Source organism: Aeromonas enterica, assembly GCF_054052465.1.
In genome coordinates this window covers 53,397-109,840 of record NZ_JBSTYL010000014.1, presented here as the reverse complement: position 1 = coordinate 109,840, position 56,444 = coordinate 53,397, and the positions used below count along the sequence as shown (strand labels likewise).

54 protein-coding genes and 1 pseudogene (2 of these 55 cut by a window edge) are annotated in these 56,444 nt (G+C 60.4%); 30 read left to right on the top strand and 25 right to left on the bottom strand.

Annotated elements, in window-relative coordinates; all coding sequences use genetic code 11:
* The 3 genes from ACW5XD_RS15265 to ACW5XD_RS15255 all read right to left on the bottom strand — a co-directional run.
* Positions 1-186, bottom strand: the beginning of a protein-coding gene (locus ACW5XD_RS15265; protein WP_456495572.1) for a cupin domain-containing protein. It extends 327 nt beyond the left edge of the window; the window shows 186 of its 513 coding nt (coding positions 1-186); the start codon lies at positions 184-186; the stop codon falls past the left edge of the window.
* Between the two features lie 27 nt (positions 187-213).
* Positions 214-726, bottom strand: coding sequence for a cupin domain-containing protein (locus ACW5XD_RS15260; RefSeq protein ID WP_456495571.1), 513 nt, complete (start codon positions 724-726; stop codon positions 214-216).
* A gap of 243 nt (positions 727-969) precedes the next feature.
* Positions 970-1,626, bottom strand: coding sequence for a DUF3313 domain-containing protein (locus ACW5XD_RS15255; protein ID WP_456495570.1), 657 nt, complete (start codon positions 1,624-1,626; stop codon positions 970-972).
* Between the two features lie 331 nt (positions 1,627-1,957).
* Between ACW5XD_RS15255 and ACW5XD_RS15250 the strand changes: the two genes are divergently transcribed.
* Positions 1,958-2,638 (top strand): chromophore lyase CpcT/CpeT, encoded by a 681-nt coding sequence (locus ACW5XD_RS15250; RefSeq protein WP_456495569.1) that lies wholly within the window; start codon positions 1,958-1,960, stop codon positions 2,636-2,638.
* A 9-nt stretch (positions 2,639-2,647) separates the two neighbouring features.
* On the opposite strand, the gene ACW5XD_RS15245 is transcribed toward ACW5XD_RS15250, so the two are convergent.
* On the bottom strand, positions 2,648-3,532 hold the full coding sequence (locus ACW5XD_RS15245; protein ID WP_456495568.1) for a LysR substrate-binding domain-containing protein: 885 nt from the start codon (positions 3,530-3,532) through the stop codon (positions 2,648-2,650).
* Positions 3,533-3,633: 101 nt separating this feature from the next.
* Between ACW5XD_RS15245 and ACW5XD_RS15240 the strand changes: the two genes are divergently transcribed.
* Both ACW5XD_RS15240 and ACW5XD_RS15235 read left to right on the top strand, forming a co-directional pair.
* Positions 3,634-4,254 carry a LysE family translocator gene (locus ACW5XD_RS15240; RefSeq protein WP_456495567.1) on the top strand — a complete coding sequence of 207 codons (621 nt, stop codon included), beginning with the start codon at positions 3,634-3,636 and terminating at the stop codon, positions 4,252-4,254.
* A 178-nt stretch (positions 4,255-4,432) separates the two neighbouring features.
* The gene (locus ACW5XD_RS15235; protein ID WP_456495580.1) at positions 4,433-5,632 is read left to right on the top strand and encodes a DUF2920 family protein; all 1,200 of its coding nucleotides are present in this window, start codon (positions 4,433-4,435) and stop codon (positions 5,630-5,632) included.
* Between the two features lie 87 nt (positions 5,633-5,719).
* Here the strand turns inward: ACW5XD_RS15235 and ACW5XD_RS15230 are convergent, their stop codons facing one another.
* Positions 5,720-6,829, bottom strand: coding sequence for a YeeE/YedE thiosulfate transporter family protein (locus tag ACW5XD_RS15230; protein ID WP_456495566.1), 1,110 nt, complete (start codon positions 6,827-6,829; stop codon positions 5,720-5,722).
* 1,217 nt (positions 6,830-8,046) lie between these two features.
* On the opposite strand from ACW5XD_RS15230, the gene mgtA reads away from it, so the two are divergent.
* Positions 8,047-10,809, top strand: coding sequence for a magnesium-translocating P-type ATPase (gene mgtA, locus ACW5XD_RS15225; protein ID WP_456495565.1), 2,763 nt, complete (start codon positions 8,047-8,049; stop codon positions 10,807-10,809).
* 135 nt (positions 10,810-10,944) lie between these two features.
* Here the strand turns inward: mgtA and ACW5XD_RS15220 are convergent, their stop codons facing one another.
* The 6 genes from ACW5XD_RS15220 to ACW5XD_RS15195 form a co-directional block, all read right to left on the bottom strand.
* Complete coding sequence (locus tag ACW5XD_RS15220) at positions 10,945-11,592, bottom strand: LysE family translocator (protein ID WP_456495579.1); 648 nt, start codon at positions 11,590-11,592, stop codon at positions 10,945-10,947.
* A gap of 105 nt (positions 11,593-11,697) precedes the next feature.
* Entirely contained in the window at positions 11,698-12,525 is an 828-nt protein-coding gene (locus tag ACW5XD_RS15215) for a helix-turn-helix domain-containing protein (protein ID WP_456495564.1), read from the bottom strand.
* A 67-nt stretch (positions 12,526-12,592) separates the two neighbouring features.
* The gene (rarD, locus tag ACW5XD_RS15210) at positions 12,593-13,495 is read right to left on the bottom strand and encodes an EamA family transporter RarD (RefSeq protein WP_456495563.1); all 903 of its coding nucleotides are present in this window, start codon (positions 13,493-13,495) and stop codon (positions 12,593-12,595) included.
* 125 nt (positions 13,496-13,620) lie between these two features.
* The gene (locus ACW5XD_RS15205; RefSeq protein ID WP_456495581.1) at positions 13,621-13,911 is read right to left on the bottom strand and encodes a hypothetical protein; all 291 of its coding nucleotides are present in this window, start codon (positions 13,909-13,911) and stop codon (positions 13,621-13,623) included.
* Between the two features lie 8 nt (positions 13,912-13,919).
* Positions 13,920-15,416, bottom strand: a complete 1,497-nt coding sequence (locus ACW5XD_RS15200; protein ID WP_456495562.1) for an aldehyde dehydrogenase — start codon at positions 15,414-15,416, stop codon at positions 13,920-13,922.
* Positions 15,417-15,619: 203 nt separating this feature from the next.
* Positions 15,620-16,162 (bottom strand): cupin domain-containing protein, encoded by a 543-nt coding sequence (locus ACW5XD_RS15195; RefSeq protein WP_456495561.1) that lies wholly within the window; start codon positions 16,160-16,162, stop codon positions 15,620-15,622.
* Positions 16,163-16,347: 185 nt separating this feature from the next.
* On the opposite strand from ACW5XD_RS15195, the gene ACW5XD_RS15190 reads away from it, so the two are divergent.
* The 6 genes from ACW5XD_RS15190 (at position 16,348) to ACW5XD_RS15165 (ending at position 22,962) form a co-directional block, all read left to right on the top strand.
* Complete coding sequence (locus ACW5XD_RS15190; RefSeq protein ID WP_042866871.1) at positions 16,348-17,679, top strand: aspartate aminotransferase family protein; 1,332 nt, start codon at positions 16,348-16,350, stop codon at positions 17,677-17,679.
* A gap of 125 nt (positions 17,680-17,804) precedes the next feature.
* Positions 17,805-19,301 carry a CoA-acylating methylmalonate-semialdehyde dehydrogenase gene (locus ACW5XD_RS15185; RefSeq protein WP_456495560.1) on the top strand — a complete coding sequence of 499 codons (1,497 nt, stop codon included), beginning with the start codon at positions 17,805-17,807 and terminating at the stop codon, positions 19,299-19,301.
* Positions 19,302-19,384: 83 nt separating this feature from the next.
* Positions 19,385-20,140 carry a glutamine amidotransferase-related protein gene (locus ACW5XD_RS15180; RefSeq protein ID WP_456495559.1) on the top strand — a complete coding sequence of 252 codons (756 nt, stop codon included), beginning with the start codon at positions 19,385-19,387 and terminating at the stop codon, positions 20,138-20,140.
* Entirely contained in the window at positions 20,137-21,252 is a 1,116-nt protein-coding gene (ald, locus tag ACW5XD_RS15175) for an alanine dehydrogenase (protein ID WP_042866877.1), read from the top strand. Before ACW5XD_RS15180 ends, ald begins: the two co-directional genes overlap by 4 nt.
* Positions 21,253-21,371: 119 nt before the next feature.
* Positions 21,372-22,211, top strand: coding sequence for a PfkB family carbohydrate kinase (locus tag ACW5XD_RS15170; protein ID WP_456495558.1), 840 nt, complete (start codon positions 21,372-21,374; stop codon positions 22,209-22,211).
* A gap of 298 nt (positions 22,212-22,509) precedes the next feature.
* Positions 22,510-22,962 (top strand): Rrf2 family transcriptional regulator, encoded by a 453-nt coding sequence (locus ACW5XD_RS15165; protein ID WP_011704258.1) that lies wholly within the window; start codon positions 22,510-22,512, stop codon positions 22,960-22,962.
* 77 nt (positions 22,963-23,039) lie between these two features.
* On the opposite strand, the gene ACW5XD_RS15160 is transcribed toward ACW5XD_RS15165, so the two are convergent.
* Positions 23,040-23,552 (bottom strand): ferredoxin-type protein NapF, encoded by a 513-nt coding sequence (locus ACW5XD_RS15160; RefSeq protein WP_456495557.1) that lies wholly within the window; start codon positions 23,550-23,552, stop codon positions 23,040-23,042.
* A 138-nt stretch (positions 23,553-23,690) separates the two neighbouring features.
* Between ACW5XD_RS15160 and ACW5XD_RS15155 the strand changes: the two genes are divergently transcribed.
* Both ACW5XD_RS15155 and rmuC read left to right on the top strand, forming a co-directional pair.
* The gene (locus tag ACW5XD_RS15155; RefSeq protein WP_456495556.1) at positions 23,691-23,906 is read left to right on the top strand and encodes a hypothetical protein; all 216 of its coding nucleotides are present in this window, start codon (positions 23,691-23,693) and stop codon (positions 23,904-23,906) included.
* Positions 23,903-25,243 carry a DNA recombination protein RmuC gene (gene rmuC, locus ACW5XD_RS15150; protein WP_456495555.1) on the top strand — a complete coding sequence of 447 codons (1,341 nt, stop codon included), beginning with the start codon at positions 23,903-23,905 and terminating at the stop codon, positions 25,241-25,243. Before ACW5XD_RS15155 ends, rmuC begins: the two co-directional genes overlap by 4 nt.
* A gap of 129 nt (positions 25,244-25,372) precedes the next feature.
* Here rmuC and ACW5XD_RS15145 read toward each other — a convergent pair whose 3' ends face one another.
* The 5 genes from ACW5XD_RS15145 to def all read right to left on the bottom strand — a co-directional run bounded on the left by ACW5XD_RS15145 (position 25,373) and on the right by def (position 31,268).
* The gene (locus tag ACW5XD_RS15145; protein WP_456495554.1) at positions 25,373-26,815 is read right to left on the bottom strand and encodes a TrkH family potassium uptake protein; all 1,443 of its coding nucleotides are present in this window, start codon (positions 26,813-26,815) and stop codon (positions 25,373-25,375) included.
* Positions 26,816-26,911: 96 nt separating this feature from the next.
* Positions 26,912-28,312 (bottom strand): Trk system potassium transporter TrkA, encoded by a 1,401-nt coding sequence (gene trkA, locus ACW5XD_RS15140; RefSeq protein WP_456495578.1) that lies wholly within the window; start codon positions 28,310-28,312, stop codon positions 26,912-26,914.
* 133 nt (positions 28,313-28,445) lie between these two features.
* The gene (rsmB, locus tag ACW5XD_RS15135) at positions 28,446-29,738 is read right to left on the bottom strand and encodes a 16S rRNA (cytosine(967)-C(5))-methyltransferase RsmB (protein WP_456495553.1); all 1,293 of its coding nucleotides are present in this window, start codon (positions 29,736-29,738) and stop codon (positions 28,446-28,448) included.
* Positions 29,739-29,798: 60 nt separating this feature from the next.
* Entirely contained in the window at positions 29,799-30,743 is a 945-nt protein-coding gene (gene fmt / locus ACW5XD_RS15130) for a methionyl-tRNA formyltransferase (RefSeq protein WP_456495552.1), read from the bottom strand.
* Between the two features lie 12 nt (positions 30,744-30,755).
* Complete coding sequence (gene def / locus ACW5XD_RS15125) at positions 30,756-31,268, bottom strand: peptide deformylase (protein WP_042866891.1); 513 nt, start codon at positions 31,266-31,268, stop codon at positions 30,756-30,758.
* Positions 31,269-31,376: 108 nt separating this feature from the next.
* Here def and ACW5XD_RS15120 point away from each other — a divergent pair, with 108 nt between their 5' ends.
* From ACW5XD_RS15120 to ACW5XD_RS15080, 9 genes are all read left to right on the top strand, one after another.
* Complete coding sequence (locus tag ACW5XD_RS15120) at positions 31,377-32,465, top strand: LysM peptidoglycan-binding domain-containing protein (protein WP_456495551.1); 1,089 nt, start codon at positions 31,377-31,379, stop codon at positions 32,463-32,465.
* A gap of 1 nt (position 32,466) precedes the next feature.
* Positions 32,467-33,582 carry a DNA-processing protein DprA gene (gene dprA, locus ACW5XD_RS15115; protein WP_456495550.1) on the top strand — a complete coding sequence of 372 codons (1,116 nt, stop codon included), beginning with the start codon at positions 32,467-32,469 and terminating at the stop codon, positions 33,580-33,582.
* The gene (locus ACW5XD_RS15110) at positions 33,575-34,048 is read left to right on the top strand and encodes a DUF494 family protein (RefSeq protein ID WP_042866897.1); all 474 of its coding nucleotides are present in this window, start codon (positions 33,575-33,577) and stop codon (positions 34,046-34,048) included. The genes dprA and ACW5XD_RS15110 overlap by 8 nt, the downstream gene beginning before the upstream one ends.
* A gap of 55 nt (positions 34,049-34,103) precedes the next feature.
* Positions 34,104-34,661 carry a topoisomerase DNA-binding C4 zinc finger domain-containing protein gene (locus ACW5XD_RS15105; RefSeq protein WP_456495549.1) on the top strand — a complete coding sequence of 186 codons (558 nt, stop codon included), beginning with the start codon at positions 34,104-34,106 and terminating at the stop codon, positions 34,659-34,661.
* A 74-nt stretch (positions 34,662-34,735) separates the two neighbouring features.
* Positions 34,736-35,242 carry a 5-(carboxyamino)imidazole ribonucleotide mutase gene (gene purE, locus ACW5XD_RS15100; protein WP_456495548.1) on the top strand — a complete coding sequence of 169 codons (507 nt, stop codon included), beginning with the start codon at positions 34,736-34,738 and terminating at the stop codon, positions 35,240-35,242.
* Between the two features lie 138 nt (positions 35,243-35,380).
* Positions 35,381-35,941 (top strand): Sua5/YciO/YrdC/YwlC family protein, encoded by a 561-nt coding sequence (locus ACW5XD_RS15095; RefSeq protein ID WP_456495547.1) that lies wholly within the window; start codon positions 35,381-35,383, stop codon positions 35,939-35,941.
* A gap of 112 nt (positions 35,942-36,053) precedes the next feature.
* Positions 36,054-36,962 carry an oxygen-dependent coproporphyrinogen oxidase gene (hemF, locus tag ACW5XD_RS15090; protein WP_456495546.1) on the top strand — a complete coding sequence of 303 codons (909 nt, stop codon included), beginning with the start codon at positions 36,054-36,056 and terminating at the stop codon, positions 36,960-36,962.
* Positions 36,963-37,065: 103 nt separating this feature from the next.
* Positions 37,066-37,887: a shikimate dehydrogenase gene (gene aroE, locus ACW5XD_RS15085; protein WP_456495545.1), complete on the top strand. Its 822-nt coding sequence runs from the start codon at positions 37,066-37,068 to the stop codon at positions 37,885-37,887.
* On the top strand, positions 37,884-38,144 hold the full coding sequence (locus ACW5XD_RS15080; RefSeq protein ID WP_456495544.1) for a DUF1488 domain-containing protein: 261 nt from the start codon (positions 37,884-37,886) through the stop codon (positions 38,142-38,144). Before aroE ends, ACW5XD_RS15080 begins: the two co-directional genes overlap by 4 nt.
* Positions 38,145-38,935: 791 nt before the next feature.
* On the opposite strand, the gene yihA is transcribed toward ACW5XD_RS15080, so the two are convergent.
* On the bottom strand, positions 38,936-39,589 hold the full coding sequence (gene yihA / locus ACW5XD_RS15075) for a ribosome biogenesis GTP-binding protein YihA/YsxC (RefSeq protein WP_042033919.1): 654 nt from the start codon (positions 39,587-39,589) through the stop codon (positions 38,936-38,938).
* A 142-nt stretch (positions 39,590-39,731) separates the two neighbouring features.
* On the opposite strand from yihA, the gene ACW5XD_RS15070 reads away from it, so the two are divergent.
* The 4 genes from ACW5XD_RS15070 to hemN all read left to right on the top strand — a co-directional run bounded on the left by ACW5XD_RS15070 (position 39,732) and on the right by hemN (position 43,607).
* Positions 39,732-40,349, top strand: a complete 618-nt coding sequence (locus tag ACW5XD_RS15070; RefSeq protein ID WP_456495543.1) for a c-type cytochrome — start codon at positions 39,732-39,734, stop codon at positions 40,347-40,349.
* 827 nt (positions 40,350-41,176) lie between these two features.
* Positions 41,177-41,755 (top strand): Der GTPase-activating protein YihI, encoded by a 579-nt coding sequence (gene yihI / locus ACW5XD_RS15065; protein WP_042866913.1) that lies wholly within the window; start codon positions 41,177-41,179, stop codon positions 41,753-41,755.
* A gap of 11 nt (positions 41,756-41,766) precedes the next feature.
* Positions 41,767-42,207: a DUF2489 domain-containing protein gene (locus ACW5XD_RS15060; RefSeq protein WP_456495577.1), complete on the top strand. Its 441-nt coding sequence runs from the start codon at positions 41,767-41,769 to the stop codon at positions 42,205-42,207.
* Positions 42,208-42,233: 26 nt separating this feature from the next.
* Positions 42,234-43,607 carry an oxygen-independent coproporphyrinogen III oxidase gene (gene hemN / locus ACW5XD_RS15055; RefSeq protein WP_456495542.1) on the top strand — a complete coding sequence of 458 codons (1,374 nt, stop codon included), beginning with the start codon at positions 42,234-42,236 and terminating at the stop codon, positions 43,605-43,607.
* Between the two features lie 76 nt (positions 43,608-43,683).
* Here the strand turns inward: hemN and add are convergent, their stop codons facing one another.
* The 5 genes from add to glnA form a co-directional block, all read right to left on the bottom strand.
* A complete protein-coding gene (gene add, locus ACW5XD_RS15050) occupies positions 43,684-44,685 on the bottom strand; it encodes an adenosine deaminase (RefSeq protein WP_456495541.1) in 1,002 nt (333 codons plus the stop codon).
* A 141-nt stretch (positions 44,686-44,826) separates the two neighbouring features.
* A complete protein-coding gene (gene glnG, locus ACW5XD_RS15045; protein WP_456495540.1) occupies positions 44,827-46,245 on the bottom strand; it encodes a nitrogen regulation protein NR(I) in 1,419 nt (472 codons plus the stop codon).
* Between the two features lie 9 nt (positions 46,246-46,254).
* Positions 46,255-47,310 carry a nitrogen regulation protein NR(II) gene (gene glnL / locus ACW5XD_RS15040; RefSeq protein ID WP_456495539.1) on the bottom strand — a complete coding sequence of 352 codons (1,056 nt, stop codon included), beginning with the start codon at positions 47,308-47,310 and terminating at the stop codon, positions 46,255-46,257.
* Positions 47,311-47,390: 80 nt separating this feature from the next.
* Entirely contained in the window at positions 47,391-47,969 is a 579-nt protein-coding gene (locus tag ACW5XD_RS15035; protein WP_456495538.1) for a DUF4124 domain-containing protein, read from the bottom strand.
* A 91-nt stretch (positions 47,970-48,060) separates the two neighbouring features.
* Positions 48,061-49,470 carry a glutamate--ammonia ligase gene (glnA, locus tag ACW5XD_RS15030; RefSeq protein WP_456495537.1) on the bottom strand — a complete coding sequence of 470 codons (1,410 nt, stop codon included), beginning with the start codon at positions 49,468-49,470 and terminating at the stop codon, positions 48,061-48,063.
* 351 nt (positions 49,471-49,821) lie between these two features.
* On the opposite strand from glnA, the gene typA reads away from it, so the two are divergent.
* The 4 genes and pseudogenes from typA to dtd all read left to right on the top strand — a co-directional run bounded on the left by typA (position 49,822) and on the right by dtd (position 53,346).
* Positions 49,822-51,633: a translational GTPase TypA gene (typA, locus tag ACW5XD_RS15025; RefSeq protein WP_456495536.1), complete on the top strand. Its 1,812-nt coding sequence runs from the start codon at positions 49,822-49,824 to the stop codon at positions 51,631-51,633.
* Between the two features lie 173 nt (positions 51,634-51,806).
* The gene (locus ACW5XD_RS15020; protein WP_456495535.1) at positions 51,807-52,679 is read left to right on the top strand and encodes a virulence factor BrkB family protein; all 873 of its coding nucleotides are present in this window, start codon (positions 51,807-51,809) and stop codon (positions 52,677-52,679) included.
* A gap of 9 nt (positions 52,680-52,688) precedes the next feature.
* Positions 52,689-52,820 (top strand): annotated as a pseudogene (locus ACW5XD_RS15015) (virulence factor BrkB family protein); the annotation flags it as partial.
* Positions 52,821-52,902: 82 nt separating this feature from the next.
* A complete protein-coding gene (gene dtd / locus ACW5XD_RS15010; protein WP_456495534.1) occupies positions 52,903-53,346 on the top strand; it encodes a D-aminoacyl-tRNA deacylase in 444 nt (147 codons plus the stop codon).
* 38 nt (positions 53,347-53,384) lie between these two features.
* On the opposite strand, the gene ACW5XD_RS15005 is transcribed toward dtd, so the two are convergent.
* Complete coding sequence (locus ACW5XD_RS15005) at positions 53,385-54,053, bottom strand: spermidine synthase (protein WP_456495533.1); 669 nt, start codon at positions 54,051-54,053, stop codon at positions 53,385-53,387.
* A gap of 173 nt (positions 54,054-54,226) precedes the next feature.
* On the opposite strand from ACW5XD_RS15005, the gene ACW5XD_RS15000 reads away from it, so the two are divergent.
* The gene (locus tag ACW5XD_RS15000; RefSeq protein WP_456495532.1) at positions 54,227-55,141 is read left to right on the top strand and encodes a bifunctional GNAT family N-acetyltransferase/hotdog fold thioesterase; all 915 of its coding nucleotides are present in this window, start codon (positions 54,227-54,229) and stop codon (positions 55,139-55,141) included.
* 54 nt (positions 55,142-55,195) lie between these two features.
* On the opposite strand, the gene ACW5XD_RS14995 is transcribed toward ACW5XD_RS15000, so the two are convergent.
* Positions 55,196-56,444: the 3' portion of a membrane assembly protein AsmA gene (locus tag ACW5XD_RS14995; RefSeq protein ID WP_456495531.1), read on the bottom strand. Its footprint extends 809 nt past the window's final position; the window shows 1,249 of its 2,058 coding nt (coding positions 810-2,058); its start codon lies off the right edge, out of view — the gene reads right to left on this strand; it ends in the stop codon at positions 55,196-55,198.

The window sequence follows — 56,444 nt, the reverse complement described above, 5'->3', positions numbered from 1 at the left end:
TTCGGCGTGGGGCCAGCTGGTACGGTGGCCAGGTTCGACGATCTCGTGGTGAATGCCGATGCGGCTAAAGCCAAAATGCTTGCCGAGGGCGCAGCCGCGCGAAAGCGGCTCCTGACTGCCGGAGTAGTAACGCGGTTCCTGCTCTTGCAGTTCGCTCCAGTGTTTGATGCTGGGGTGGCGATTCATCGTGACTCCTTATGCTGTGAGGGGCGATCAGAACGGGCCGTTGCGCTCGCGCAGCCGGTCGGACAGGCCATCGTGACCGCCCATGTCGCGGGCGGGCACGTCGTCCCAGTGGCGCTTGCCGATCTGGCGGTTGTACTCGGGGTGCAGGGCGTAGTGGATGCGGTTGTCGGCGCGATCCCTGTCCCCCACGCAGAGCAGCCGCACCGGTTCATCCGTGTTGTTGATAAAGGTGTGGGCCAGCCCGTCACCGGCCTTGAAACCGACCGAGTCGCCCGGCTGCAACCGATAGATCACGCCATCAAGCCACACATCCGGTGTCCCTTCCAGCACATGAACGAACTCGTCCTCGGTCTTTTCGGCGTGGGGCCGGCTGGTGCGGTGGCCGGGTTCGACCAGCTCGTGGTGGATGCCGATGCGGCTAAAGCCAAAGTGCCTGCCCAGTGCGCTGCCGAGGGACATCCGCTCTTGACTGCCGGGGTAACATCCCGGCTCCGGTTCTTGCAACTCGCGCCAGTGTTTGATGCTGGGGTGACGGGTCATAGTAGTTCCTTTTGCTATGAGGATGGGGTCACGGGAAGGGCCATCCTACCTGCCGCAATACGGGGGAGAAAAGCAGAAATCGGCCGCCCGATCCGTAGCTGATGGCGAAACATCGGACTCGCCAGCGGGTCGATCCCCCATCCGGCAAGGGCTGTGCGGCCATGCCACCAGCAGCGATGCGGACAAAAAAGAGGGGGGCCGCTGGCTCCCCTCTCTGACTGGGTCGGCACTGATTGGCCGACCTTATTTGCCGATATTGTCGGCCAGCTGTTTGGCGCGGCTGGCGGCCCACTGGTCGATCATCTTCTCCATCTCGTCGACTGTGATGGGCGAATCCTTGTGAGTGGTATCCGGGCTCTCGCGCGCATCCATCACTCGCACCAGCAGCTTGCCACTCTGGGAGTCGAGCAGTTGGGCCATGCTGCCCACCTTGAGCAGGTAGGGCTCCTTGCCGATCACTTCGCGGGTGATGTTGATGGCGATCTTGGCGGGCAGCAGATCCCGCAGTTTGGGGTCTGGCCGGGTCAGGTCGAAGTTGGTGATGGCAGCCTGCACCCGCATCACGCCGGGACCGGGGGCGGTGGCGATCTTGACGCCGTGGCTGATCAGCTCGCGCTGGAACTTGTCGTGGTAGTAGCGGCCAATCTGGCTCTGTTCACTGGTGGTCAGCAGATACCACTGGCCATTCTCCTGGCGGATAAACTGCAGCGGGTCGAGCAGCACTTGATGGTACTGGTGAAGGTCGACCCCTGGCTCCTTGTAGACGCGCTGGTGGGGGTTGCTTTCGCTCGGTTGGAAGGCCGCCAGCGGGATCGCCTGCAACCCTTGCGAGACCTGATTTTTCACCGCGCAGCCACCCAACAGGATTGCCACCATGCCTGCGATTACGGCTCTCTTCATCTCTGCTCCTGATATGCATGGCCCTGGCATCCAATGCGCAAGGCGTTGCAAGAGAAATAACCGATTCAAAGAGCGCCCACAAGGGGAAGCCGTTGCCCGTTCAGCCGTTATCCAAGTTATCGGGGAGGGGGCTTTGCTTGCCACGGGGTGGGTGAGCTGATCTACCCCCTGTGCCGGTAACTGACGGGGCCACGGAACCCGGCGCCGCCGTCATTTCCTTTTGCTAACTCTGTGATTTTTCGATGGATCGGAAAGGATTTGATCAAGGTTGCGGTTATTGCGGCCATTCGCTCATATAATCGCCGCCATGAAAATGATTCGGAAGGATTCGATGGTCACGCTGATGGCGGCCCTGTGCGGGCTGCTCTGCACCAGTCTGGTATGGGCGGCGCCCGCCCCCTTTGTCGCCATCCCGACCGGCTCGTCAGCGGCCAGGGCGACGACTCAGGTCAGCATGGAACCGCTGCTCTCCTGGTTCACCGGCGAGTTCTCCAGCCGGGAGCAGGCCAGTTATGACACCCGTTTCACCAGCGCCGAGCTGCGGCTGGTAGAGATTTGGCCCGGTTACAAGGGCTTTCGCTGGGTCTATGCCGAGCAGTTCCTGACCGAGCGGGCGGTGCGCCCGTTTCGCCAGCGTATCTACCGTTTCTCTCCCGTCCCCGATGGCCGCATCCTGATGGCCGAACTGACCATGCCCAGAGCCGTCGACTTCGCCGGCGCCTGGCGCGACCCCAGTCTGCTGGACTCCCTCACCCCGCAACAGCTATCCCTGCGTCAGGGCTGCGAGATCTGGCTGACCCGCCAACCCTCGGGGGAGTACGCGGGCCACAGCAAGGTCGGCAGTTGCTCCACCAATTTCGGCGGCGCCAGCACCCTGGTGCAGTACCTCTGGATCGGCCCCGACAGCGTCAGATTGCTGGACCGGGCCTACGACAACGAGGCCCATCAGCGCTGGGGCAGCCCGGGGGAGGGCTATGTCTATTTGCGCCGGGTGAAACAGCGCGGCGAATAGCCGTGCCCCCTACAGCTGGTGGCGCTGTTCGCTCAGGTAGTCGATCAACAGCCGCAGGCGCAGCGGCATGGGCTCCCTGGCTGGGTAGAGCAGGTTGACCGGGCGTGGGGCGGGCAGGGCATCCGGCAGTATCTCCAGCAGGGCGCCGCTGGCCAGCTCCTGGCTCAGCAGGGCCCTGGGTTGCAGCACTATGCCCGCATGATTCAGGGCCGCCACCTTGAGGGCGCAGCCATGGTTGCTGATGAACTGGCTGTCCCACAGGTGCAGATGTTCGAGGGGAAAGGCCTCGGCCAGGCTCGACTGGCCGAGCCAGGGGCTGAAACCCAGGCAGCGGTGACGGGCCAGATCCGCCAGCGTGAGGGGAGTATCGTGGTGTTGCAGGTAGTGCGGGGACGCGCAGAACACCGAATCGGAGCTGGCCAGCGGCCGGGCGATGTAGCCGGCGTCCTTGGGCTGACCGACCCGGAAGATGAGATCGAAGCCGTCGCCGATGACGTCCACCAACCGATCCGACAGATCCAGTTCGATGCGGATCTGTGGGTAACGCTCCATGAAGCGGCACAGCAGCGGCGTCAGCCGGTAGCTGCCGAAGGTGACGGGAGCATTGATGCGGATCTTGCCCGCCTCTTGGTCGGTATTGGCCCGGGTGTTCTGCTCCAGCTCCCGGTAGTGTTGCAACAGGTTCTGGCAGCCGGCGAGGTATTCCTGGCCCGCCTCGGTCAGGCTCTGGCAGCGGGTGTTGCGATTGAGCAGACGGGAGCCGACCCTGGTCTCCAGCCATTTGATGTATTTGCCGATCATGGCCGGCGTCATCTCGAATCGCTCCGCCACGGCACTGAAGCTGCCCGCGCGGGCGACCTCGACGAAGATCTCGATGGCGGTCAGACGATCCACTCTAAACTCCTGGTTTATAAAGCCGAGCGCCACTATGTCTGGCTGGCGAAGAGGCTGTCAATATACTGGGCGGCACTTGACCGACGATGGAATACCCTGTGATGAGCCTCGAATATTATGCCCTCTACCTGCTGCTTGCAGTGGGGACTGTACTCAGTCCCGGCCCGGCGGTGATCTACACCATAGGCAACACCCTGACCCGGGGCACCCGCCACGCCATCGCCGGCTTTTGCGGGGTGGCGGTGGGCATCCTGCTGGTGGCGAGCCTGGCCTCGCTGGCGGTGCTCTGGTTCACCCGCTGGCTGGCTGCGGGCCAGCAGATCCTCACCCTGGGCGGTGCGCTCTATCTGCTCTATCTGGGGCTCAACTCCTGGCGTCAGCGCGCAGTCAGCCCGGTTGTGGGTGCCTCCACCGATCGGGATTGCGGCCGCAGTTTCGCCAAGGGGGCGCTCATCAGCCTGCTCAACCCCAAGGCAATCATCTTCTTCACCAGCCTGTTTCCCCAGTTCATCGACTTTCGTCAGGGGGCGCTGGGCCAGTGCATGCTGCTGGCGCTGACCTTCAGCGCCGTGGTGCTGGTGGTGCACGGCGGTTACTGCCTGGTGTTTCGCTGGGTGGGCTTGCAGGGATATGGCGAGCGCTTCGCCAGGGGGATCAACCGGCTGTCGGCCGTGATGTTCACCGGCTTCGCGATTCTGCTGCTGATCAGGGCGCTGGGCTGAGGTAAAAGGGGCGTCCTGGCGGGATGAGGCCCGCTCGTGTCTTGCGTAAGCGTGGTATCGAGACGCTCGCAGTGAATTTAGACGCAGCCAGGAAAAATAAGATTCCATTGACGCCGGCAATGCAGCATGCTCCGTTCTTTCGGGGAATGGCGCCGTGATAGCCAGGATCCCGACTGGAATGGTCGAGGCGATGTGTGCTGCATCACCTTCCAACAAGGTCGACATCATGTCCTATTACGAACACAGCGTTGCCGGTCATCCCGATGTCGAGTTGGGGCTATGCGGCGATCGCCAGGTGCGCTACCGGATCCACTGTGCCGAGCAGGCCGGCAGCGGCCTGGTGGTCTATATACCTGGATTTGGTGGCGATCTGGGTGCTTATAGCGAAGTATTTTGCGATAGGGTCGCCACGCAGCACGGCATGGCAGCGCTGTGCGTCGACTATTTCTGCATGCGTTCGCGCCCGGCGGTGGGGGCCGCCATCTCCTTGGTGCCAGAGGAGCGTGAGCGTGCACTCGCCCTGCTGGGGTTGCCGGCCAATACGCCCGACACCGCGCTGCTGCATGCGCTGGATGGTTTGCAGCCAGCTGCACCGTTGCGCTTTCAGGGGGTATTGGTGCCACCCGATGGGGCCTACCAGAACTTCGGGGTGATGGCTGCCCTCGATATCCTCAATGCCATCGAAGATGCGATGCTCCGTTACGGCGGCAATCGCGACAACCTGATACTGGTTGGCTCCTCCTACGGCGGCTACCTGGCGCAGCTGGTTAACAAGTTTCGCCCAGGCTATGCCCGCGGTCTGTTTGACAACTCCTCCTGGGCCGAGCCCAATCTGGCTTATGTGGTGGGACGGGACATCGGCGCGGTGGAGTACCAGTGCAGTCTGCAAGGCGGGGTGGAGCTGGCGCTGTGCGTGGATTCCCCCTGGCGGATGGTGGCCGGGCACCCGCACGAATTCGATGTGGATGCCTTCATCATCCGTTCCTTCAGTGCCTCTCAGCTCGATCAGATGGCGGCACAGGGGGGGACGCAGACTTTCTGTTTGATGGTGCACGCCATCCATGATCCCATCGCTCCCACCGAGGCCAAACTGGCCATGGCGCGAGCTATGCTGGCACGGGGCTTCAATGTCGAGCTGATCTTGTTCGACGAGTCGAGTGTTGATGGTGAGTTCATTCGCAGCATGGAGCACGGCATGGGGCTTTCCATGCTGCAGTTCTTCGTGCAGGGGCTGGCGCTGCTGGCCGAACGTTCGCCTGCCTTTACAGCCACTCGCGCCGCCGAGGTGACCCTGCATGCCGGTCGCTCGGTCTATCACCTGAACTTTGCGAACCCTCAGGTGCGGCTGCAACGCCAGCGGATCGAGGCCTCGGCCTGACACCCTCAGCCGAGAGCCCGGAACGGGGTGCTTGTCAATATAACAACGGGGGCTTGGCCCCCGTTGTTATTATCGATGGCTCGCGGTTCAGAGCTTGAACAGCGGGCGCAGGCGGATGCCGATCAGGCTGCCGGCGAGGGCCATCAGCATCCAGACCCAGCCGTGCAGGCTGCCGGAGGCGGTGCCGTCGAAGAAGCCGCCGAGGTTGCAGGCGCTGTACATGGCGCCCATCCCCATCAGCAGGCCGCCGAGGATGGATGCCAGGCTGTTGCCGAGCCGCATCGGGGCGAAGGTGCCGCCGCCGCTGATACAGCGCGCCAGCATGGCCCCCAGGATCCCCAGCCAGAACATGCCGACCATGGGATTGATGAACAGCGGCTGGGCCAGCTTGGGGTTGCCCTCGAACAGGCCGAACAGGGAGGCGCCGCGCAGCGCCATGTCATAGACGGCGCCCGTGATGGTCCAGGCCGAGCCGTGCAGGGCGACGACGCTGGAGTTGAGCAGAGCTATGATGATGCCGCCGGTCAGTACGGTGAAGCGGCCGTCGCGCCAGAACAGATTGCCGCCGCTGAAGAGGGGTTTGAGCTCGCCGGTGCGCTTGAGTTCGCTCTTGCGAAACAGCATGAACAGCACGGCGACCAGCGCCAGGTTGAGCAGCATGCCGCTCCAGATATTGCCGGTCAGATCCTTGGCCAGCACCACATGGCTGGAGAAGGTGGCATCCAGCATGGGGCGGAACTGGTTGCTGATCAGGGTGCCTATGCCGTAGCAGAGCAGCACCAGCCAGAAGCGGGGTTGCCCCTCGCCGCAGCAGTAGAGGGTGCCGGTGGCGCAGACGCCCGCCAGCTGCATGCCGATGCCGAACAGGAAGGCGCCGACGATGAAGGGAATGCCGATGGCCATCACGTTGCCCACCATGGCATCGCCAAACAGGGCGTGACTAAAGGAGAGGAAGCAGGTGAACAGCAGGATTTCGATGGCGATGGTGAGCAGGTGAACCCGCACATAGTAGCTGTTGCGCTTGGTCAGCATTTCGCGCCAACCGAACACGATGCCGAAGCGGCTGAAGGAGAGGGTGAAGCCGAAGCCGAATCCGATCAGGGCCATCAGGGCCCATTTCATACCAAAGGTGTTGCCGAGCCAGAGTAACGCTCCCCCCGCGAGTGCCACGATGGGGAGCGACCATTTTCGATTCATGTTGTTGTTTCCTGTACGTCATGAGTGAGTGGAAGCCGTGCATCCTATTCCCACATTGAGTCCGATTCCAGTGCGGATCCGCGCCTGTGGCGGAAAATGAAAGCAAAACCCCATCCAGATCAATTCCTGGCAAGGGCCCCTGGCGAAATGAGTATGGATCTATTTCAGGGGCTGAAAATAATGGTGTAACGAGTGTGAAACTAATTAAATTGAAAAAGATGAATTTAAATTTTGCGCCATAGAATGCTTTTGGGTAGAATCTCGGCGTGTTATCAACAGATGGAAGGATATTATGGAAAGCGACAGTTGTAGCCGATTGCAAATCGCGATGTGGGCTTGCCAGAGCTGAGGTTGATATCCTGTCTTCCCCCTCACTCTGATCGCTCAGAGTGCAGCATCTATATGAGTCACCTTCGACTCTCACAACCGCTAAATCCCGGCCTTCATCAGGGATTGTCGTTGTAAATCTGGATTGTTCCGCTCACCTGCGAGCCATGCCGCCTCGCGACCCCTGCAATTGAACGCTTCATCATGCGCCCCGGGTGCTGCCCGTCAGGGCCGCCACAGCGTCGGAACCGTGCATCCGTAACGTGGCCGGGAAGTGATCGAGCGTAAAATAACAAGATGGAAAATACCATATTGAAAACAGATCCGTTTTCGATAGGACAGGTTGCGAAATAAAATAATTGACGTGATTGCTCAATATATTTCGGTCGTGGCAAAGGTTGCGCCTTAATATTTTCATGGGGCGCGGCTTTCTCCGTTATCTTCACCCGCCCGGCATTGCTGATATTATTTTCTGCCCAGCATCAAGTTATTTCAAACTGTCATTATCCCTATTTCCTTTATAGGTGTATGCCGCCTTGGTTGCGGGATCACCTGACTCGTCCGCCGATAATGCAGACTCGCGGGTCATGCCCGCGTCCGGCCCTCTCTTCACCCCACTCGGAGGATATCGTATGACCGAAGAGCCCAAGCCTCGACCCTCGGGGTCCACACCTCCCCACGCCTGATCCCCCTGCGGGTAACAGGATGCGGAGTCCTGATCCCTGATAGCCCCCTACCTGCTGGCACGCGAGCCCGACAGACATGCCGTCTGGCGGCGTCATGCCGCGCCTGCACCAACCGGGGGCCCATTGCCTGTCTCACATCAGAACTGACGCCTGGCCTGGCCCGCGACAGGGCCTTGCTGCAAGCGAAAATCAGGATAAAGAGTTATGAAGCAACAACATACCGCCAGCCGACACAAGCAGCAGGGATTCGTTTCCCCTGGTCGTGCTAATGAGAAGCTCTCCTCCCGGGTGCTCGACGAGGCCGACAAGTCCCTCGAATACACCCTCACCGCCGTGCGCGGCAATATCGACGGCCTGACCTCGACCGAGGCGGCCAACCGTCTGGTCCAGTTCGGCCCCAACGAGGTGACCCACGACAAGCCGCCCCATCCGCTGATCCAGCTGATGCAGGCGTTCAAGAACCCCTTCGTGATGGTGCTGATCGTGCTCGGACTGGTCAGCTACGTGATGGACGTGCTGATGGCCGAGCCGGGTGACGAGGATTGGGTCAAGGTGATCATCCTCGGCGTCATGGTCAGCCTGAGCGGCCTGCTCCGCTTCTGGCAGGAGTACCGCTCGGCCAAGGCGGCCGAAACCCTCAAGTCGCTGGTGCGCAACACCGCCACCGTACAGCGTCGCCCTTCGCCGGGGGCCACGCCCCTGCGCAAGGAGGTGGCGATGGTCGAGCTGGTGGCCGGCGACATAGTGCACCTGCAGGCGGGGGACATGATCCCGGCCGACATCAAGCTGATCGAATCCCGCGATCTCTTCATCAGTCAGGCCGTGCTGACCGGCGAGGCCCTGCCGGTGGAGAAGTACGACACCCTGGGGGCCGTGGCCGAGAAATCGGCGGACGGCAGCAGCACGGGGGAGATGGGCTTGCTCGACCTGCCCAACATCTGCTTCATGGGCACCAACGTGGTGAGTGGCACCGCCAAGGCGGTGGTGGTGGCGACCGGCAGCGACACCTACTTCGGCTCGCTGGCCCGCAACGTGGTGAGCCACAAGCGCATCGAAACCAGCTTCGATCGCGGCGTGAACAGCGTCACCCGGCTGCTGATCCGCTTCATGCTGGTGATGGTGCCTGTAGTCTTCATGTTGAGCGGCGTCAGCAGCGGTGACTGGATGTCGGCGCTCACCTTCGCGCTGGCGGTGGCGGTGGGGCTGACCCCGGAGATGCTGCCCATGATAGTTTCCGCCAACCTGGCGCGGGGCGCCGTGGCCATGGCCAAGCGCAAGGTGGTGGTCAAGCGGCTCAACTCGGTGCAGAACTTTGGTGCCATGGACGTGCTCTGCACCGACAAGACCGGCACTCTGACCCAGGACAAGATCATCCTGGAACACCACTACGACGTGCGCGGCAGCCGGGACGACAGGATCCTGCAGCTGGCCTGGCTCAACAGCCATCACCAGAGCGGCATGAAGAACCTGATGGACATAGCCGTGATCGAGCACGCCGATGCGCTGGGGGCGGGCTGCAAGCCGGCTGGCTACAGCAAGGTGGATGAGCTGCCGTTCGACTTCGTGCGCCGCCGCCTGTCGGTGATAGTGCAGGATGAGAGTGGCCAGCAGCTGATGGTCTCCAAGGGGGCGGTCGAGGAGATGCTCTCCGTCTCCAGCCATATCGACGACGGCAAGCAGATCCGCGAGCTGGATGAGAGTGAGCGCCGTGCCCTGCTGCGCCAGAGCGAGGAGTACAACGCCGACGGTTATCGGGTGCTGATAGTGGCGACCCGCGATATCCCGGCCGCCGAGTGCAAGCAGAGCTACCGCACCAGTGACGAGGTCAAGCTGGTGGTGCGCGGCTTCCTCACCTTCTTCGATCCGCCCAAGGATTCGGCCGCCCCGGCCATCCGTGCGCTGAATGACTACGGCGTGGCGGTCAAGGTGCTGACCGGTGACAACCCCATCATCACCAGCAAGGTGTGTCGCGATGTGGGGCTGAATCCGGGGGTGCCGCTGCTCGGCAAGGACATAGAGGTGATGGACGACGTGGCCCTGTGCACAGTCGTCAAGCACACCACCATCTTCGCCAAGCTCACCCCGCTGCAGAAGTCGCGGGTGGTAAAGGCGTTGCAGGCCAACGGCAACACGGTCGGTTTCCTCGGTGACGGCATCAACGACGCTCCAGCGCTGCGGGATGCGGATGTGGGGATCTCGGTGGATAGCGGTGCCGACATCGCCAAGGAGACGGCCGACATCATCTTGCTGGAGAAGAGCCTGATGGTGCTGGAAGAGGGGGTGGTCAAGGGACGCGAGACCTTCGGCAACATCCTCAAGTACCTCAACATGACCGCCAGTTCCAACTTCGGCAACGTCTTCTCGGTGCTGGTCGCCTCCGCCTGGCTGCCCTGGGCGCCCATGCTGGCGATGCAGATGCTGATCCAGAACCTGGTGTATGACGTCTCCCAGATGCTGCTGCCCTGGGACAAGATGGATCCCGAGTTCCTCAAGCGTCCGCGCAAGTGGGAAGCCAGCAACATCAAGCGCTTCATGCTGTGGCTGGGCCCGACCTCCTCCGTGTTCGACATCAGCACCTTCTGCCTGATGTGGTTCGTGTTCGGTGCCGGCGCCCTGTATGCCACCGCCAACGGCAGCATGGATCCGCTGGTCAACGGTCAGGCCATCATGAACTCGGGCTGGTTCATCGAGGGGCTGGTCTCCCAGACCCTGGTGGTGCACATGCTGCGGACCCGCAAGATCCCCTTCCTGCAGAGTACGGCCACCCTGCCGGTGCTGTTGTCGACCTCCATCGCCATCGCCATCGGCTGCTACCTGCCGTTCTCGCCGCTGGCGGAGCACTTCGGCTTCATCACATTGGAAGCGCCCAAGTACTTCATGTGGCTGGTGATCACCATGCTGGCCTACATGGGGCTGACCCAGGCGATCAAGACCATCTACATCAAGCGTCACGGTCAGTGGTTCTGACGGGATAAGGCTGGTCATCAAGCACCACCGTCAGTGGTGCCCGGTGTGAACCGGACTGCCATGCGGGTCTTTATCCGTGTGAACGCAAAGAGGGATGGCTCAGGCCATCCCTCTTTTTCATGGGGCGGGAGGAGATCAGTGCGGGACCAGGGCATAGGCCTCGCCGGCCATGCCGGTCAGGATGGAGAGGCTGACGGCGCCGAACAGCAGACCCGTGACCAGATTGAGCGGGCGCTGGATCTGGCCAAGCAGGCGTTGGGCCCGCGGGGTGGAGAGGCTCCAGGCCAGCACGCCGAACCAGACCAGAGAGAGCAGGAACAGCTCCAGCACCAGCAGGCCGCGCGTCAGGCCGTCCACCTGCGGCGTCACCATGGCCGCCAGCAGTCCCATGAAGAACAGCAGTGCCTTGGGATTGAGCAGATTGGTGGCAAGCCCGCTCCATATCCCCTTGTGCCAGCCTTGCTGCTCACCGCCCGCTTTGAGCGCCAGTGTTGCCGAGCTGTGCCAGGCGGCCTTGAGCGCTCCCCAGCCGAGCCAACCCAGATAGAGGGCGCCGACCATTTTTACCGCCATGAAGAGCCAGGGGTGTTCGGCGATCAGCAGGCTGATGCCGGTCAGACTGAGGGTGGCGTGCAGCAAGATGGCCAGTGCTATGCCGAGCGCCGCCCCCAGGGCCGTGGGTCTGTGCAGGCTGGTACGCAGGATCAGCGCGAAGTCCGGCCCCGGGCTCGCCAGGGCGATCAGGTGGATGAGACCTATGGTCAGAAACAGGCTGGTGAACATGGGCAAAACCTCGATGACGGTATGAGGTGACAGCATGGGGGATCAGGGCAGGGGTGTGATTGTAAAAGATTGCATCTGTTGATGATTATCGGCCGGGCTGGCGTGTCATGGCCCCTGGCTAGCCGGGCTGGTGAAGGTTTGCATCTGCTGGCGGTAATCGGCGGGGGTGAGCCCGAAGGCCTGCCGGAAACCGTGGTGGAAGTGGCTCTGATCGAAGAAGCCGACCGTCAGCGCCACCTCGCTCACCGGCAGGCCGCTGCCGAGCAGGCGCTTGCCCTGCTCCAGTCGCAACCGCTTGAGCCAGGCGTAGGGGGTCATGCCGGTCTTCTTCTTGAACTGGCGCAGGAAGGCGAAGCGATCCAGCCCGAACAGGGCGGCCAGATCCTCCAGGCTGTGGCGCTCATCCAGCCGGGCCAGCAGATAGTCGCGCAGGTATCTGAGCTGGGGATCCGCTAGGGCGTGGCGCTCCGGCGCTATGTGCAGCAGCTCGCCGAGCAGACCCAGCAGCTGGCTCTCCGCCAGCAGGCCGTCCGCCTGGGGGGTGTCCAGATACATGTGCAGCCGGGCAAAGCCCTGATAGAGGTCGGGGCGGCTCTGCAAGCCCTTGTCGAAGAAGGGCTCGGGACTGTCCGGCAACCAGCGTGCCAGCTGCTCGGGGGCGATGGCGAACACCCGCACCTCATACCCTTCCGGCAGCAGGCTGAGGCCGTCGTGCATCTCGTCCGGGTTGACGGTGGAGAGCTCGCCGCGCACCAGATTGTGGCTGCTGCCCTTGTGGATGAATTTCTGGCCGCCCTGCTGCACCAGACCGATGTGATAGTCCAGGTGAACGTGGCGGCCATAGCTGAACTCCCTGTGGTGGGAGTGGGAGAGTTCAACCCCCGGCAGCAGCCGGGATTGCCAGTAGTGGATGCGGGATTGGGGAGCGCTCATCGGCTATTGATAACCTGAAACCCGAACATTGGCTTGTAGATTATTGCAGTGTCGGCGCGCCATGCCGTCAGCCCTGACTGGCAGCCCTGTGTCGTTTGCCGCTGCGCAGCCCGTCCAGACTGAACAGCACAAGCGCACTCCAGATGCAGCCGAAGGTGATCAGCTTGTCCAGTGCCAGCGCTTCCCCGTAGAGCGTGACCGCCAGGATGAACATCAGGCTGGGGCCTATGTACTGGAAGAAACCCAGGGTAGAGAGCTTGAGCCGGGTGGCGGCGGCGGTGAAGCAGAGCAGGGGCGCCGTGGTGACGGCACCGGCGGCGATCAGCAGCAGGTTGAGGTGCCAGTTATTTTCAGTGAGATGGCTGGTGGGGCTGTCGGCAAATCCCCACAGGTAGATGGCGGCCGGCGGCAGCATGATCAGGGTCTCGATCAGCAGGCCGGTGAGGGCATCGAGGGCCAGCTTCTTGCGGATGAGGCCATAGATGGCAAAGCTGGAGGCCAGCACCAGGGCGATCCAGGGCAGGGAACCGAAGGCGATGAGCTGGACGGCGACACCGAGCACCGCCAGTCCCACGGCCCACCACTGCAGACGGCGCAACTGCTCGCTCAGGAACAGCATGCCGAGCAGCACGTTGAACAGCGGGTTGATGTAGTAACCAAGACTGGCATCCAGCATGTGGCCGTTGTTGATGGCCCAGATGAACAGCAGCCAGTTGCCGCCGACCGTGATGGAGGTAAAGGCCAGGGTGAGCAGCACTTTTGGTTGGCGCAATACGGCCTGCACCTTGTGCCACTGGCGACCGATCAGGGTCAGCACCATCAGCAGGACGCAGGACCAGATCATGCGATGGGTCAGGATTTCGGCGGCCGGTACGGCCGAGATGGTTTTGAAATAGATGGGGGCGAGGCCCCAAAGGGTATAGGCGCACAAAGCATAGATGATGCCCTGACGCTGAGCTTGTTGCTGCATGCGGATAACCTTCACTGGGGAGTTGGATGCTGGAAAACATCGCAAAAAATCAGTGTAGCGATCCTTTTGAAGGGAAAAAAGTGAATAAATGATGATCAGCGGATTTTAACGACAGGTTTCTCTGCTCAGCGGCCCCCGCCGCGACGGATCTTCTCGACGTCCACCAGCAACCACAGCATGAGTGCGATGGCTGAAATCCATGGACCCCAGGTCACATAGGCTTCGCCCTGCCCCAGCATGTAGAACAGCAGCGGCAGCCCTATCACCAAAAACAGTACACTTCCCAGAAAAAATAACATTTTTATCTTTATATTTAAGGGCTTGTCTATTTGATGATTATATCGATTGAGGCGGGCGATGAAAGGGTAAAAATGAAAAAGGGGGATTTCTCCCCCAATTCGATAGATGAGCGTCATTTATGATGCTATTCGAGCTGGATCCAGGTGCTTTTCAGCTCTGTATACTTCTCCAGAGCGTGCAGCGACTTGTCGCGGCCGTTACCGGACTGTTTGAAGCCGCCAAACGGCATCGTCATGTCGCCGCCATCCCAGTTGTTGACGAACACGGTGCCGGCGCGCAGGGCGCGGGAGCCCTTGATCGCCTTGTTGAGATCCGATGTCCAGAGCGCCGCGGCCAGTCCATAGTCCGTGTCGTTGCCGAGCGCGATGGCCTCTTCAAGCGTGTCAAAAACGGTCACTGCCAGCACCGGGCCGAAGATCTCTTCGCGGAAGATGCGCATCTCGGGCGTCACCTCGTCGAAGATGGTGGGCTCGATGTAGAAGCCGCCGCTCTCGGTATGAGTGCGTTTTCCCCCCAGCAGCAGCTTGGCCCCTTCCTGTTTGCCAATCTCGATATAGCGCAGCACCTGCTCCATCTGGACGCTATCGACCATGGCGCCAATGCGGGTGGCGGGTTCGAGCGGGTTGGCGGAGATCCACTCGCGGGCATGGGCCAGCAGCCGCTCCATGAACTGCGGCTTGATGCTGTTTTGTACCAAGAGGCGAGAGGCGGCGGTACACACCTCGCCCTGGTTGTAGAAGATGGCACCGGCAGCACTTTTGGCTGCGGCGTCCAGATCCGGCGCATCTGCCAGTATGATGTTGGGGCTCTTGCCGCCGCACTCCATAAAGGCGCGCTTGAGGTTGGACTTGCCGGAGCACTCCACCAGATGCTTGCCAATCTTGGTGGAGCCGGTGAAGGTGATGCAATCCACGTCCATGTGCATGGCCAGTGCCTCGCCCACGGTATGGCCAAAGCCGGGCAGCACGTTGAACACGCCATCCGGAATGCCCGCCTCTTTCGCGATCCCGGCGATGCGCAGGGCGGTGAGGGGGGATTTCTCGGAGGGCTTGAGGATGACCGAGTTGCCGGTGGCCAGCGCCGGACCCAGCTTCCAGCAGGCCATCACCAGCGGGAAGTTCCAGGGCACGATAGCGGCAACCACGCCGAGGGCCTCGCGGGTCACCAGCGCCAGCGCGGACTCTTCCACCGGGGCGACCTGATCGTAGATCTTGTCGATGGCCTCGGCGTTCCAGGCGATGCAGTTGGCGGCGGCGGGGGCGTCATAGCCCATGGCATCGCCGATGGGCTTGCCCATGTCCAGCGACTCCAGCAGGGCCAGCTCCACCTGGTTGAGGCGCATCAGATCGGCGAAGCGCTGCATGATCAGCTTGCGCTGTTTCGGGGCCAGCCCGCTCCAGCGTTTGTCACTGAAGGCGGCGCGGGCGGCTTGCACCGCCAGCTCGGCATCGGCGGCATCGCAGGCGGCCACCTTGGTCAGCAGCTGGCCATTGGCCGGGTTGATGCAGTCGAAGGTGGCGCCATTGATGGCGTCCCGGTAGCTGCCGTCGATGAAGGCTTGCGAGGGCAGGGTCAGATGGGCGGCCTTGTGTTGCCACTGGGCCAGGGTCAGGTCACTCATGTTCACTCCTTGAACCGGCAAAGAATTGGTCTCCGCGTATCAATATGCTAAACATCTTGCCGCTTGTAAATCCATTCTGTAACAATTCATTAAACACTTGCCCCTTTATCCCCGGCAATGGCAGCCATCCTGGTCACTCGCCATGAGCGAGAAACCGGCCGGAGCAAGGCGCCAGCGATCGGCGTAAACGTCGTTGAATGGCCTTAGAAACTGGCCGGGGTGTTGGCGGAGATCAGCACGCACTCCTGCTCGCCCACGTTGCGAAAACGGTGTGGGGTGCGGCTGTCGAAGTAGTAGCCATCACCCGCCGCCAGCTGGTGGATCTGCTCGCCTATGGTCACCTCGACCGTGCCCCGGATGATGATGCCGCACTCTTCTCCCTCGTGGCTCAGCATGTCGTCACCCGTGTCGGCACCCGGCGGCAGAATCTCCTGCATCATGCCGATGGCGCGGTTGGCGCGGCTGTGACCCACCAACCGGTAGCTGATGGGATGGGTACCGAGATCCGGCATGTCGCTGGCGCGGAAGATCACCTCTGTGCCCATCTCGGTCTCTTCGGTGAAGAAGCTGGCCAGGGACATGGGGATACCTTCCAGCACCTTGCGCAGTGAGGAGACCGAGGGGCTCACCTGATTTTTCTCGATCTGGGAGATAAAACCGTTGGTCACACCGGAGCGTTTGGCCAGCTCGCGCTGGGAGAGGGCCGCTTTGGTGCGAACCGCCTTGAGGCGGTGACCTATATCCATCAATAGACACTCCTTGACTGTTTACTATTATTAAAATTGTGTTAAATATCTTATACCACCCTGCTCATGTATCAGCTAGGGGTGGTACCAGATGGGGCGATAATGAGCCCCTTTTTAGGAATTTAGGTGTTTAATTTAATAGGCATTAGCCGATAGTTACTAAACACCTTAAGGATGAGGTGACCATGAAACCGATCAGCGACATCAATACGCCCTCCGACATGTCCGCCTTCTGGATGCCGTTCACCGCCAACCAGCAATTCAAGGCGGCGCCGCGCATCCTGAAGTCGGCAGAGGGGATGTATTATCACTCAGAGGATGGCCGCAAGATACTGGATGGCACAGCCGGGCTCTGGTGTTGCAACGCGGGCCATGGTCGCCGCGAGATTGCCGAGGCGGTCTCCCAGCAGATCTCCCACCTCGATTTCGCGCCGACATTCCAGATGGGGCACCCCCTGCCGTTCGAGCTGGCCAACCGGCTGGTGGAGATTGCCCCCAAGGGGCTCGGTCATGTCTTCTATACCAACTCGGGCTCGGAAGCCGTGGACACGGCGCTCAAGATTGCGCTGGCCTGGCAGCGGGCGCGGGGGCAAGGCACCCGCACCCGGCTGATTGGCCGCGAGCGCGGCTATCACGGGGTCGGTTTCGGCGGCATCTCGGTTGGCGGCATTCCCGGCAACCGCAAGTGGTTCGGCTCCCTGCTGACCGGGGTGGATCATCTGCCCCACACCCTCAACATCGCCAAGCATGCCTTCACCAGGGGCTTGCCAGACGAAGATCTGACCCTGGCCGATGAGCTGGAGAAGATCGTCTTCCTGCACGATGCCAGCAACATAGCGGCCGTCATCGTCGAACCCATCGCCGGCAGTACCGGTGTCATCATGCCACCCAAGGGCTATCTCAAACGGCTGCGGGAGATCTGCACCAAACACGGCATCCTGCTGATCTTCGACGAGGTGATCACCGGCTTTGGCCGCCTCGGATCCCCCTTCGCCGCCCAGGAGTTCGATGTCATGCCCGACATGATCACCTGCGCCAAGGGGCTCACCAACGGCGCCATTCCCATGGGGGCCGTGCTGGTGAGCAACGGCATCTATGACGACATGATGGCCGCCGGCAAGGGTGCCATCGAGCTGTTCCACGGCTACACCTACTCGGGTCACCCGGTGGCCGCCGCCGCCGCGCTGGCGACCCTCGAGATCTATCGCAACGAGAATCTGCTCACCCGCGCCGCCGATCTGGCGGGCTATTGGGAGGAGGCGGCCCATTCCCTCAAGGGCTGCAAGCATGTGAAGGACGTGCGCAACTACGGCCTGGTGGCGGGCATAGAGCTCGAATCCCTGCCGGATGCGCCGGGCAAGCGTGCCTACGAGGTGTTTGTGCGCTGCTTCGAGAAGGGGGCGCTTGTCCGCGTCACCGGCGACATCATAGCCCTGTCGCCGCCCCTCATCATGGAGCGCAGCCAGATCGACGATCTCTTCACCCTGCTGCAGGACGTGTTGCAGACGCAGGCGTAACCCCTTTTCACCTTGCATTGCATTGCATTGCATTGCATGGCGCCCCTGATTTGGGCGCCATCTCCCTGTGCCCGGCTCGCGCGAGACGGCGCAGGGAGAGACGGATTAACCATCACGGAGGATTTATGACATATCGGGTCAGCAACTTTATCAACGGCGAGACGACCGAGAGTCGCAGCGAGCGCTTCGGTGCCATCTTCAACCCGGCTACCGGCCAGCAGCAGGGCCAGGTGGTGCTCAGCACCGCCGCCGAATGCGGCGAGGCGATTGCCGTGGCAGAGCGCGCCTTCGCCGACTGGTCGCAGACCCCGCCGCTGGTACGGGCTCGGGTGCTGTTTCGCTTCAAGGAGCTGATGGAGCAGCACAGGGACGATCTGGCCCGGCTCATCAGCCGCGAGCACGGCAAGGTCTTCTCCGACGCTCAGGGGGAGCTGACTCGTGGGCTGGAGGTGGTGGAGTTTGCCTGCGGCATTCCCCACCTGCTCAAGGGGGAGCACTCCCTCAACGTGGGCCGCGGGGTGGACAGCCACTCCATGATGCAGCCGGTGGGGGTATGCGCCGGCATCACGCCGTTCAACTTCCCGGCCATGGTACCGCTCTGGATGTTCCCGGTGGCCATCGCCTGCGGTAACACCTTCATTCTCAAGCCGTCCGAAAAGGATCCGTCCCTCTCCCTGCGCATGGCCGAGCTGCTCAAGCAGGCCGGCCTGCCGGATGGTGTGCTCAACGTGGTCAATGGCGACAAGGAGGTGGTGGATGTGCTGCTGACCGATCCGCGGGTCGGTGCCGTCTCCTTCGTCGGCTCCACTCCCATCGCCCAGTACATCTATGCCACCGCCTCGGCCCATGGCAAGCGGGTACAGGCGCTGGGTGGTGCCAAGAACCACATGCTGGTGATGCCGGATGCGGATCTCGATCAGGCGGTCTCCGCCCTGATGGGGGCGGCTTACGGCGCCGCCGGTGAGCGCTGCATGGCGATCTCGGTGGCCGTGGTGGTGGGGGATGAGACCGCTGATGCGCTGGTGGCCAAACTGTCGCCACTGGTGGCGCAACTCAGGGTCGGGCCGGGTCTGGGTCAGAGCCCGGAGAGCGAGATGGGGCCCCTCATCAGTCGCGAGCATCTGGCCAAGGTGCGCGCTTACGTGGATCAGGGGGTGGCCGAGGGCGCCATGCTGCGGGTCGATGGTCGCGGCGTGAGTCACGGGGAAGGTTACTTTATCGGTGGCAGCCTGTTCGACCGGGTGAGCCCAGAGATGCGCATCTACCGGGAAGAGATCTTCGGCCCCGTGCTGGCCATAGTGCGGGCCCCGGATTACGAGACGGGGCTCAGGCTCATCAACGAACACGAGTACGGCAACGGCACCGCCATCTTTACTTGCGACGGCGATACGGCGCGGGACTTCACCACCCGCGTGCAGGTCGGTATGGTAGGGGTGAACGTCCCCATCCCCGTGCCCATGGCGTTTCACAGCTTCGGTGGCTGGAAGCGGTCCATCTTCGGGCCGCTCAACATGCACGGGCCGGATGGGGTGCGCTTCTACACCCGGATGAAGACGGTGACGGCGCGCTGGCCCCAGAGCCTGCGTGCCGGCGCCGAGTTCTCCATGCCGACCATGAAGTGACGCGCTGGCACGCTGTCATGGCCTAACTTGTTGCCCCCGCAGACCATCGATCTGCGGGGGCAACCTCTGTAAAGGAGTTACAGATGCGACTGGGAATTCTCGATTGTGACCGGCTGGACCCCGATTTGGCGGGTGATTTCGGCCCCGTTTACTCCGAGATGTTTATCAAGGGCTTTCGGGCGCTGGCCCCCGGGCTGGAGTTTCGGGTCTGGTCGGCGCTCGATGGCGAGCTGCCGGACGACCTGCACGGGTGTGACGCCTGGCTCATCACGGGTTCGCGCCACGATGCCTACAGCGATCTGCCCTGGATCCAGGCGCTGCGCGGCTGGATCCGTCAGGCCCACGATGCCGACGTCAAGCTGGCCGGAGTCTGCTTCGGCCATCAGGTGATCGCCCAGGCGCTGGGGGGCGAAGTGGTGAAATCCACCAAGGGCTGGGGGCTCGGCGTCTCTGTCCACCCCATGCTGGCGAGCGGAGCCTGGATGCAGCCAGAGCTGGACACCATCCGGATTTTGGCCAGCCACCAGGATCAGGTCGAGCAGCTGCCGCCGGGTGCGATCCGGCTGGCGGGCAACGATTTTTGTCCCAACTTCATGTTCTTGCAGGGGGATCACATAGTCGCCATTCAGGGGCATCCGGAGTTTTCGGTGGCGTACAACCGGGCGCTGATCGAGCGGCGGCGGGACTTTCTGTCCGATGATCGCTATCAGCGCAGCCTCTCCTCGCTGGAGGGGGAAGTGGACTCGGCCACCATGATGCAATGGCTGTTGCAATTTTTGGGCATACTGCCCGGTGGCGAAGGCGCGACCGGCGGGATCACAGCAGGAGAGCGAGCATGATTATTGGCGTACCCAAGGAAATCAAAAACCATGAATACCGGGTCGGCATGACTCCCGCCGGAGTGCAGGAGCTGGCGGCCCGGGGACACAAGGTCCTGGTGCAACAGCAGGGAGGCGAGGCGATCGGACTGTCCGATGCCGAGTACCAGGCGGCCGGGGCCGAGCTGGTGGCCAGCGCGGCGGAGATCTTCGCCCGGGCCGAGATGATAGTGAAGGTGAAGGAGCCCCAGCCGGAGGAGTGTGAACTGCTGCGCCCGGATCAGCTGCTATTCACTTATCTGCACCTGGCGCCGGATCCGGTGCAGACCCAGCTGCTGGTGCACTCGGGGGCGGTGGCCATTGCCTACGAGACGGTGACCGACGAGCGCGGCGGCTTGCCGCTGCTGGCGCCCATGTCCGAGGTGGCGGGGCGGATGGCGATCCAGGCCGGCGCTCACAGCCTGGAGAAGGCGCAGGGGGGCAATGGCACCCTGCTCGGTGGCGTGCCTGCGGTAGCTCCTGCCAAGGTGGTGGTGCTGGGGGGCGGGGTGGTCGGTGTCAACTCGGCGCGCATGGCGCTGGGACTGGGAGCCGATGTCACCATACTGGATCGTTCCCTGCCTCGGCTGCGGGAGCTGGACAGTCTCTATGGCCCGGCCCTGAAGACCCTCTACTCCACTCGCACCAATATCGAGGCCTGCATCGCCCAGGCCGACCTGGTGATCGGCGCTGTGCTGATCCCGGGGGCGGCGGCGCCCAGGCTGCTGACCCGCGACATGCTCAAGCTGATGCGCAAGGGCTCGGTGCTGGTGGACGTGGCCATCGATCAGGGCGGCTGTTTCGAGACCTCCCACCCGACCACCCACGAGGAGCCCACCTATGTGGTGGATGGCATCATCCACTACTGCGTGGCCAACATGCCGGGCGGCGTGGCGCGTACCTCCACCTTCGCCCTGACCAATGCGACCCTGCCGTTCGTGCTGGCGCTGGCCGACAAGGGTTACGCTCAGGCGCTCAGGGATGACAAGCACCTGCGGGCCGGTCTGAACGTGTTCAAGGGCAAGATCACCCAGGCGGCAGTGGCCCAGGCGCTCGGCTACGAGTACGTCAGCGCCGAGTCGGTACTGGGCTGACGCAGCCGTCGTGCGCCCGCTCGGCAAACGTCGAGCGGGTTCACAAACCCCGCGATTTCAGGGAGGGCCGCTACGGCCCTTTCTCATATACTGGGCTCCCCTGTCAGTGAGGTTTCTCCATGTCCCGCATTCTGCTGCTCGCCAATCTCAACTGTGATCACGTGCTCTCCCTCTCCGAACCTCTGGTGGCCGGTGCCCGGCTGCAATACGTGGATCAGGGCCGCCGACTCGGCGGCGGCGCCGCCAACACCGGCATCGGGCTGGTGTGGGCGGGCCACGAGGTGACCATCGCCTCCCGCATCGGGCTGGATGAGGCGGGCGACTGGCTGCTGGAACAGGCGGCGAGCCATGGGCTGGACTGCTCCCACGTGGAGCGGTTCGGCGGCGAGACCGGCGAGTTGCTGATCCTGGTGGATTCCACCGGCGAGCGCACCATCTTGCGCCGTCCCCGCCGCCCGGATCTGCCGGGAGATCTGCCGACCGAGGGGGTGGACTGCCTCTACGTGAACTACCCGGGCACCGCCATCATCGGCTACATGCGCCAGATGCTCGGCAAGAGCTTCGTGGTGGCCCAGTATCCCAAGGGCGGCCAGGCGCGTCGCCCCTGCCACGTGCTGGTGGCCTCCCGCTCCGATCTGGGCGAGGTGAGCGACCCCTGGCAGCATGCCCGCCAGCTGGCGGGGGAGCAGCTGGCCTGGCTGGTACTGACCGAAGGCAAGGCGGGGGCCGTGGCCATTCACGGCGAGGAGCAGATCCGGGTGGCGGCGCGGCCTGTGTCGGTGGTGGACACCACGGGGGCGGGGGATGCGTTCGCTGGTGGCCTGATCCACGGGCTGGCCCGTGGCATGGCGATCCAGGATGCCTTGCAGTGCGCGGTGGACTGGGGGGCCTTCGCAGTCGCCTCCGAGAGTTCGATTCCCTCCAGCGCCTTGAAAAACTGGCTCAGGCAGCCCCACTGAATCCTGAAAAACGGTTTCGTATGGTGCAGGTGAATCCACTCGGGTGTTTGGGGAAGACAGGCGAATTTAGCCGCCAAAAACACCCAAAACCTTGGACTAAGCCTGCAAGTTTGCGATCAATCAAAGAAAGTGTCGATTTATGTGCATCTTCATCGACACCCGCCTGAGCTGCTCTTAACCTTGTCACTCCACGACTCAGATTAAGATGCGTGTTCCGTGCAAGCGCAAGCGCGGCCCCGCTTCTTAGCTTTAGGTTGTCGTCCTGATTTCTGGCTTGTAGTAAGAGGCAAGTGCGACCATGCAACTGACACGATTTACCGACTATGCCCTGCGTACCCTGACTTTCTTGGCGGTTCAGCCGGGAGATCGCCTGTCGACCATCACAGAGGTGGCCGATACCTTTGCCATCTCCCGCAACCACGTGGTCAAGATAGTGCATCAGCTCGGCATCAAGGGGTACATAGAGACGGTACGTGGCAAGCATGGCGGCATCCGCCTCGGCCGCTCCGCCGTCTCCATCAACCTGCGGGATGTGGTGATGGACATGGAGCACGTGCTCTGCCCGGTGGATTGCAAGCGCGAGAACTGCCGCCTCTCCGGTGGCTGCCGCATTCAGGGCATTTTGCGCCGCGCCATGAACGCCTTCCTCGAGGTGCTGGGGGAGTACACCCTGGCCGATGCGGTGCGCGATCCTACCCGTCTCTGCCACCTGCTCGGCATCGAACAGGATTCCATTCTGGCCATGGCATAAACGCCTGGCCGGACTGACAAAGGGGCCTTGGGGCCCCTTTGTGTTTTCTGGCGTTTGAGACGAGGGTGGCGATCGGGTCAGAGCTGGGGGATCAGGGTGATGGCGCCATGGAAGCAGGCGAGACCGCAGGCGCCACAGCCATCGCACGCCGCCATGTTGACGCTGACGCCGTCGGCGGTGGCCTTGATCGCCTGCTGGGGGCAGGCATCTTCACACAGCAGACAGTAGAAGCCCTGTCTGGCCTGACAGCTCGCCTCTATTTGCACCCGGGTCTGTACCTGGCGCCCCCACTGCAGGTCGAGGGCGCCGGTCGGACAGGCTCTGGCGCAGCTGCCGCAGTAGCTGCACTGACCGCAGGCGAGATCCAGCACGGGGGTGCCAGCGATGGCGGAACCCTCGTATTCGGGCTGGCTTGCCGGTTTGAGCAGGCCGTTGGGACAGGCCTTGAAGCATTCACCGCAGCGGGTGCAGAGAGAGAGGTACTGGGACTCTTCGATGGCCCAGGGCGGGCGTGCCTCGTGACAAACCACGTCCGGTATGCGGGAGCCCCCCAATGCGTGCGTCAGCCATCGACAAAAAAAATGAGTCATGCTCACCCCTGATACCTATTAGGGGTTAATTTTATCCAAGTTTCCGTTGGCAAGCCAGAGAATAGCGCCGGCCAGGATCGCAAGCCGGGTTGCCCTTGTGTAAGCTAGGCGGGTCTTTTTGCGGGATTGAATGAACTCATGTGGTTATTTCTGTGGCGTGCGTCTCTGTTGTATATCTTCCCCTTGTTGATGTGGGCCTACTGTCGCATCAAGGGGATCGAATTCGCCGAGCTCGATACCGGGGTTAACAGTCACAAGTGGGTGGTGCTGGCAGCCTACCTCCTCTATGTAGTGATCTGGCTGTTGCTCAACCGCTACCTGGAGCTTTTCCTGCGTCAGCGGAGCCGCAAATGATCGAGCCCGGGCTCTGGACCCTGCTGCTGCCCGCCGCTGTGCTGCTCCTCGGGATTGGCTGGCTGGCGGGGCGCCGGGTGGCCACTGCGCAGGCGCGGGAGCTGCTGCTGGTACAGGAGCGTCATCAGGCGCTGCAGGATCGCTTCGATGAACTGCAGGACGAGCGGATGCAGGGCCAGCAGAAGCTGGATCAACAGCAGACCCTGCTGATCAAGCTCACCGCCCGCCTCAAGGATGCCGAAGCCACCCTGCGCAGCGAGCGGCTGGCCGCTGCCGAGAAGCTGCAACTTCAGCGGGACGCCGAGCTGCGTCTCAGCCAGCAGTTTGAAAACCTCGCCAACCGCATCTTCGAACAAAACTCGGGCAACTTTCGTGAGCTGAACCAGAACAGCCTGGATCTGCTGCTGACGCCGCTCAAAGAGCAGCTGGAAGGGTTTCGTCGTCAAGTGGGAGAGACCCATGCCCAGGAGACGGCCCAGCGCCACAGCCTCAAGTTCGAGCTGGAGCGTCTGGCCGAGCTCAATGCCCGCATGACCGAAGAGGCGGCGGCCCTGACCCGCGCCCTCAAGGGGGACAGCAAACAGCAGGGCAACTGGGGCGAGGTGGTGCTGGCCCGCATCTTGAGCGAATGCGGTCTGCGCGAGGGCCACGAGTACCATACCCAGGTCAATATCGAGGTGGACAAGGGCAAGCGCTACCAGCCCGATGTGATCGTCCACCTGCCCCAGGAAAAAGACATCATCATAGACGCCAAGGTGTCGCTGACCGCCTACGAGCGCTGGTACAACGCCGATGATGCGCTGGAGAAGGCGGTGGCGCTCAAGGAACACGTCGCCTCGGTACGCAACCATATCCGCGAGCTGGGCCGCAAGGATTACCAGCAACTGCCCGGCGTGCGCACTCTGGACTACGTGCTGATGTTCGTGGCGGTGGAGCCTGCCTTCCTCACCGCGGTAGAGGCCGATCCCTCCCTGGTGCGCTACGGGCTCGACAACAACATACTGCTGGTGAGCCCCACCAACCTGATGGTGGCGCTGCGCACCATCGAGAACCTGTGGCGCTACGAGCGGCAGAACCAGAACGCCCGCCAGATCGCCGAGCGGGCCGGCCGTCTCTACGAGAAGCTGCGGCTGTTCGTGGAGGAGATGCAGCAGATGGGGGGCAGCCTGCACAAGGCGCAGGAGAGCTACGACAAAGCGATGGGGCGGCTGGTCAATGGTCGTGGCAACCTGATCGCCCAGGCCGAACGCTTTCGCGAGCTGGGGGTGGAGGTGACCAAGACCCTGCCCGAGCCACTGGTCAACCGCGCGCTGGAGCGGGAGGAGTCCGCCGAGTGAGGTGGTTCGTACACACCTCATGAGAGAAGAAGGGCAGCCATTGGCTGCCCTTCTTCATTTTCGCGTCCGGATACACTTCGCTATTCGTTCCTGCGAATCCACCGGCTTGCCGGTTGCAGTCACGATCGTTTATTGCTTCCAGAAGGAGGGGAAGAAAATCACGGCCACGGTCAGGATCTCGAGTCGCCCCAGCAGCATGCCGAACGACAGTATCCACTTGGCTGAATCCGGCAGAGTGGCGAAGTTGGTGCTGGGTCCTATGATGGGGCCCATGCCCGGGCCCACGTTGGCCACCGCCGTGATGGAGCCCGAGATGGCGGTCAGCGGATCCAGCCCGATGGCTGCGAGCAGGGCGGCGATCAGCAGTATGACGGCGAAGTAGGCCAGCACGAACGAGATCATGGAGCGGATGATGGCGTCGTTGACCGGGCGACCGTTGTACTTCTGCGGGAAGACGGCGGAAGGGTGCATCAGCTGGCGCATCTGCTTCTTGAACAGGGCGAACGCCACCTGTACCCGGAAGATCTTGAGACCGCCGGCAGTGGAGCCGGAGCAGGCGCCCAGTGCCAGCAAGATGATGAAGAGGATGCTGGTGAGCGGCCCCCAGGTGCCGAAGTCTCCGAGACCGTAGCCTGTGGTGGTGAGCACCGAGACGATGTTGAAGCTGCTGATGCGCAGGGCATCCATGAAGCCGTAGATGTCTCTCACCCAGAGATAGAAGGTGACGACGACAGTGACCCAGATCACCAGCCAGAAGAAACCCTGCACCTGGGCATCCTTGAGCAGGCTGTTGTCGCGGCGGCTCAGGCTCTGTACGTAGAGCAGGAAGGGCAGACCGCCGAGGAACATAAAGAGAGTCCCTATCCAGTGCGCCGAGTTGGAGAAGTGGGACATGGATTGATCCGAGGTGGAATATCCTCCGGTACTGAGGGTGGTCATGGCATGGTTGACCGCCTCAAACAGCGTCATGCCACTCACCCAGTAGGCGAGGAAGCAGAGCATGGAGAGCACCAGATAGACCACCACTATGTTGTTGGCCACCGTCTTGGCGCGCGGTGCGCTCTTGTCCGACCAATCCGAGCTTTCGGTCTGGAACAGCTTCATGCCGCCCACGTTGAGGTAGGGCAGCACAGCCACCGCCATCACGATGAAGCCCACTCCCCCCAGCCACTGCAGAATGGAGCGCCACAGCAGGATGCTGTGAGCCATGCTGTCGAGCCCTGACAGCACGGTGGAACCCGTGGTGGTGACCCCGGACATGGTCTCGAAGTAGGCGTCGGTGAAGCCGATGTGGTTGATGAAGAAAAAGGGCAGGGCTCCGAAAATACAGGCCACCACCCAGACCGAGGTGGTGAGCAGGAACATTTCACGGACACCGAGGTGGAACACCGCCTTGCGACCGTAGTGGAGACAGAGCAGGGCGGCACCATGGGTGATCAGCACAGATTTGAGAAACTCGACGAAGCCCTCGGAGCCGGTGAGTAGCGCCAGCAGGGTGGGGAGCCACATGAAGAGAGCCAGCTTTGAGAGTACCAGCCCGAGAGTGAAGATGATGGGACGCAGCTTGATCATGCTGGATAACCTGGTCGTTGATTGACAAAAAACCCGGACAATCCCTTTGGGAGGCTGTGCCGGGTCTGGTTTGCGTTGCCTGGGTGCATGGGCAGGTTACAGGAAGAAGGGGCTTGGCTGGAACAGCCGTTCCACTTCCGGTATGTACTTCTTGTCCACCAGGAACATCACCACGTGGTCATCCTGTTGGATTTGAGTGCGATCGTGAGCGATCAGCACCTCGTCACCGCGTACGATGGCGCCTATGGTGGTACCGGGCGGCAGCTTGAGCTCGCCCACCGTCTTGCCCACCACCTTGGAGGTGTTCTCGTCACCGTGGGCGATGGCCTCAATGGCTTCGGCCGCACCGCGGCGCAGGCTGTAGACGTTGGCGATATCGGCCCGGCGCACATGGGTCAGCAGGGCCGAGATGGTGGCCTGCTGTGGTGAGATGGCGATATCGATGGAACCACCCTGCACCAGATCCACGTAGGCGCTGCGCTGGATCAGCACCATGGTCTTCTTGGCGCCCATTTTCTTGGCGAGCAGGGCCGACATGATGTTGGCCTCATCCTCGTTGGTCACCGCAATGAAGACGTCGATCTGATCGATGTGCTCCTCGGCCAGCAGTTCCTGATCCGCCGCATCGCCGCAGAAAACGATGGTGTTTTCCAGCAGCTCCGACAGCTGTTCCGCTCGCTTCTGGTTGCGTTCGATCAGCTTGACGCTGTAGCGCTTCTCCAGCTGACGGGCGAGACCGGCGCCTATGTTGCCGCCGCCAACGATCATGATGCGACGATAGGGGCTCTCGAGCCGCTGCAGTTCCGACATCACGGCCCGGATATGACCGGCGGCGGCGACGAAGAACACCTCGTCGTCCGCCTCTATGATGGTGGTGCCTTGCGGACGGATGGAGCGGCCCTGGCGGAAGATGGCGGCTACCCGGGTCTCTATGTTGGGCATGTGATCGCGCAGGGTGGAGAGAGCGTTGCCCACCAGCGGGCCACCGTAGTAGGCCTTGACCGCCACCAGGCCCACCTTGCCACCGGCAAAGTCCACCACCTGCAGTGCGCCTGGATACTCGATCAAGCGGCGCACATAGTCGGTCACCAGCTGCTCGGGGGCGATCAGGTGATCCACCGGCACGGATTCCGGCAGGAACAGGCGATCCCGTTCTACCAGATAGGCCGGCGAGCGAATGCGCGCCACCTTGTTGGGGGTGTTGAACAGGGAGTAGGCCACCTGGCAGGCGATCATGTTGGTTTCGTCACTGTTGGTGACCGCGACCAGCATGTCTGCATCCTGGGCGCCTGCTTCACGCAGCACCTTGGGGTGGGCGCCGTGGCCGTTCACCACCCGCAGGTCGAACTTGTCCTGCAGCTCCCGCAGACGATCGCTGTCGGTATCGACGATGGTGATGTCGTTGTTCTCGCCAGCCAGGTTCTCGGCCAGGGTGCCACCGACCTGGCCAGCGCCCAGAATGATGATCTTCATAGGGACCCCACAGGGAACGAGGATGCGTTGCAACGGCTGCCAATTTGGTCAGGGTCAGTCATCAACATGATGATTCTCATAGGGAAAACTTGCTCGATGTTGGGCAGTAATGGGTGCCGTCAAGCAGCACCCGTCATCTTCATGGCCATTGCTCTGCTTACCGCTTGATCAGCTTGGCGTAGTAGAAGCCATCCATCTCGGCTTCGCCCGGCAGGAATTGGCGACCTGGGCAATCCGGGGTGTCCTGTTCATGCAGCGGCACCAATTTGGCATCTTTTGTTGCCGCAAGGAAGGCGCGGATCTGCTCGCGGTTCTCTTCCGGCAGCACTGAACAGGTGGCGTAGAGCAGAGTACCGCCGCTTTTCAGTTTCGACCAGAGAGCGATCAGAATACGGCGCTGCAGCTCGGCCAGTTCACGGATGTCCTGATCCCGACGCAGCCACTTGATGTCGGGGTGACGGCGGATCACGCCGGTGGCGGAGCAGGGCGCATCCAGCAGGATGCGATCGAACTGCCCCTCCGGCCACCACTGTTCCGGTGCGGCGGCATCGCCGTGGATCACTTGGGCGGTGAGTCCGATGCGGTCCAGGTTCTCCTGCACCCGCTTGAGGCGGTTCTCGTCGGCATCGACAGCCACCACGCCGGCCAGCTTGGGTTGACGCTCCAGCAGGTGAGCCGTCTTGCCGCCGGGGGCGGCACAGGCATCCAGCACCCACTCGCCCGGTTGCGGGTCGAGCAAGGCGGCCGCCTGTTGGGCTGCACCATCCTGTACCGAGCAGTCACCGACCTCGAAGCCGGGCAGCTTGGTCACGTCACAGGGGCGCTCCAGCAGGATGCAATCCTCGCCCTCTTCACCGGCCACGGCATTGATGCCGACTTCGGCCATGCGGGCCAGCATGGTATCGCGGCTCTGGCGCTGGCTGTTGTTGCGGATCCACATGGGCGGGCGCTGGTTGTTGGCCTCCATGATGAATTCCCAATCTTCGGGATAGGCCTGGCGCAGGCGCTTGGTGAGCCACTCCGGGTGGCCGAGGCGAATGCTGGGGACGCGGTCGATGCGCAGCAAGATGACTTCGGCGCTGCGCTGGAAGTTGCGCAGCACGCCATTGATGAGGCCGCGCAATGAGGTGCCCTTGAGCAGCTTGACTGCGTTGACTGTCTCGGCCACGGCGGCGTGGGCCGGAATGCGGGTGTAGATGAGCTGATAGAGACCGACCAGGATCAGATAGTGGAAGATGCGGCTCTTGTTCTTGAGCGGCTTGTCCATCATCTCGTTGACCGCCGCATCGAGGCGGGGCAGCCAGCGCAGGGTGCCGTAGCAGAGTTCTTGCAGGAGGGCGCGATCGCGAGGCGCCACCTTCTCCTGGGCAGCAGGCAGAACAGCGGAGAGGGATTGACCCTGATCCAGCACCTGTTGAATAACGAGAGCGGCCTGTGCACGTGTTTTCATAGAGTTACCTTAGATGCGCAAGTCGGGGCCTGGGCCCCGCTTGTGTCAATTCAATCCAGTTCAATTCAATTGCGTGCCGGGTTCAAACCAGTCGCGGCGAGAGTTGAGCAGATCCGAGACGGACATTGCCTTCTTGCCGGGCGGTTGCAGGGTCAGCAGGCGCAGTACCCCTTTGCCGGTGGCGATATCGATCCCCTGCTTGTCGGCTTTGAGCAGGGTACCGGCGGGTTGGCCATGGTCACTATCCACCACCTCGGCTTGCCACACCTTGATGGTTTGCCCGGCCACCTCGAACCAGCTGATGGGCCAGGGGTTGAACGAGCGGATGCAGCGCTCGATGGCTGCTGCGTCCATCGACCAGTCGATACGCGCTTCCTCTTTGGAGAGCTTCTGGGCATAGTTGGCCAGCGCATCGTCCTGCTGCTCGGCCCTGGCTTCGCCTGCGGCCATGGCATCGAGGGTCTCGACCAGTGCCTGCGGGCCCAGCTCGGCCAGCTTGTCATACAGGCTGGTGGAGGTCTCGTCGGCGGCGATAGGGCAGCCCACCTTGCGGATCATTGCGCCGGTATCCAGGCCTACGTCCATCTGCATTATGGTCACGCCGGTTTCGGCATCACCCGCCCAGATGGCACGCTGGATCGGTGCGGCACCGCGCCAGCGCGGCAGCAGGGAGCCGTGGACGTTGATGCAGCCCAGACGCGGAGTATCGAGCACCGCCTTGGGCAGGATCAGACCGTAGGCGACCACCACCATCAGGTCGGCGTCAAGGGCAGCCAGTTCGGCCTGTGCCTCTTCATTACGCAGAGAGGCAGGCTGGTAAACAGGTAGATCATGGGCAAGGGCCAGTTCCTTGACCGGGCTGGCGGTGAGCTTCTGGCCACGGCCGGCCGGTTTGTCGGGCTGGGTGTAAACGGCAACGACCTCGTGGTCGGAAGACAACAACGCCGCCAGGTGACGGGCGGCGAAGTCGGGAGTACCGGCAAAAATCAGTTTCAGCTTATTCAATGGGGCAGATCCTCAGAGGATTTTGCGATCTTCACGGGCCATCTTTTCCAGCTTCTGGCGAATGCGCTGGCGCTTGAGCGGGGACAAGTAGTCCACAAACAGCTTGCCGACCAGATGATCCATCTCATGCTGTATGCAGATGGCGAGCAGGTCGTCTGTTTCCAGCTCGAATGGCTTGCCGTTGCGATCCAGTGCTCGCACCTTGACCCACTCGGCGCGTGGCACCAGAGCGCGGTGCTCGGGTACGGAGAGGCAACCCTCTTCAATGCCGGTGCTGCCGGATTGCTCCAGGATCTCGGGGTTGATCAATACCAGAGGATCTTCACGGTTTTCAGAGACATCGATCACTATGATGCGCTGATGAATGTCGACCTGAGTGGCGGCAAGGCCGATGCCTTCCTCCGCGTACATGGTTTCGAACATATCATCTACAATGTGTTGTAACTCGGGTGTAAAGGTCTCGACAGGGGCTGCGACAGTGCGCAGACGTTCATCGGGAAAACGCAATACATCTAGAATGGCCATAGTTTTTTCTTTAGTTTCGTATAAATGCAGTCAATATTGGCGTAATTCTAGTCATTTACGCCGACAAAAAACAGCAACACTTTGCGCGCAGAAGTAACAGGGAGTGTTATGTATCTGAAGCAAACCATCCTCGCCTGCCTGCTGGCCACTCTGAGCCAGGGTGTCTTGGCCGATCAGCTGAGATTGAAAGCGGGTTATCCCGAGCGTTATGTCGTGCAAAAAGGCGACACCCTTTGGGATATTTCAGGCAAGTATCTGGCAGAGCCCTGGCTTTGGCCCCGTCTGTGGAACATCAATCCCCAGATCGCCAATCCGCACTGGATCTATCCCGGTGACGAGTTGCATCTGAGCTGGGTCAACGGCGAGCCTCGACTCGGTAAAGCGACGCAGAGGGGCAAGCCGGTGGTTCACCTCTCGCCCAAGAGTCGCTACGAAAGCAAGGCCAATCCAATACCGACGCTGCCACTCAGCGAAATAGGCCCTTTCCTGCAAACCGACCACATTCTGGCCGACAACCAACAAGCGAAAAAGCTGCCTTATGTGCTCGGCAATGACGAGGCTCATATTGGTATGCTGGAAGGGGATACCCTCTATGTGCAGGGGTCGTTGACGCCAGGCCAAGACTACGGCATCTATCATCCTGGTGCCGTTTACAAGGACAAGCAAACCGGTGAGTTGTTGGGGCAGGAAGCGGTCCTTGTCGGCACGGCCAGAGCCGAGGAGCAACTGCCGGATGATCGCACCCGAGTTACCCTCAGTCACAACCAGCGAGAGGTGTATCAGGGGGACAGGCTGATGCCTTTTCCGCCACAGGAAGCTCTTTCTGCTGTATTCACCCCGAAGGCTGCACCCGTTATTTCACCGGGTTACATCGTCGATCTGCCGAGCAAGGCCCGCGGTGGCGGCAAGTTTGATGTCGTGCTCATCAACAAGGGGCTGCGGGATCAGGTTGCCCCCGGCGATGTGCTGGAGATCCGGCGCCCTGGTGCCCAGCTGGTGAGCAAGAATGGCAAGGTATCGTACAAGGAGTACTCCTCGGTCTACAACAAGGCTTTTTATTCGGCCGGCAAGCCCCCCTTGCCCTCGGAGGCGGTGGCACGGGTCATGTTGTTCAAAGTATATGACAAGCTGAGCTACGGTCTCATCCTGCAGAGCCAGGACATGGTCAGCGCCGGCTATCAGGTCAGTAACTTCTAACGTGCCACCTCCACTCGGGCGGGTTTCGCTGTGGCTGACGCTGGATGCCGTCACCGGTATCGGCCCAGTCACTGCCGCCCGCCTGCTTGCCCACGTCGGTGGCGATATTGCCGCTCTGTTTGAGTGTGATGATGGCCGTTTGCGGGCGCTTGGTCTGCACTCGGCCCAGATCCGGCAGCTCAGATGGCCACTGCCTTCGGTTGAGCAGGGGTTGCGCTGGGCCACCGAGCCTGGCAATCACCTGATCTGCCCCGATGATCCCGCCTATCCTGACCTGTTGAAGGAGATCCCCGCCGCCCCCTTGCTGCTCTACTGTCGTGGCAATCTTGCCGCCTTGTCTGTTCCACAGCTGGCGATGGTCGGTACGCGTCACCCCACCTATGCCGGCAAGGACAACGCAGCCCGCCTGTGTGCGGAATTGGTGGCGTGCGGTCTGGCGATCACCTCCGGACTCGCGCTCGGTATCGATGGCGTCTGTCATCAGCAGGCGCTGGTGACCGGTGGTGTCACACTCGCCGTACTGGGCTCCGGCCTAGACTGTCTCTACCCCAAGCGTCATCAGGGGCTGGCTGGCCAGATCATGGAGAACGCGGGCGTACTCATCTCTGAACTGGCACCGGACAAGGGGCCGCTGGCTGAACATTTCCCTCGTCGCAATCGCATCATCAGCGGACTGGCGCTAGGGACACTGGTGGTGGAGGCGGCCGAACAGAGTGGCTCACTCATCACGACCCGCTACGCGCTGGAGCAGGGGCGCGAGGTCTTTGCCGTTCCTGGTGCGCCGCAGAATGCGCAGGCGCTGGGCTGCAATAAATTAATCCAGCAGGGGGCCAAACTTGTATTGAGCGCGGCCGATATAGTGGAAGAGCTTCCCGGATTGGTCAGCCTGGCACGGAAACCGGCTGGATTGCCTGAGCAACGGCATAATAGCGAATTGCCTTATGCCGATTTGTTGGATAACGTAGATTATGAGACCACGAGCGTGGATACCGTCGCCGAACGGGCCCAACTTCCTGTCGAAGTGGTATTGGGCAGGTTGGTAGAGCTGGAGCTTTCCGGTGCAGTGATGGCGGTAGCCGGTGGATACGTCAGAGCGAGGAGGGCGAATCATGTTTGATGTATTGATGTACCTTTTCGAGACCTACATCCACAGTGATGCAGATGTAATGGTCGAGCAGGATGAACTCACCGACGAACTGAGCCGGGCCGGTTTCGATAAAGACGAGATCGAGAAGGCACTCAACTGGCTGGAGCGACTGGCCAACCTGCACGATAGCGAGCGGGAGGTGTACGTCACCGCCAGCGCGCAAGGCTCGATGCGTATCTATGCCCCGCAAGAGCTGGCTCGCCTCAGCACCGAATGCCGTGGTTTCCTGCTTTTCCTGGAACAGGCTCAAGTACTGAATGCCGAAACCCGCGAGATCTGCATCGAGCGCCTGCTCGAGCTGGACAAGCCGGATATCGAGCTGGATGATTTGAAGTGGGTCGTCATGATGGTGCTGTTCAACGTACCGGGCAGTGAAAATGCCTATCAGCAGATGGAAGAGCTGGTGTTTGATGAGTCAGACGGCGTCATTCACTGACAGTCCGGTGCCGCGCTGGTAGAATTCAGGCCATCTGGATTTCAAGGCGCGGCCCATGTCGAAAATCGATCATCATCTCTTTTCTACCCACGAACAGGCGTTCGAGCGAGAGCCGTGCCCGCAGTGTGGCGCCGAACTGGTGATCCGACAGGGCAAGCATGGCCCCTTCCTGGGCTGCTCAGCCTATCCCACCTGTGACTATATCCGTTCCCTGACGCCATCCGGCCGCGACATCGAGAAAGTGCTCGAGGGCTCGACTTGCCCGGTTTGCGGCCAGCCGCTGGCGATCAAGAAGGGGCGTTACGGTCTGTTTGTGGGTTGTACCCAATACCCTGCCTGCCAGCACATCGAATCCCTGCAGGAAAGCGACGATACCCAGATCCTCTGTCCCGAGTGTGGCAAGGGTCATCTGGTGAGTCGCACGTCCCGCTACGGCAAGCAGTTTTACTCCTGCGATGGGTATCCCCATTGTAAATATGTGGTTAACGACAAGCCGATCCCCATGCCTTGTCCCGAATGTGGCTGGGGCATCATGGTGGAGAAGAAAGTGAGGGGGAATCTGAGGTGGATCTGCCCGCAAAAGAAATGCGGCCATCAAAGTGAGCGGGTATAATCCCGCCGCCGTAACCAAATTGAAACGTTTTCGGCGAACTTCAACCCCCCACTTGGAGTAAGGAAATTCCCACCATGAATAAACCCTTTGTTGCCGTATTGATGGGCTCTGATTCTGATTTTCCCGTGATGCAATCCACCCTTGAAGTCCTCAAGACGTTTGATATCACAGTGGAAGTCAAGGTTACCTCTGCGCACCGTACCCCGGCTGCGACTCATCAGTATGTGACCGATGCCGAGGCCCGTGGCTGCAAGGTCTTTATCTGTGCTGCCGGTCTGGCGGCTCACTTGGCGGGTGCCGTTGCAGGTATCACCACCCGTCCCGTGATCGGGGTGCCCATTGATGGAGGCCCGCTCAAAGGACTGGATGCGCTGCTCTCTACCGTGCAGATGCCAGGTGGCGTGCCGGTGGCAACTGTGGCGATCGGCAAGGCCGGTGCCAAGAATGCGGGCTATCTGGCTGCTCAGATGCTGGCGGTCGGAAATGATGACTTGGCGGCCAAGGTTCGTGCCGAACGCCAGAAGAATGCCGAAGAGGTGATGGCCAAGGATGCCGCCTTGCAGGCTCAACTGCTCAAATAAGTAATGAGGCAGCAGCCGGTCTGACAGGTCGTATTTTTCTGCGTTCCAGAGAAAATGAATCTGAACAGGCGGTTGTTGCCCCGCAGGCTCAACTTACCATCGGTGATGAGGCGGCAGCCGGGCTGCCGCATTTTTTCTATGCCCAATGAATTTGAACAAGCGATTGCAGCCCTCCACAGTGAAGGAGTGATCGCCTATGCCACCGAGGCCGTGTTTGGCCTGGGTTGTGATCCCGACTCAGAATTGGCGGTGCAGCGTCTGCTGGCCATCAAGCAGCGTCCGGTGGAAAAGGGCTTGATCCTGATTGCCGCCGATCTGGCGCAGTTGCAGGAATATATTGATGTGAGCCAACTCAGCGCCGAGCAGTTGGCCCGAGTAGAGGTCAGCTGGCCCGGCCCTTTCACCTGGATCATGCCTGCCCGTTCTACGACGCCAACTTGGCTGACAGGGCAGTTTGACACCCTGGCTGTGCGGGTGACGGCTCATCCTCAGGTGCAGGCTCTGTGCCGGGCCTTCGGCAAGCCACTGGTCTCCACCAGTGCCAACCTGACCGGTGAGCAGCCTGCCCGTCGGGTAGCTGATATCGGCGAGGCGCTGGCAGGCCAGCTGGCCTATCTCCTGCCCGGCGAAGTTGGGGGCCAGGCCAATCCTTCCGAGATCAAGGACGCCAGAACCGGCGCCATCATTCGCCCCTCCTGAGCGGGTGGATACGTCATGATTTGCCATCAATCCGCTGAGCGGTGAGCTCACCGGATTGATTCAACTATAAAAATGGACAGGGCGTTCACGATCCTGCCTGACTGGAGACAAGATGAGCAAACCGGACGTGGCCGAGGTCAAGGCCTTCCTGTTGCAGTTGCAGGACGAGATCTGCCGTGGCCTGGAGCAGGCCGACGGCAGTGGACACTTTGTGGAAGATGCCTGGAGTCGTGAAGGCGGTGGCGGCGGTCGCACCCGCGTGCTGCGCCATGGCGCGGTGATCGAGCAGGGAGGCGTCAACTTCTCCCATGTCTATGGCGATGCCATGCCTGCCTCTGCTACGGCCCATCGCCCCGAGTTGGCCGGTCGCAAGTTCGAGGCTATGGGTGTGTCGCTGGTGATCCATCCGCACAACCCCTATGTGCCGACCAGCCATGCCAACGTCCGCTTCTTCATTGCCGAGAAGGAAGGCGAAGAGCCGATCTGGTGGTTTGGCGGTGGCTTCGATTTGACTCCTTTCTACCCGTTTTCTGAGGATGTCCAGCACTGGCATCAGGTCTCCCGTGATCTATGCCAGCCGTTTGGTGATGAGATCTACCCCGAGTTCAAATCCTGGTGCGATCGCTACTTCTTCCTCAAGCATCGCAACGAGACACGGGGGGTGGGCGGCCTCTTCTTCGACGATCTGAATCGCTGGCCTTTTGCTGACTGCTTCGCCTTCATGCAGGCGGTAGGTCGGGGTTATCTCGATGCCTACCTGCCGATCATCGAACGACGCAAGGCACTGGCCTATGGCGAGCGGGAGCGGGAGTTCCAGCTCTATCGTCGCGGTCGTTACGTGGAGTTCAATCTAGTGTATGACCGGGGTACCCTGTTCGGGTTGCAGACCGGCGGACGTACCGAGTCGATCCTGATGTCGATGCCACCGCTGGCCCGCTGGGAGTATGACTGGCAGCCGGAAGCGGGCAGCCCTGAGGCCTTGCTCTACACCGATTACCTCACGCCGCGAGAGTGGCTGTGACCCGAGGGGGCATGATGGCCCCTTTTTACTGGCCGATATTCGGCTTGTTCCTGAGTGCGAAAACCCGTTAAATCGGAATATTGCCCTCTGATGGAACTCCTTGATGGATCGTTATCTGGTTTTTGGCCACCCGGTGCGCCACAGCAAATCCCCTTTTATCCACACCCTGTTTGCCAGGCAGACCCAACAAGAGATGGAATATGGTCTGGCCGAACCCGCCATCGACGATTTTGCCACGACCCTGCGCGCCTTCTTTGCGCAAGGGGGCAAGGGGTGCAATGTTACCGTTCCTTTCAAGGAGCAGGCATTCGCGCTGGTCGACAGGTTGAGCCCAAGGGCCAAACGGGCGGGTGCCGTCAATACCATCAAGCTGACCGACGACGGCGTACTGCTGGGGGACAATACCGATGGTGCCGGTCTGGTGGCGGATCTCAAGGCCCACGGCGTGACCCTGGCGGGCAGCCGGATCCTGCTGCTGGGCGCTGGGGGCGCCGCCCGTGGCGCCCTGGCGCCCTTGCTGGCCGAACATCCGGCCGAGCTGGTGATTGCCAACCGCACTCACGCCAAGGCGGAGCAACTGGCGGCCGAGTTTCATGATCTGGGGGTTGTCACGGCCCAGCGCTATGAGCTGCTGGAGGGGGTGTTCGATCTCGTCATCAACTCCACCTCCGCCAGTTTGCAGGGGGAGTTGCTGCCGCTCCCTCCGACGCTGATCCACGCCGATATTGCCATCTACGACATGATGTATGGTGCCTCGGATACCCCCTTCATCGGCTGGGCCAGACAACAGGGGGCCTGCCAAATCATGGATGGGCTGGGCATGCTGGTCGAACAGGCGGCAGAGGCCTTTACCGTGTGGCGCGGAATCCGGCCAGGGACTAAACAGGTATTGAGAGAACTGAAACGAAATCTGGGGACCCTATGAACCAAGGCATACTGTTTCCCGAGCTGGCGGACTGGCAACCGCACGAACAGCGGATCCATTTCCCGGCCCAGCAGAGAGGGGCTCTGGTCGATTGTTACATCAGTCGCCGGCGTCTGGAAAAGATGACTGGTCTCTCCCTCATCAGGGAGGAGGACATACTGCGTGCCTTCGAGAGTGTGCGCTTCGACATCGAAGATATGGCTGAGAAACTCATTGAAGAACAAGGGTTTGCAGAAGATGGTGCCATCTACCTCTAAATTTTTTAGTTTTTTCTCAAAGCAGCGGAACTTGTGTGGAATGCCGCTGACTAACTAGATAGTTGAGGAAGTGCTAGCTAGTCACCTTTATAACTCCCCGGTATTCGTACTGGGGATTTTTTTATCTATATGAAAAATAAAGTATTTTATGTAATTCATTTTTAGTGAAACTAAATTACATAAATTACTTTCACTTTATGCTGCTTTGCTATACAGTTAGCAACGTAGGGTACAGAGGTAAGATGTTCTATCTTTCAGACCTTTTATTTCACGTAATTGAATGTGGCTGAATAGCAGCCCCGATGAGTATTCGTCGGGGTGTTTTTTTATGTGCAGCATTTAGAGTAAATGCTTTAATGTTGCCAGATATTTGTTAGAATGAAGGAGCTTCTTGAGGAATATCAGTCGTCTTTGTTCTCAAGATTTAGCTTCTTCCCAATTTTTGAACTGATTGTTTCAGGCCGATACTGCACAAGTGGTACCGGCCTCATTTTTATCCCTTCCTTCTATTTGCATGTAATAAAATTTCATTTTTGTACTTATTCAGTGATGCGCCTTCTATTTGATGGCAGAAATCTGAAAACGTTGCCATTGAGATGAAAAGTTAATTAATAATGGTAATTAACTTTTCATCTCATTGTTAAAAAAGGCTTTTATCAAATTTTCTTGAGGAAAGGTATAGGCGGGTATCGAGGGTTGGCGGGACGTCATCAAACTGAAAGTCTTTCAATCAGCGGAGGGTCAACTCCGCCAATTGCAAGAAGAGGATAGCAATATGATGGAGGAATGCATTATTCCTCGATCTGCTCTTGCTCATCACCTTCGGCGATTTCGTCTGCCCCGGCCAGATACCAGCCAGACAGGGTCTGGGCCAGTTTTTCCACCCCGATATTGTTGAGGGAGGAGAAGGCTTCTACCTGGATCTGCGGGCCCAGGTCGGCAATGGCCTGACGAACCTTGATGACTTGATTGTTGCGGGGACCCGGGCTCAGCTTGTCCGCCTTGGTCAGCAGCAACATGACCGGCAGTTCACGGTGGGAGCTCCACTCCAGCATGTTCATGTCGGTATCTTTGAGCGGGTGACGGATGTCCATCAGGATCACCAGGCCTTTCAATGACTCACGACGCTGCAGGTATTCTGCCAGTGACTTTTGCCACTTGAGCTTCATTTCCAGCGGTACTTGTGCATAACCATAGCCCGGCAGATCGACAAGACGCTTGCCAGGTTCCAGTTCAAACAGGTTGATCAGCTGGGTGCGGCCCGGGGTCTTACTGGTACGAGCCAGGTTCTTGTGCTTGGTTAAGGTGTTCAATGCAGATGACTTACCGGCATTGGAACGGCCGGCAAACGCAATCTCGACACCCCCATCATTTGGCAGGTGGCGGATGTCGGGTGCGCTGGTCACAAAATGCACCTTATTGAAATTCAGAGTTTGTGTATCCAACGTAAATTCCCCATAGAGATAGAGGGTTATAGAGTTACTTTTTTGTGAAATCGTGTAAAATGGCGTCGCTTAAACGCGTTTATTTTAACATGCCTTCAGCGGCATGGGATCTGGAAGCCTAATAACGAGAAGTTGGAACGCCATGAAGAACCTAGTCATTACTCTTGCTCTGATGGTTGGCGTAACGGGGATGGCACAAGCCAAGGGCGATGCCGCTGCGGGACAATCCAAGGCTGCCGTGTGTGCGGCTTGTCATGGACCGGACGGAAACAGCCTTGTCGATATGTATCCCAAGATTGCTGGTCAGCACGCATCATATATCAAAAAGCAGTTAGTTGAACTGAAGGCTGCAGCTTCTGGCCAAATTGGTCGGGTTGCGCCCATCATGGGGCCAATGGCTCTCCCCTTGTCCGACCAGGACATGGAAGACCTTGCTGCCTACTTCTCCAGCCAGAAGGTAACACCGATTGCGGTGCCTGATGACGCTGTAGCAGCGGGTAAAGCGCTCTATATGGGTGGTGACATGAGCCGTGGTCTGGCTGCTTGTACCGCTTGTCATGGTCCGCGGGGCTCGGGTGTCGAGCAGGCCAAATATCCGAGCCTGTCCGGCCAACATCCTGCTTATATCAAGGCTCAGCTCACCGCATTTCGTGCGGCTGCCCGTGATAACGACCCCAATGGTATGATGCGGGACGTTGCCAAGAAGCTAACCGATCAGGATATAGAAGCATTGTCCAAATACGTGGCCGGTTTGCACTGATAGCGCATGATGATGTACCCCATTGCTATTAACGAGGAGCCACCGGCTCCTCGTTTCTTTTTGGCCTTTAACTCCATTTGGCCAATTTTTTCTCGCATTGTTGTAAGAGATCCCCCATTCATTGGCCTGGCCAGGGCTTAAACTTTTTTCAAATAGTGTTTAGTAATTCATTAATTTCAATATGTTAAATGGTAATAAGCAATTTATCTCCGTTTGAAAACGTTCTTGGTGGATTGAGTCGTTTTATTAAGTTGATACAGTGGATGCATGGAGTAGCCCATGGGGCAATTCACGACCGGGATGTTGTGAAGACAGGATGTCGAGACGGCGGGATGCCACAGGACCACGCAAGTGACAGGCAAAGGATTGAAATACCAGGATGGTGACTGCTCAGGAAGAGCGGGGCTGCGGGATGCAACCACCCCAGAGTGATGGCCGGAGGCCGTCTCCATGGGTCAAGCAAGCACACGCACATTCAGGAACGACCATTAAGGTCAGGACGACCATATACAAAGATATGATGCGCAGAGGTATCACCACGGACAGGGTGATTTGCAGCCAGGGATGGGACTCGCATAAACATATCGAGGCAGCTTCGGCTGCCTTTTTTCTTTTGGGTCATTAACCCGATTAGCCATTCTGTGTCAAAATACCAGCAACATGCCCAGAGGATACCGATCCTGCGGTGTTCAGAGGCCAGAAATGGTCGGGTTGGTGCAGGATCCCGCTCTTGTTTCTGATCCACTGTCCCCCGTGTCAGTATCCTCCCCGGATGGTCTCATCCCGGGTGCGGCTTCAATCCAGTTATTTGTCGGAGTCAGTCATTCATGTCGGCTAAACAACCCAATCGCAAGCCTACCGGCAAGCGCAAAGAATCAGATGCCAGTGCCCTGGAAGGCCGTGAGCGCAAACGCGCCGCCAAGCGTAAGGGCTTGAAGGCGGGCTCCCGCCAGCAGGCAGAACAGTCCAGCAACAAGAATGGCAAGCAGGCCAAGGATCCGCGTATCGGCTCCCGCAAGCCCATCGCGCTGATCGTGGAAGAGAAGAGCGGCAAGCCGGTTGCGCCCAAGCCGGTAAAAGAGAAGAAGCTGGTGATGACGCCTGAGCAGGAGCTGGCCGCTATCGAGAATGATGATCGCCTGAACGATCTGCTGGATCGCCTCGATGCCGGCGAGACCCTGGAAGCCGCCGAGCAGACCTGGGTTGACCAGCGTGTCGATCGCTATCAGGAGCTGATGGATGAGCTTGGCATCATAGACAACGATGATGACGAAGACGACGATGGTTCCTTCGACGATGCCGGCTATGACGAGCCGAGCCAGCCCGCCTCCGAAGAGGAGCTGTGGGACCGCTTCACCCAGGTTGACTATCAGCCAGAGCCCAAGCCTGAGCCGAAGAAAAAGTGATGAGTGGATGGATGCTGGCCGCCCTGTTGGGCGGCCTGATTTTGCTGGGGCTGGCCGTGTATGCCGGTACCCTGCTGGCCCGTCTCAAGCGCCAGCGTGATATGCAGATGCAGGCCGTTGCGGCCCGCAATGAGCGTATCCTCGACAGCGTGCGGGTGATTGCCCATGCGGTGCGGGACGGTCAGTGTGACTACTCCGAAGGCGCCATCCGGCTGACCAATTTGCTGGATGCCTTGCAGATCCAGGGCGGTCGGGCCTTTGCCAGCGAATTTCCGGGTTTGTACAGTCTCTATGAGAAGGTGAAAGAGATGCCGACTCATGAGGCGAGACGGGCCCTCAAGCGCAATGAAGTGATGAAGATGGATCTCGAACGCAGTGGCTATGAGGCCGAGCTGGAGGCGCAGATCCTCAAGGATGTGGCCCAACTGAAGGATTTTCAGTTAAGCCGGTGAGCCGATAACAAAAAGAGGAAGCAAGCGTGCAAGCAGAACAGATTGTGTGGGATCAGGCCCTGATCGAAAAATATAACTACAGCGGCCCGCGCTACACCTCCTATCCCACTGCGCTGGAGTTCAACGAGCACTTCGGCTATCCGGACTTCGTTCACGCCGCAGGCCAGTATCCGGCGCGCAACCTGTCTCTCTACGTGCACATCCCTTTCTGTCACAAGCTCTGCTACTACTGCGGCTGCAACAAGGTGATCACTCGTCATCAGCACAAGGCCGATCAGTACCTCGACTATCTCGAGCAGGAGATCAAGGCCCAGGCTCCCCTGTTCAAACACCGGCTGGTGACCCAGTTGCACTGGGGCGGTGGCACGCCCACCTATCTTGACGAAGCCCAGACTCGCCGCCTGATGGCCATATTGCGCGAGCACTTCCAGTTCGCGGACGAAGGCGAGATCAGCATCGAAGTGGATCCGCGGGAGATTGAGCTCACCATGCTGGATGTGCTGCGTGAAGTGGGGTTCAACCGCATCAGCCTCGGCGTGCAGGACTTCAACAAGGCAGTGCAGGTCGCGGTCAATCGCGAGCAGGATAACGACTTCATCCGCGCCATGCTGGAGCGTGCTCGCGAACTGGGCTTTCGCTCCACCAACCTGGATCTCATCTACGGCTTGCCGCACCAGAATCGTGACAGCTTCCACCACACTCTGGAAGAAGTGCTCAAGACGGATCCGGCCCGTCTCTCCATCTTCAACTATGCCCATCTGCCGAGCCGTTTCGCCGCCCAGCACAAGCTGAAAGAGGAAGACATGCCTGCCCCCCGGGAGAAGCTGGCCATGCTGCAGGACACCATCGCCTTTCTCACCGGTCAGGGTTACCAGTTCATCGGCATGGATCACTTCGCCAAGCCCGATGACGAGCTGGCAGTGGCGCAGCGTGAAGGCAAGCTGCACCGCAACTTCCAGGGCTATACCACCCAGGGGGATTGTGATCTGCTGGGGCTGGGGGTTTCCTCCATCAGCATGATCGGCGACGCCTACTCCCAGAACCAGAAAGAGCTCAAGACCTATTACGCCCAGGTAGAAGCACTGGGTCATGCCCAGTGGAAGGGGTGCTCCCTCAATCAGGACGATCTGATCCGCCGCGAGGTGATCAAGCGTCTCATCTGCGACTTCAGTCTGAACTTCGCCGCCGTCGAGCAGGCTCATGGTCTGGTCTTCAAGGAGTACTTCGCCGATGATCTCAAGCTGTTGCAGACCTTTGTCGACGACGGTCTGGTGCGCATGAGCGATGATGGTCTGGAGGTGGTCTCCACCGGCCAGCTGCTTATTCGCAACATCTGCATGTGTTTCGATGTCTACCTGCGCAACAAGGCGCGCCAGCAGCAGTTCTCCCGGGTGATCTGAACCGGCAGCTCGGCGCTGAAGATAAAAAAACCGCCTCTCGGCGGTTTTTTTATGAGGTAAGCAAATGGTTCAGGGCTCAGCGGCTGGCGGCGCGGGCGCTCAGTTCAGCTTTCTCGCCATCGCTCAGGAAGGCCAGGGTCAGGCCGTTTTGCTGGGCGGTGCGGATCTCGCTCGCCGTCATACCGGCGGCCGGGGCGGCCACTTCATATTCGTGGGGCAGATCTATGCCTTCCACCGCCGGATCGTCCGTGTTGAGGCAGGCCAGCACGCCGGCGGCCAGGAACTGGCGGATCGGGTGCTCGGTCAGACTTGCCACCGTGGTGGTCTGGAGGTTGGAGGTGAGGCAGGATTCGATGCCGATGCGGTGCTCCGCCAGATAGGCCATCAGACGGGGATCCTGGATCGCCTTGACGCCGTGGCCGATACGCTCGGCGCCCAGATCGCGGATGGCTTGCCACATGCTCTCGGGGCCGGCGGCTTCGCCTGCGTGCACTGTGACGCGCATGCCCGCATTGCGTACCTTGCGGAAGTGGTCGACAAAGAGCTCGCCCGGGAAGCCCAGCTCGTCACCGGCCAGATCGATGGCGACCAGCTTGTCACGATGGGCCAGACAGGCTGCCAGCTCCTGATTACACTGCTCGGTGCCGAAGGTGCGGCTCATGATGCCGATCAGGTTGGCCTTGATGCCGAAGTCGCGGCTGCCGGCGGCCACGCCGTCGATGATGGCTTCCACCACGCCCTGTGGGTGCAGCTTGTGCGCCATCGCCATGTAGGCCGGGCTGAAGCGCAGTTCGGCATAATCGATACCTGCGTGCAGCAGATCTTCCACGTTCTCGTAGGCGACCCGGCGGCAGGCGTCGTAATCGGCCAGCACGGCCACGCCCCAGTCCAGTTTCTTCAGGAAGGCGACCAGACTCGGCTCATTCTCGACGATCTGCACGTGGGGGCGCAGTGCCTCCAGCTCAAAGGCTGGCAGCTGGATATTGTGCTGACGTCCCAGCTCGAGGATGGTCTGCGGACGAATGTTGCCGTCCAGATGGCGGTGCAGGTCGGTCAGGGGGAGAGATCTGTCAATCATGGTGACGCCTTCTTCGAGTCGGGTTTGAAAGCCTGTCATTCTAGGCAGGGCTCTCAAAAAAGATACCCCGTTTGAAATCAAACGGGGTCTTATTGGTCAGCGATTTGCCAAGGCGTGATGGGAATCGTTTTTCCAGAGGACTCAGGAGAGGTCGAGTTCCTTCAGCTTGCGAGTCAGGGTGTTGCGACCCCAGCCGAGCAGGCGGGCGGCCTCCTGTTTGTGGCCGTGGGTGTGATCCAGTGCCGTCTCCAGCATGATCCGCTCGAACTGGGGCAGGGCATCGGCCAGGATATCGGTCTCCCCCAGCGCCAGCTTAGCGGCGACCCAATCCTGCAACTGCTGCTGCCATCCGCCGGACAGGGCCGGCTGGCCCGGCTCGGCCGTGCTGGTGATGGGGGTCAGCAACTCGGCGGGCAGATCCCCGACCAGCACTTCCTGGCCAGAGGCCATCACGGTCAGCCAGCGGCAGACGTTCTCCAGCTGGCGCACGTTGCCCGGCCAGGGCAGGCGGCTGATGTAGGCCTGGGTGTCCGGGTGCAGGCTCTTGGCCTCCACGTTCAGCTCCTTGGCGGCACGCAGCAGAAAGTGCTGAGCCAGCTGGGGTATGTCCTCGCGGCGCTCCTTGAGGGCGGGAATGTGGATGCGGATGACGTTGAGGCGGTGGAACAGATCTTCCCGGAATTCGCCGTCGGCGACCCGCTTCTCCAGATTCTGGTGGGTGGCAGCGATGATCCGCACATCCACCTGCACCGGTTGATGGCCACCGACCCGGTAGAACTGACCGTCGGCCAACACTCGCAATAGCCGGGTTTGCACGTCGAGCGGCATGTCTCCTATCTCGTCGAGAAACAGAGTGCCACCGTCGGCCTGCTCGAAGCGGCCGTGACGGATGTTGTTGGCACCGGTGAAGGCCCCTTTCTCATGGCCGAACAGTTCCGATTCGATAAGGTCTTTCGGGATGGCTGCCATGTTGAGGGCGATGAAGTTTTTGTGGGCGCGGGGGCTGTGCTTGTGCAGCGCATGGGCGACCAGCTCCTTGCCGGTACCGCTCTGGCCGTTGATCAGCACAGAGATGCTGGAGCGTGACAGCCGGCCTATGGCGCGGAATACCTCCTGCATCGCTGGCGCCTCACCGATGATCTCGGGTGTGGCGGTGGCTTCTTGCTGACGAGACTTGCGCTTGGTGCGCTGCTCTTTCAGGTGATTCTCGGCGCGGCGCACCAGGGTCACTGCCTCGTCAATGTCGAACGGCTTGGGCAGGTATTCGAAGGCACCGCGCTGGTAGGCGTTGACCGCGCTGTCCAGATCCGAGTGGGCGGTCATGATGATGATAGGCAGATCGGCCTGGCGGCGGTGGATCTGCTCCAGCAGGCTGAGGCCGTCTATCCCGGGCATGCGGATATCTGAGAGGATTACGTCCGGCGAGCGCATCTCGAGCGAGCTAAGCAGGGCCTCACCGTCAGCAAAGCTTTCGCACTCGAAGCCTTCGCTGCCGAGGGTGCGTTCAAGCACCCAGCGGATAGAACTGTCGTCATCGACGATCCACACTTTTGCTGTCATGACGTTCCCTTATTTGCGAAGCGGTAGAAAGATGGTGAATTCGGTGTGGCCTGGCCAGCTGATGCAGTCGATGCGCCCCTTGTGCTGATCGATCAGGTTCTGGGCGATGGAGAGACCGAGCCCCGTGCCTCCCTCCTTGCCGGTGATCATGGGGTAGAAGAGGGTATCGCGGATGGCATCGGGAATGCCGGGGCCGTTGTCGATGATCTTGATTTCGGCCGTCAGTCGATAGCGCTGGCCGTGGATGGTGATCTGGAAGGCGGTGCGGGTCTTGATGCGGATAAGCCCTGTCTGCTCGCCTATGGCCTCGGCGGCGTTACGCACCATGTTGAGAAACGCCTGCTGCAGCTGATCCGGCTCCATCTCGAATTCCGGAATGCTGGGGTCGTAATCCCGCTCTATGCGGACCGTCGGCGGCAGCTCCAGCTCCACCAGACGGCGTACCTGCTCCAGCACAGAGTGGACATTGTGCATCTGGTGACGACCCGGGCGCTGGGGACCGAGCAGACGATCGACCAGCACCCGCAGCCGGTCGGCCTGCTCTATGATGATGCCGGTGTATTCACGCAAGGCCGGATCCGGCAGCTCTTTTTGCAACAGCTGGGCTGCGCCGCGCAGGCCGCCGAGCGGGTTCTTGATCTCGTGGGCCAGACCGCGCACCAATTCCTTGGCCGCCTGCTGCTGGGCATGTTGTTGCAGCTCCTGGCTGATCTTCTTTTGCTGATCAATCTTGCGCAGCTCCACCACCATCAAGCGTTGTTCATGGTCGGCGAGCGGGCTCACGCTCATCTCTACCAGTCTGGGTTCTCCTTCTACCACCAGAGTCACTTCGCTGTCGGTGAAGCCTTGCCCCGAAATGAGGCACTGCTTGAGGCGTTGCAGATCGAGGGAGATGTGTTCCAGCAGATGGGGCAGCTCGATCCCGATCAGCCGGCGCTGGCTGAGGGAGAGCAGTTGTTCGGCCGCCGGGTTGACGAACTGGATGCAGAGCCGCTCATCCATCAGGATGACGGCGGTCAGCAAGTTATCGAGCAGTATCTTGGCTTGATCCGGGCGGGTTGGCACAGGTTTCTCCCTAAAACGGTGCTATACACCAGTAACGCACCAAAGTGGTGCATTTAGTCTACCCATATCGATGCGCAGGATCACCCCTTGTTGGGGAGCGGGGTCACTTTTGGTGCCGGATTGAGGCTGGCCCGGTGCAGGTAGAAGGTGACAACCCTGGATTTAGCAAGGATCGTACCGTCTTTGGCCAGCAGCTCGAGTTGGGCCTCGTGCGCACCGCGATCCAGGTTCTCGACCCGAATGGCCAAGCCGTTGTGGACCATGGGGGCGGCCTTGCCATCCAGCGTCAGACGGACGTCGTATTGGGTCGGCGCTTTCGGGCTGATCTGCCCCTGGAACACCACGTTGCCAGTATTGTCGCGCAGCGTGCTGCCCTGTTCTGGTGAGAGCAGCTCGATCACCAGCTTGGCCGCTTCTTTCTCTTTCTTGGCATCGACGCCGGTCAGGCTGTTGAAGTTGTCCACCTGTACTGAGCGCGGCGAGCTGCCAGTGAGAGGCGCAACCCGCAGATCAACTTCCTTGGCCTTCTGGCCGGGGGGCGGGGCATCCGTGTAGTGGACAACACCCTTGCTGTCGGTCCAGGAGTACACCTTGGCGGCCTGAGCCCCCATGCTCGCCAGCAGCAGACTCAGTGCCCATATGGGGTATGTGTTTCTCATCCATCTCTCCTTGACGGGATTTTGCTTAATCCTACCAGAGAAAAAACCCGCCTGTTGGCGGGTTTGGTCAAGTTCTGAGCTGTGGTCCGGATTAAACGGAGTAGTACAGTTCAAACTCCAGCGGGTGCGGGGTCATGCGCACGCGGTCAACATCCTGCTGTTTCAGTTCCAGGTAGGAGTTGATGAAGTCATCGCTGAATACACCACCGCGGGTCAGGAACTCGCGATCGCTGTTCAGTGCGGCCAGAGCTTCGTCCAGAGAGCCTGCAACGGTCGGCACTTCGGCGGCTTCTTCCGGCGGCAGGTCATACAAGTTCTTGTCCATGGCATCGCCCGGATGGATCTTGTTGATGATGCCGTCCAGACCGGCCATCAGCTGGGCTGCGAAGGCCAGGTACGGGTTGGCAGCCGGATCCGGGAAGCGCACTTCGATACGACGGGCTTTCGGGCTCGGCACTACCGGGATACGAATGGAGGCTGAACGGTTGCGGGCAGAGTAGGCCAGCATGACAGGGGCTTCATAACCCGGCACCAGACGCTTGTAGGAGTTGGTGGTCGGATTGGCAAAGGCGTTGATGGCCTTGGCGTGCTTGATGATACCGCCGATGTAGTGCAGTGCCATCTCGGACAGGCCGCCGTACAGGTCGCCGGCGAACAGGTTGACGCCGTTCTTGGCCAGGGACTGGTGGCAGTGCATGCCGGAGCCGTTGTCACCGAACATGGGTTTCGGCATGAAGGTGACGGTCTTGTTGTAGGCGTGGGCCACGTTGTGGATAACGTACTTCAGCACCTGTACTTCATCCGCTTTCAGGGTGAGGGTGTTGAAACGGGTTGCGATCTCGTTCTGACCGGCGGTCGCCACTTCGTGGTGGTGAGCTTCAACGACCTGGCCCATCTCTTCCAGCACCAGACACATGGCGGCGCGGATGTCCTGGGAGGAATCAACCGGTGCAACCGGGAAGTAACCGCCTTTCACGAACGGACGGTGGCCCTTGTTGCCGTGCTCATACTCGGTACCCGAGTTCCAGGCGGCTTCTTCAGATTCGATTTTCACGAAGCTGTGGCCCATGGTGTTCGAGAAGGTGATGTTGTCGAACATGAAGAATTCCGGCTCCGGCCCGAACAGCACGGTGTCAGCGATGCCGCTGGCTTTCAGGAAATCTTCGGCGCGCTTGGAGATGGAGCGCGGATCGCGGTCATAACCTTGCATGGTAGCCGGTTCCAGCACATCACAGACGATGTTCAGCGTGGTCTCTTCGGTGAACGGATCCAGCTTGGCGGAGGCTGCATCCGGCATCAGTACCATGTCAGACTCGTTGATGCCTTTCCAGCCGCCGATGGAGGAGCCATCGAACATCTTGCCGTCTTCGAAAAAGTCTTCGTTGACTTGGTGGGAAGGGATGGATACGTGCTGCTCTTTACCCTTGGTGTCGGTAAAGCGCAGGTCAACAAACTTGACTTCGTGTTCCTGGATCAGGGCCAAAACGTTCTGGGCTGACATGCTAAGTAACCTCCGGTGTTAAAACTCTTAGGGTGAATGCGTCATCACATTCACATAAGCCAGTATCGTGCCAAGTTTGTGACAGCTTGATTTCAGGGCATTTGCGACTATAAGCCAGCCCCAAGACCTGCCATCTCAGCGCGTTACGCCTCAAAGTAGTGCAACAGTGGATCGTTTTGGTGCACTAAAATGGTGCGCAGTATACGGTCAGCCCCCATCTAAGCAGGCTTTGAACGGAAGGTCCATGATCCCGATCCTTTGTTCTGCGTGAATGAACTGCAATTCTGCTAGGCAGATCACAAAGGCGAGAGTACAATTAGCGCCCAATTTTACCCGGTGATTGAGGCGAGAATGTTAGAGAATTTACGCAATATTGCGATTATTGCGCACGTAGACCACGGCAAAACTACCCTGGTTGATAAGCTGCTGCAGCAGTCTGGAACCCTGGACCGTACCACTGATGGTCAAGAGCGTCTGATGGATTCCAACGATCTGGAAAAGGAACGTGGTATTACCATTCTCGCCAAGAACACTGCGATCCGCTGGAACGACTACCGCATCAACATCGTTGATACACCGGGTCACGCCGACTTCGGTGGTGAAGTAGAGCGCGTCATGTCCATGGTCGACTCGGTGCTGCTGCTGGTTGATGCTGTTGACGGCCCTATGCCGCAGACTCGTTTCGTGACTCAGAAAGCCTTCGCTCAGGGTCTGAAGCCGATCGTGGTCATCAACAAGATCGACCGTCCGGGTGCTCGTCCTGACTGGGTAATGGATCAGGTATTCGACTTGTTTGACAACCTGGGTGCCACCGATGAGCAACTGGACTTCAAAGTTGTCTATGCCTCTGCACTGAACGGTTGGGCCACCATGGATCAGGACGTTGAGTCCGACAACATGGAACCCCTGTTCCAGGCCATCGTTGACAACGTCGAGCAGCCGAAGGGTGACCCCGCCGGTGCCTTCCAGATGCAGATCTCCCAGCTGGACTACAACTCCTACGTGGGTGTTATCGGCATCGGCCGTATCAGCCGTGGTCGCGTCAAGACCAACCAGCAAGTCACCGTCGTTGGTGCCGATGGCAAGACCCGTACCGGCAAAGTCGGTCAGGTGCTGGGCTATCTGGGTCTGTCCCGTACTGAAGTTGTTGATGCGCAAGCGGGCGACATCATCGCCATCACAGGTCTGGGTGAGCTGAAAATCTCCGACACCATCTGTGACAACGGCGCCGTTGAAGCCCTGCCGCCGCTCTCCGTTGACGAGCCGACTGTGAACATGACCTTCCAGGTCAACACCTCACCGTTCGCCGGCAAAGAAGGCAAGTTCGTGACCTCCCGCAACATCCTGGAGCGTCTGCACCAAGAGCTGGTCCACAACGTGGCCCTGCGAGTGGAAGAGACCGAAGATCCGGACAAGTTCCGCGTATCCGGCCGTGGTGAACTACACCTCTCCATCCTGATCGAAAACATGCGTCGCGAAGGCTACGAGCTGGCGGTATCCCGTCCGGAAGTTATCCTGCGTACCGTGGATGGCGTTCTGCACGAACCGTTTGAAACTGTGACCGTCGACGTGGAAGAGATCCACCAGGGCTCTGTCATGGAGCAACTCGGCCTGCGCAAGGGCGAGATGACCAACATGACCCCGGATGGCAAGGGCCGTGTCCGTCTTGACTTCATGATCCCGAGCCGTGGCCTGATCGGCTTCCAGACCGAGTTCCTGACCATGACTTCCGGTACCGGTCTGCTGTACCACACCTTCGACCATTACGGTCCGCACAAGGGTGGCAGCATCGGCGAGCGCCAGAACGGCGTGCTGATCTCCAACGCCACCGGCAAGGCTCTGACCTTCGCCCTGTTCGGCCTGCAAGACCGCGGTCGTCTGTTCATCGGTCACGCGACCGAAGTGTACGAAGGCCAGGTGATCGGTATCCACTCCCGTTCCAACGACCTGACAGTGAACTGCCTGAAGGGCAAGCAGCTGACCAACATGCGTGCCTCCGGTACTGACGAAGCCCAGGTGCTGACTCCGCCGATCCGCATGACCCTGGAACAGGCTCTCGAGTTCATCGACAACGATGAGCTGGTAGAGATCACGCCCAAGGCCATTCGCATTCGTAAGAAACTGCTGACCGAGATGGATCGCAAGCGCGCCGGTCGTGCTTGATATCTGTTCATCGACAGACAGAGAGAGGCCTTCGGGCCTCTTTTTTTATGCCTGCCCGCAGGTGTATCGTCGGTCCTGTTGCCCGAACGGAGTGTACTGAACCTGCCCATGGGTGGCCAAATGGCCATACAATCTGACACAATGCCTGCATGATGAAGACATTGGGAATCACGATGCAGCAGAAATTCGGTGGCCGTCTCGGCCATGCCCTCTCCTTTGTGCGCCACGATGGTAGCCACTTCGCCCAGTTTGTCTGGGGCCGTTTCCAGCAGGACAGGCTGACGGTGACCGCCGGTTATCTGGCCTATGTCACTCTGCTCTCCCTGGTGCCCATGATCGCCGTGGTGTTCGGCATGATGTCCGCCTTTCCCGTGTTCCAGACCCTGAAACAGGCGATGGAGCAGTTTGTCTATCACAACTTCGTACCCACCGCCGGCGAGATGCTCAAGGAGTACATAGACGGCTTCGTGGCCAACGCCACCAACACCACGGCGGTCGGGATCGGTGCCCTGATCGTGGTGGCGCTGATGCTTATCTCGGCCATCGACAAGAACCTCAACTACATCTGGCGCTCGACCCAGAGCCGGCCAATGGCCCAGGCCTTCGCCATGTACTGGATGATATTGACTCTGGGGCCCGTGCTTATCGGTGCCAGCATCGCCATCTCCTCCTACATTTTCTCGCTGCGGCTGTTTGGGGCCGAGAGCCTGTTCGGCATCGGCTATCTGCTGCTGCGTGGCTTGCCATTCCTCTTCTCTGTGCTCACCTTCCTGCTGGTCTATACGGTGGTGCCCAACTGCAAGGTACGGTTGATACACGCCTTCATCGGCGCCTTGGTGGCGGCCACCCTGTTCGAGCTGGCCAAGCGTGGATTTGCCATCTACATCACCAACTTTCCCTCCTATCAGGCCATCTATGGTGCCCTGGCAACCATTCCGATCCTGTTTGTCTGGGTTTATCTCAGCTGGTTGGTGGTGTTGCTTGGCGCAGAAACCACCGCCTGTCTCGGCGAATATGAGCGGCCTGCCTCAGAAGAGCTTGCTTGAGCCTTGTTGTTGGCATCGGCGACCAGACTGTTTGTCTGGGCCTATGCGGATTGCCTCAGCTGGTTGGTGGTGTTGCTTGGCGCGGAAACCACCGCCTGCCTCGGTGAATATGAGCGCCCCACCTCAGAAGAGCTGGCTTGAGCCATCACCTTGTAAGCCGTTTTATTGATAGCATTGATGACCGTCCTGAGAGGCGGTCATTTTGTTTGAAGAGGAGAGGGATGTGATTGCACTGATTCAGCGGGTCAGCGAGGCCAGCGTAACGGTAGAGGGAGAGGTGACCGGGGCCATAGGCCAGGGGCTGCTGGTGCTGCTCGGGGTGGAGCAGGGGGATGACGAGGCCAGAGCCGACAAGCTGCTGCACAAGGTGAGCGGCTATCGCATCTTCTCCGACGAGAACGGCAAGATGAACCTCAACGTGAGTCAGGCCGGCGGCAGTCTGCTGGTCGTCTCCCAGTTCACCCTGGCGGCGGATACCAAGAAAGGCATGAGACCCGGCTTCTCTGGCGGCGCCCATCCGGTCGAGGCCGAGCGGCTGTACGACTACTTCGTGGCGCAGGCAACCGCCGGCGACATACCGACCGAGACAGGCCGCTTTGCCGCCGACATGAAGGTGGCGCTGGTCAATGACGGCCCGGTGACCTTCTGGCTGCAGGTGCAGGTCTGAGAGGGAGCTTCAGCAGGGGATAACCGGGAGCGTTGGGTCTAGGCGAGGTGGCGCGGGATGGCGTGCAGGATCACGTTGATGTAGCCGGGCACGGGGTGCGCCTGGGTGGGGCCAATCCACTCCTCGGCCAGCATGAGTGCCTGCTCCAGTTCTCTGTGGGTGCGCGGCAGCAGGTTGATGATGAGAGGGCCGCGCAGACGGGCGGCCAGAGTCTGATAGAGTTGATGCTGGAACAGCAGCAGGGGGTTGCCATCCTGGCTGAACAGGTCGAGCAGTGCGAAGTCATAGGTGTCGTCGCGGGCCAGCAGGAAGGCGAGGGCATCGGCGTGGTGCAGGTGCAGCGCCCGATCAGCGGGCTCCGCCGGGTGGCGGAAGAACGCCTGAAACAGGGTCAGCACCTCTTCATCCAGATCCACGCAGTCATGCCGAGCCTCGGGCCAGCGTACCCCCAGGTGGCGGGTGAGATCACCGCCGCCCAGCCCCAGTTCCAGCACCCGGGTAGCCGTCACCGGCAACAGACTGGCGATGCACTGCTGATGGGGCAGGCAGAGGCTGGCCGGTTGGGCGAGGGACATGGCCGACTGCACCACGCCGTCTATCTCCAGCCAGCGATGATGGGCATTTTCCAGTATGGAGAGGCGCCGTTCCGGCTTGGCGCTCAGGTGCAATAAGTGGTCGGCTTGGTACGCTTGCAGATTGAAGTCCATGAATTTGCACGGCAAGATGGTTTTCGACCAGTGTAACTCAAGGATGGAACTATGTACCGGGTGGTCACTCCTCAAACGGCAGCAGAGCTGGACGCTTACTACCCGCTGCGCTGGGAGGCATTGGTGCGCAAGCCCTTCAATCTGTCCGTCGGCGCTAACTCAAGGATCGCTTTATGTACCGGGTAGTCACTCCTCAAACGGCAGAAGAGCTGGATGCTTACTACCAGCTGCGCTGGGAACTGCTGCGTAAACCCTTCAATTTACCCGTCGGTTCCGAGCGGGACGAATACGATACCGTTGCTATTCACCGGCTGATGCTGGCGCCTGACGGCACGCCGATCGCCGTCGGCCGGTTGTTTGTCGGTGGCGATGAGGCCCAGATCCGTTTCATGGCGCTGCGCCCCGAGTTTCGTGGTCAGGGGCTGGGTGCCCGCATGGTGCAGGATCTTGAACAACTGGCCTGCAGCGAGAAGGTGAAGCGACTGGTGATGAATGCTCGCCAGGAGGCGGTGGAATTCTATCGCAAGTGCGGCTTCCTCGAGGTGGGGGAAGGTCCGGTCTCCTTCGGCCGCATTCCACATCGCCAGATGATCAAGTCCCTCAGCCCCTTGCAGACCATCCAGTATCGTCCCGAGTGGTGCCAGGACCTGACCACCCGCTGGTCACGAGGCATCCCCATCAGCGAGAAGATGGGGGTACACATCACCCACTACGACGGCCAGACCTTCCATCTCAAGGCCAATCTGGCGGCCAACCTCAACGTGCACGACACCATGTTTGCCGGCAGCATCTACAGCCAGTGCGTGCTGGCGGGCTGGGGCCTCATCTGGTTGCAGCTCAAGGAGGCGGGACTGGTAGGGGATACGGTACTGGCGGAGGGAAACATCAAATATTACCGCCCGGTCAACGAGGAGCCGGAGGCGCGGGTCGCCCGTGAGGGAATGCCCGCCGTGCTCGAGCCGCTGAAGGCCGGTGAATCCGCCAAATTCAGCCTCAAGATCAAACTGTTCAGTGGTGACAAGCTGGCGGTTGAGTTCCTCGGCCACTACGTGGTGCAGCCCATCAAGCGGCCCGGTCAGCCGGCCTGAGGTCTTTTTCCTTGCTGGATGGCAACAAGGCCTCGTGATGAGGCCTTGTTCGTTTTACTGCGTGGGCGCTTTGGTGGGCTGTGCCGGTCGCCAGAGCGGGCTGTTGCGCCCTTGTGCCGGATAGCGTACCCCCACCTCCCAGTCACAGGATGCCTGTTTGGTCGGGAACTCCCAGTTCAGCACAGGGGCATCGATCGGCCCGCGCCACCGGCCGATCAGCTCGGCGCAGCGCTGGCCGTTGAGGATGCCCAGATCCAGCTGCCACTGCTCATTGACCAGATCGACGCTGCCTTGCACCCCCAGCAGGTGGGTGATGGTGGAGGCGCCCGCCTGCTCGATCTTCAGCTGGCCCTGCGCCACCTTGCCCTGCAGCTTGATACGATAGAAAGGGGTATCGCCCTCCTGCATCGCTTGCCACAGTTCGGTCGGGGTGAGCGTCGGCGGCGCCGCCTGTTTGAACCATTGATCCAGCAGAGGATCTATCTTCACCTTGTCCCAGAAGGGCTCGGTGGCATCGAGTGCAATGTTCCCCTGCAGGGAGCTGCGCCAGGCGCCCGGTGTGCCGCCGTGCAGCGCCTGAAGGTCGGCGCTCAAGTCCGCTTTGCCGGCGAAGGAGACGGGAGAGTGCAGCAGCTTGCTCCACTGCACCAGATCCAGTTTTTCGCCCTTGAGCTGCAACCGGCTGGTCTGGCCCGGTTCGCGCCCCCACTGGCCGCTCAGACTTAGGCTGCCTTCATCCGGCAGCGAGCTGGTCAGCTTGTTGAGCTGCCAGGAGCCGGGAGTCAGCTCGCCATCCAGTTCACCATTGCGGGCGCTGAGACCGTCCCACACCAGTTCGAACCACTGGCTCTCTATCCTGGCCCGGCCAAGCAGGGGCTCGGGCTGCTGGCCCCGCAGACCGAGATCGGTCAGATAGAACTGCCAGCCGGTCAGCGACAGCGGCAGGGTATCGTCGAAGGAAAGCACCTTGAGCTTGTCGAAGGCCAGCTTGCGGATGTCGATCTGCTGCGGGCGCCAGCTCTGCCAATCCTGCCACCACCCTTCGGGCAGGCTGATATCCATGCCGCTCAGGGCCATGTCCTTGAGGGTCAGCTTCTGCTGCTGGGTATCGAGAGAGAGCTCCAGATTGAATTCGCCTTCGTAGGCCTTGCCCTGTACCTCGGCCTCGATCTGTTGAGGCGAGAAGGAGACTTTGCCCTGGAGTGCCTCCAGTTGAAACAGTCCGCGCCCGAGATCGCCGAGAGTTCCCGAGAAATAGCCCGTGGGCGTGTTGCCAGCCTGCCAGCTGAAGGTCGTCAGCTGG

Bases quoted from the DNA above. Each gene is read 5' to 3' on its own strand.
- ACW5XD_RS15260 (WP_456495571.1), bottom strand. From the start codon at position 726: ATGACCCGTCACCCCAGCATCAAACACTGGCGCGAGTTGCAAGAACCG.
- ACW5XD_RS15255 (WP_456495570.1), bottom strand. From the start codon at position 1,626: ATGAAGAGAGCCGTAATCGCAGGCATGGTGGCAATCCTGTTGGGTGGC.
- ACW5XD_RS15250 (WP_456495569.1), top strand. From the start codon at position 1,958: ATGGTCACGCTGATGGCGGCCCTGTGCGGGCTGCTCTGCACCAGTCTG.
- ACW5XD_RS15240 (WP_456495567.1), top strand. From the start codon at position 3,634: ATGAGCCTCGAATATTATGCCCTCTACCTGCTGCTTGCAGTGGGGACT.
- ACW5XD_RS15235 (WP_456495580.1), top strand. From the start codon at position 4,433: ATGGTCGAGGCGATGTGTGCTGCATCACCTTCCAACAAGGTCGACATC.
- ACW5XD_RS15230 (WP_456495566.1), bottom strand. From the start codon at position 6,829: ATGAATCGAAAATGGTCGCTCCCCATCGTGGCACTCGCGGGGGGAGCG.
- mgtA (WP_456495565.1), top strand. From the start codon at position 8,047: ATGAAGCAACAACATACCGCCAGCCGACACAAGCAGCAGGGATTCGTT.
- ACW5XD_RS15220 (WP_456495579.1), bottom strand. From the start codon at position 11,592: ATGTTCACCAGCCTGTTTCTGACCATAGGTCTCATCCACCTGATCGCC.
- ACW5XD_RS15215 (WP_456495564.1), bottom strand. From the start codon at position 12,525: ATGAGCGCTCCCCAATCCCGCATCCACTACTGGCAATCCCGGCTGCTG.
- rarD (WP_456495563.1), bottom strand. From the start codon at position 13,495: ATGCAGCAACAAGCTCAGCGTCAGGGCATCATCTATGCTTTGTGCGCC.
- ACW5XD_RS15205 (WP_456495581.1), bottom strand. From the start codon at position 13,911: ATGACGCTCATCTATCGAATTGGGGGAGAAATCCCCCTTTTTCATTTT.
- ACW5XD_RS15200 (WP_456495562.1), bottom strand. From the start codon at position 15,416: ATGAGTGACCTGACCCTGGCCCAGTGGCAACACAAGGCCGCCCATCTG.
- ACW5XD_RS15195 (WP_456495561.1), bottom strand. From the start codon at position 16,162: ATGGATATAGGTCACCGCCTCAAGGCGGTTCGCACCAAAGCGGCCCTC.
- ACW5XD_RS15190 (WP_042866871.1), top strand. From the start codon at position 16,348: ATGAAACCGATCAGCGACATCAATACGCCCTCCGACATGTCCGCCTTC.
- ACW5XD_RS15185 (WP_456495560.1), top strand. From the start codon at position 17,805: ATGACATATCGGGTCAGCAACTTTATCAACGGCGAGACGACCGAGAGT.
- ACW5XD_RS15180 (WP_456495559.1), top strand. From the start codon at position 19,385: ATGCGACTGGGAATTCTCGATTGTGACCGGCTGGACCCCGATTTGGCG.
- ald (WP_042866877.1), top strand. From the start codon at position 20,137: ATGATTATTGGCGTACCCAAGGAAATCAAAAACCATGAATACCGGGTC.
- ACW5XD_RS15170 (WP_456495558.1), top strand. From the start codon at position 21,372: ATGTCCCGCATTCTGCTGCTCGCCAATCTCAACTGTGATCACGTGCTC.
- ACW5XD_RS15165 (WP_011704258.1), top strand. From the start codon at position 22,510: ATGCAACTGACACGATTTACCGACTATGCCCTGCGTACCCTGACTTTC.
- ACW5XD_RS15160 (WP_456495557.1), bottom strand. From the start codon at position 23,552: ATGACTCATTTTTTTTGTCGATGGCTGACGCACGCATTGGGGGGCTCC.
- ACW5XD_RS15155 (WP_456495556.1), top strand. From the start codon at position 23,691: ATGTGGTTATTTCTGTGGCGTGCGTCTCTGTTGTATATCTTCCCCTTG.
- rmuC (WP_456495555.1), top strand. From the start codon at position 23,903: ATGATCGAGCCCGGGCTCTGGACCCTGCTGCTGCCCGCCGCTGTGCTG.
- ACW5XD_RS15145 (WP_456495554.1), bottom strand. From the start codon at position 26,815: ATGATCAAGCTGCGTCCCATCATCTTCACTCTCGGGCTGGTACTCTCA.
- rsmB (WP_456495553.1), bottom strand. From the start codon at position 29,738: ATGAAAACACGTGCACAGGCCGCTCTCGTTATTCAACAGGTGCTGGAT.
- def (WP_042866891.1), bottom strand. From the start codon at position 31,268: ATGGCCATTCTAGATGTATTGCGTTTTCCCGATGAACGTCTGCGCACT.
- ACW5XD_RS15120 (WP_456495551.1), top strand. From the start codon at position 31,377: ATGTATCTGAAGCAAACCATCCTCGCCTGCCTGCTGGCCACTCTGAGC.
- ACW5XD_RS15110 (WP_042866897.1), top strand. From the start codon at position 33,575: ATGTTTGATGTATTGATGTACCTTTTCGAGACCTACATCCACAGTGAT.
- ACW5XD_RS15105 (WP_456495549.1), top strand. From the start codon at position 34,104: ATGTCGAAAATCGATCATCATCTCTTTTCTACCCACGAACAGGCGTTC.
- purE (WP_456495548.1), top strand. From the start codon at position 34,736: ATGAATAAACCCTTTGTTGCCGTATTGATGGGCTCTGATTCTGATTTT.
- ACW5XD_RS15095 (WP_456495547.1), top strand. From the start codon at position 35,381: ATGCCCAATGAATTTGAACAAGCGATTGCAGCCCTCCACAGTGAAGGA.
- hemF (WP_456495546.1), top strand. From the start codon at position 36,054: ATGAGCAAACCGGACGTGGCCGAGGTCAAGGCCTTCCTGTTGCAGTTG.
- aroE (WP_456495545.1), top strand. From the start codon at position 37,066: ATGGATCGTTATCTGGTTTTTGGCCACCCGGTGCGCCACAGCAAATCC.
- ACW5XD_RS15080 (WP_456495544.1), top strand. From the start codon at position 37,884: ATGAACCAAGGCATACTGTTTCCCGAGCTGGCGGACTGGCAACCGCAC.
- ACW5XD_RS15070 (WP_456495543.1), top strand. From the start codon at position 39,732: ATGAAGAACCTAGTCATTACTCTTGCTCTGATGGTTGGCGTAACGGGG.
- yihI (WP_042866913.1), top strand. From the start codon at position 41,177: ATGTCGGCTAAACAACCCAATCGCAAGCCTACCGGCAAGCGCAAAGAA.
- ACW5XD_RS15060 (WP_456495577.1), top strand. From the start codon at position 41,767: ATGCTGGCCGCCCTGTTGGGCGGCCTGATTTTGCTGGGGCTGGCCGTG.
- add (WP_456495541.1), bottom strand. From the start codon at position 44,685: ATGATTGACAGATCTCTCCCCCTGACCGACCTGCACCGCCATCTGGAC.
- glnG (WP_456495540.1), bottom strand. From the start codon at position 46,245: ATGACAGCAAAAGTGTGGATCGTCGATGACGACAGTTCTATCCGCTGG.
- ACW5XD_RS15035 (WP_456495538.1), bottom strand. From the start codon at position 47,969: ATGAGAAACACATACCCCATATGGGCACTGAGTCTGCTGCTGGCGAGC.
- glnA (WP_456495537.1), bottom strand. From the start codon at position 49,470: ATGTCAGCCCAGAACGTTTTGGCCCTGATCCAGGAACACGAAGTCAAG.
- typA (WP_456495536.1), top strand. From the start codon at position 49,822: ATGTTAGAGAATTTACGCAATATTGCGATTATTGCGCACGTAGACCAC.
- ACW5XD_RS15020 (WP_456495535.1), top strand. From the start codon at position 51,807: ATGCAGCAGAAATTCGGTGGCCGTCTCGGCCATGCCCTCTCCTTTGTG.
- ACW5XD_RS15005 (WP_456495533.1), bottom strand. From the start codon at position 54,053: ATGGACTTCAATCTGCAAGCGTACCAAGCCGACCACTTATTGCACCTG.
- ACW5XD_RS15000 (WP_456495532.1), top strand. From the start codon at position 54,227: ATGTACCGGGTAGTCACTCCTCAAACGGCAGAAGAGCTGGATGCTTAC.